The 56,679-nt window shown below is 65.9% G+C and carries 54 protein-coding genes and 1 pseudogene (1 of these 55 only partly in view); 35 read left to right on the forward strand and 20 right to left on the reverse strand.

Annotation, left to right across the window (positions count from 1 at the left end; genetic code table 11):
- Positions 1-137: 137 nt before the first annotated feature.
- On the reverse strand, positions 138-365 hold the full coding sequence (locus ACLQI9_RS28030) for a deoxyribodipyrimidine photolyase (RefSeq protein ID WP_442392463.1): 228 nt from the start codon (positions 363-365) through the stop codon (positions 138-140).
- A gap of 127 nt (positions 366-492) precedes the next feature.
- Positions 493-684: a hypothetical protein gene (locus tag ACLQI9_RS28035; RefSeq protein WP_442382433.1), complete on the reverse strand. Its 192-nt coding sequence runs from the start codon at positions 682-684 to the stop codon at positions 493-495.
- Here ACLQI9_RS28035 and ACLQI9_RS28040 point away from each other — a divergent pair.
- On the forward strand, positions 683-925 hold the full coding sequence (locus ACLQI9_RS28040) for a hypothetical protein (RefSeq protein WP_442382432.1): 243 nt from the start codon (positions 683-685) through the stop codon (positions 923-925). The genes ACLQI9_RS28035 and ACLQI9_RS28040 overlap by 2 nt on opposite strands.
- Positions 926-1,010: 85 nt before the next feature.
- Here the strand turns inward: ACLQI9_RS28040 and rfbC are convergent, their stop codons facing one another.
- From rfbC to ACLQI9_RS28070, 6 genes are read right to left on the reverse strand one after another with little or no spacing between them, the layout of a single operon-like run.
- Complete coding sequence (gene rfbC / locus ACLQI9_RS28045; RefSeq protein ID WP_442382431.1) at positions 1,011-1,622, reverse strand: dTDP-4-dehydrorhamnose 3,5-epimerase; 612 nt, start codon at positions 1,620-1,622, stop codon at positions 1,011-1,013.
- 1 nt (position 1,623) lies between these two features.
- A complete protein-coding gene (gene rfbB / locus ACLQI9_RS28050; RefSeq protein WP_442382430.1) occupies positions 1,624-2,619 on the reverse strand; it encodes a dTDP-glucose 4,6-dehydratase in 996 nt (331 codons plus the stop codon).
- Between the two features lie 26 nt (positions 2,620-2,645).
- Positions 2,646-3,512, reverse strand: coding sequence for an LLM class F420-dependent oxidoreductase (locus ACLQI9_RS28055; RefSeq protein WP_442382429.1), 867 nt, complete (start codon positions 3,510-3,512; stop codon positions 2,646-2,648).
- A 19-nt stretch (positions 3,513-3,531) separates the two neighbouring features.
- Positions 3,532-4,380, reverse strand: a complete 849-nt coding sequence (locus tag ACLQI9_RS28060) for an LLM class F420-dependent oxidoreductase (RefSeq protein WP_442382428.1) — start codon at positions 4,378-4,380, stop codon at positions 3,532-3,534.
- A 28-nt stretch (positions 4,381-4,408) separates the two neighbouring features.
- Positions 4,409-5,914: an ATP-binding protein gene (locus ACLQI9_RS28065; protein WP_442382427.1), complete on the reverse strand. Its 1,506-nt coding sequence runs from the start codon at positions 5,912-5,914 to the stop codon at positions 4,409-4,411.
- On the reverse strand, positions 5,911-7,596 hold the full coding sequence (locus ACLQI9_RS28070) for an FAD-dependent oxidoreductase (RefSeq protein WP_442382426.1): 1,686 nt from the start codon (positions 7,594-7,596) through the stop codon (positions 5,911-5,913). Before ACLQI9_RS28070 ends, ACLQI9_RS28065 begins: the two co-directional genes overlap by 4 nt.
- Before the next feature lie 248 nt (positions 7,597-7,844).
- Between ACLQI9_RS28070 and infA the strand changes: the two genes are divergently transcribed.
- From infA to truA, 8 genes are all read left to right on the forward strand, one after another.
- Positions 7,845-8,066, forward strand: coding sequence for a translation initiation factor IF-1 (gene infA / locus ACLQI9_RS28075; RefSeq protein WP_003418601.1), 222 nt, complete (start codon positions 7,845-7,847; stop codon positions 8,064-8,066).
- 49 nt (positions 8,067-8,115) lie between these two features.
- A complete protein-coding gene (rpmJ, locus tag ACLQI9_RS28080; RefSeq protein WP_003879483.1) occupies positions 8,116-8,229 on the forward strand; it encodes a 50S ribosomal protein L36 in 114 nt (37 codons plus the stop codon).
- Between the two features lie 153 nt (positions 8,230-8,382).
- The gene (gene rpsM / locus ACLQI9_RS28085) at positions 8,383-8,757 is read left to right on the forward strand and encodes a 30S ribosomal protein S13 (protein WP_442376695.1); all 375 of its coding nucleotides are present in this window, start codon (positions 8,383-8,385) and stop codon (positions 8,755-8,757) included.
- A gap of 3 nt (positions 8,758-8,760) precedes the next feature.
- Positions 8,761-9,180, forward strand: coding sequence for a 30S ribosomal protein S11 (gene rpsK / locus ACLQI9_RS28090; RefSeq protein WP_442376693.1), 420 nt, complete (start codon positions 8,761-8,763; stop codon positions 9,178-9,180).
- 25 nt (positions 9,181-9,205) lie between these two features.
- A complete protein-coding gene (gene rpsD, locus ACLQI9_RS28095) occupies positions 9,206-9,811 on the forward strand; it encodes a 30S ribosomal protein S4 (protein WP_442376691.1) in 606 nt (201 codons plus the stop codon).
- Between the two features lie 76 nt (positions 9,812-9,887).
- A complete protein-coding gene (locus ACLQI9_RS28100) occupies positions 9,888-10,931 on the forward strand; it encodes a DNA-directed RNA polymerase subunit alpha (protein WP_442376689.1) in 1,044 nt (347 codons plus the stop codon).
- Between the two features lie 84 nt (positions 10,932-11,015).
- The gene (gene rplQ / locus ACLQI9_RS28105; RefSeq protein ID WP_442376687.1) at positions 11,016-11,618 is read left to right on the forward strand and encodes a 50S ribosomal protein L17; all 603 of its coding nucleotides are present in this window, start codon (positions 11,016-11,018) and stop codon (positions 11,616-11,618) included.
- 10 nt (positions 11,619-11,628) lie between these two features.
- A complete protein-coding gene (truA, locus tag ACLQI9_RS28110; protein WP_442392464.1) occupies positions 11,629-12,501 on the forward strand; it encodes a tRNA pseudouridine(38-40) synthase TruA in 873 nt (290 codons plus the stop codon).
- A gap of 7 nt (positions 12,502-12,508) precedes the next feature.
- Here the strand turns inward: truA and ACLQI9_RS28115 are convergent.
- The 3 genes and pseudogenes from ACLQI9_RS28115 to ACLQI9_RS28125 all read right to left on the reverse strand — a co-directional run bounded on the left by ACLQI9_RS28115 (position 12,509) and on the right by ACLQI9_RS28125 (position 14,799).
- A pseudogene (locus ACLQI9_RS28115) lies at positions 12,509-13,063 on the reverse strand (cutinase family protein).
- A 230-nt stretch (positions 13,064-13,293) separates the two neighbouring features.
- The gene (locus tag ACLQI9_RS28120) at positions 13,294-13,986 is read right to left on the reverse strand and encodes a cutinase family protein (protein WP_442376683.1); all 693 of its coding nucleotides are present in this window, start codon (positions 13,984-13,986) and stop codon (positions 13,294-13,296) included.
- A gap of 48 nt (positions 13,987-14,034) precedes the next feature.
- Positions 14,035-14,799: a cutinase family protein gene (locus ACLQI9_RS28125; RefSeq protein ID WP_442376705.1), complete on the reverse strand. Its 765-nt coding sequence runs from the start codon at positions 14,797-14,799 to the stop codon at positions 14,035-14,037.
- A 218-nt stretch (positions 14,800-15,017) separates the two neighbouring features.
- On the opposite strand from ACLQI9_RS28125, the gene eccB reads away from it, so the two are divergent.
- Positions 15,018-16,460, forward strand: coding sequence for a type VII secretion protein EccB (gene eccB, locus ACLQI9_RS28130; RefSeq protein ID WP_442376681.1), 1,443 nt, complete (start codon positions 15,018-15,020; stop codon positions 16,458-16,460).
- On the opposite strand, the gene mycP is transcribed toward eccB, so the two are convergent.
- Positions 16,431-17,795 (reverse strand): type VII secretion-associated serine protease mycosin, encoded by a 1,365-nt coding sequence (gene mycP, locus ACLQI9_RS28135; protein ID WP_442376679.1) that lies wholly within the window; start codon positions 17,793-17,795, stop codon positions 16,431-16,433. The genes eccB and mycP overlap by 30 nt on opposite strands.
- Complete coding sequence (gene eccD / locus ACLQI9_RS28140) at positions 17,792-19,228, reverse strand: type VII secretion integral membrane protein EccD (protein WP_442376677.1); 1,437 nt, start codon at positions 19,226-19,228, stop codon at positions 17,792-17,794. Before eccD ends, mycP begins: the two co-directional genes overlap by 4 nt.
- A 189-nt stretch (positions 19,229-19,417) precedes the next feature.
- On the opposite strand from eccD, the gene eccCa reads away from it, so the two are divergent.
- The 4 genes from eccCa to ACLQI9_RS28160 all read left to right on the forward strand — a co-directional run bounded on the left by eccCa (position 19,418) and on the right by ACLQI9_RS28160 (position 25,242).
- On the forward strand, positions 19,418-23,293 hold the full coding sequence (gene eccCa, locus ACLQI9_RS28145; protein WP_442376703.1) for a type VII secretion protein EccCa: 3,876 nt from the start codon (positions 19,418-19,420) through the stop codon (positions 23,291-23,293).
- Positions 23,275-24,507 (forward strand): type VII secretion-associated protein, encoded by a 1,233-nt coding sequence (locus ACLQI9_RS28150; protein ID WP_442376701.1) that lies wholly within the window; start codon positions 23,275-23,277, stop codon positions 24,505-24,507. Before eccCa ends, ACLQI9_RS28150 begins: the two co-directional genes overlap by 19 nt.
- 82 nt (positions 24,508-24,589) lie before the next feature.
- Positions 24,590-24,934, forward strand: a complete 345-nt coding sequence (locus tag ACLQI9_RS28155; RefSeq protein WP_442376675.1) for a WXG100 family type VII secretion target — start codon at positions 24,590-24,592, stop codon at positions 24,932-24,934.
- 11 nt (positions 24,935-24,945) lie between these two features.
- Positions 24,946-25,242 carry a WXG100 family type VII secretion target gene (locus ACLQI9_RS28160; protein WP_442376674.1) on the forward strand — a complete coding sequence of 99 codons (297 nt, stop codon included), beginning with the start codon at positions 24,946-24,948 and terminating at the stop codon, positions 25,240-25,242.
- A gap of 354 nt (positions 25,243-25,596) precedes the next feature.
- Here the strand turns inward: ACLQI9_RS28160 and ACLQI9_RS28165 are convergent, their stop codons facing one another.
- Positions 25,597-25,902, reverse strand: a complete 306-nt coding sequence (locus ACLQI9_RS28165; RefSeq protein WP_442376672.1) for a hypothetical protein — start codon at positions 25,900-25,902, stop codon at positions 25,597-25,599.
- Positions 25,903-26,236: 334 nt separating this feature from the next.
- Here ACLQI9_RS28165 and rplM point away from each other — a divergent pair, with 334 nt between their 5' ends.
- From rplM to ACLQI9_RS28190, 5 genes are all read left to right on the forward strand, one after another.
- Positions 26,237-26,680, forward strand: a complete 444-nt coding sequence (rplM, locus tag ACLQI9_RS28170; protein ID WP_442376670.1) for a 50S ribosomal protein L13 — start codon at positions 26,237-26,239, stop codon at positions 26,678-26,680.
- Positions 26,681-26,728: 48 nt separating this feature from the next.
- Positions 26,729-27,223 (forward strand): 30S ribosomal protein S9, encoded by a 495-nt coding sequence (gene rpsI, locus ACLQI9_RS28175; RefSeq protein ID WP_442376668.1) that lies wholly within the window; start codon positions 26,729-26,731, stop codon positions 27,221-27,223.
- Between the two features lie 99 nt (positions 27,224-27,322).
- Complete coding sequence (gene glmM, locus ACLQI9_RS28180; protein ID WP_442376666.1) at positions 27,323-28,660, forward strand: phosphoglucosamine mutase; 1,338 nt, start codon at positions 27,323-27,325, stop codon at positions 28,658-28,660.
- A gap of 150 nt (positions 28,661-28,810) precedes the next feature.
- On the forward strand, positions 28,811-29,113 hold the full coding sequence (locus ACLQI9_RS28185) for a type VII secretion target (protein ID WP_442376664.1): 303 nt from the start codon (positions 28,811-28,813) through the stop codon (positions 29,111-29,113).
- A gap of 3 nt (positions 29,114-29,116) precedes the next feature.
- Complete coding sequence (locus ACLQI9_RS28190; protein ID WP_442376662.1) at positions 29,117-30,496, forward strand: hypothetical protein; 1,380 nt, start codon at positions 29,117-29,119, stop codon at positions 30,494-30,496.
- Positions 30,497-30,500: 4 nt separating this feature from the next.
- Here the strand turns inward: ACLQI9_RS28190 and ACLQI9_RS28195 are convergent, their stop codons facing one another.
- The 3 genes from ACLQI9_RS28195 to ACLQI9_RS28205 form a co-directional block, all read right to left on the reverse strand.
- Positions 30,501-31,544, reverse strand: a complete 1,044-nt coding sequence (locus tag ACLQI9_RS28195; protein ID WP_442376660.1) for an LLM class F420-dependent oxidoreductase — start codon at positions 31,542-31,544, stop codon at positions 30,501-30,503.
- A 37-nt stretch (positions 31,545-31,581) separates the two neighbouring features.
- A complete protein-coding gene (locus ACLQI9_RS28200; RefSeq protein WP_442376699.1) occupies positions 31,582-32,424 on the reverse strand; it encodes a dienelactone hydrolase family protein in 843 nt (280 codons plus the stop codon).
- A 520-nt stretch (positions 32,425-32,944) separates the two neighbouring features.
- Positions 32,945-33,394, reverse strand: a complete 450-nt coding sequence (locus tag ACLQI9_RS28205; RefSeq protein WP_442376658.1) for a cupin domain-containing protein — start codon at positions 33,392-33,394, stop codon at positions 32,945-32,947.
- 261 nt (positions 33,395-33,655) lie between these two features.
- Between ACLQI9_RS28205 and ACLQI9_RS28210 the strand changes: the two genes are divergently transcribed.
- The 5 genes from ACLQI9_RS28210 (at position 33,656) to ACLQI9_RS28230 (ending at position 42,429) form a co-directional block, all read left to right on the forward strand.
- Positions 33,656-33,970: a hypothetical protein gene (locus ACLQI9_RS28210; RefSeq protein WP_442392465.1), complete on the forward strand. Its 315-nt coding sequence runs from the start codon at positions 33,656-33,658 to the stop codon at positions 33,968-33,970.
- A gap of 159 nt (positions 33,971-34,129) precedes the next feature.
- Positions 34,130-35,998, forward strand: coding sequence for a glutamine--fructose-6-phosphate transaminase (isomerizing) (gene glmS, locus ACLQI9_RS28215; RefSeq protein WP_442392466.1), 1,869 nt, complete (start codon positions 34,130-34,132; stop codon positions 35,996-35,998).
- Positions 35,999-36,064: 66 nt separating this feature from the next.
- A complete protein-coding gene (locus ACLQI9_RS28220; protein ID WP_442382855.1) occupies positions 36,065-38,689 on the forward strand; it encodes a glutamate--cysteine ligase in 2,625 nt (874 codons plus the stop codon).
- Between the two features lie 34 nt (positions 38,690-38,723).
- Positions 38,724-40,505, forward strand: a complete 1,782-nt coding sequence (locus ACLQI9_RS28225; protein WP_442382854.1) for an N-acetylglutaminylglutamine amidotransferase — start codon at positions 38,724-38,726, stop codon at positions 40,503-40,505.
- A gap of 4 nt (positions 40,506-40,509) precedes the next feature.
- Entirely contained in the window at positions 40,510-42,429 is a 1,920-nt protein-coding gene (locus tag ACLQI9_RS28230; protein WP_442382853.1) for an alpha/beta hydrolase family protein, read from the forward strand.
- Here the strand turns inward: ACLQI9_RS28230 and ACLQI9_RS28235 are convergent.
- Positions 42,424-44,361, reverse strand: a complete 1,938-nt coding sequence (locus tag ACLQI9_RS28235; RefSeq protein WP_442392467.1) for a flavin-containing monooxygenase — start codon at positions 44,359-44,361, stop codon at positions 42,424-42,426. The two genes, ACLQI9_RS28230 and ACLQI9_RS28235, sit on opposite strands and share 6 nt — an antisense overlap.
- A gap of 130 nt (positions 44,362-44,491) precedes the next feature.
- Between ACLQI9_RS28235 and ACLQI9_RS28240 the strand changes: the two genes are divergently transcribed.
- Positions 44,492-45,184 (forward strand): rhomboid-like protein, encoded by a 693-nt coding sequence (locus tag ACLQI9_RS28240; RefSeq protein ID WP_442382851.1) that lies wholly within the window; start codon positions 44,492-44,494, stop codon positions 45,182-45,184.
- Here ACLQI9_RS28240 and ACLQI9_RS28245 read toward each other — a convergent pair.
- Positions 45,171-46,097: a class I SAM-dependent methyltransferase gene (locus ACLQI9_RS28245; RefSeq protein WP_442392468.1), complete on the reverse strand. Its 927-nt coding sequence runs from the start codon at positions 46,095-46,097 to the stop codon at positions 45,171-45,173. The genes ACLQI9_RS28240 and ACLQI9_RS28245 overlap by 14 nt on opposite strands.
- 351 nt (positions 46,098-46,448) lie before the next feature.
- Here ACLQI9_RS28245 and ACLQI9_RS28250 point away from each other — a divergent pair, with 351 nt between their 5' ends.
- From ACLQI9_RS28250 to tsaD, 8 genes are all read left to right on the forward strand, one after another.
- Positions 46,449-47,870 carry an NAD(P)H-hydrate dehydratase gene (locus ACLQI9_RS28250; protein ID WP_442383599.1) on the forward strand — a complete coding sequence of 474 codons (1,422 nt, stop codon included), beginning with the start codon at positions 46,449-46,451 and terminating at the stop codon, positions 47,868-47,870.
- A 30-nt stretch (positions 47,871-47,900) separates the two neighbouring features.
- On the forward strand, positions 47,901-49,286 hold the full coding sequence (locus ACLQI9_RS28255) for a glutamate decarboxylase (RefSeq protein ID WP_442383593.1): 1,386 nt from the start codon (positions 47,901-47,903) through the stop codon (positions 49,284-49,286).
- Between the two features lie 77 nt (positions 49,287-49,363).
- Positions 49,364-50,530 (forward strand): alanine racemase, encoded by a 1,167-nt coding sequence (alr, locus tag ACLQI9_RS28260; RefSeq protein ID WP_442392472.1) that lies wholly within the window; start codon positions 49,364-49,366, stop codon positions 50,528-50,530.
- A 19-nt stretch (positions 50,531-50,549) separates the two neighbouring features.
- Positions 50,550-51,644, forward strand: coding sequence for an alpha/beta fold hydrolase (locus tag ACLQI9_RS28265; RefSeq protein ID WP_442383595.1), 1,095 nt, complete (start codon positions 50,550-50,552; stop codon positions 51,642-51,644).
- Positions 51,637-52,104, forward strand: a complete 468-nt coding sequence (tsaE, locus tag ACLQI9_RS28270) for a tRNA (adenosine(37)-N6)-threonylcarbamoyltransferase complex ATPase subunit type 1 TsaE (protein ID WP_442383591.1) — start codon at positions 51,637-51,639, stop codon at positions 52,102-52,104. The genes ACLQI9_RS28265 and tsaE overlap by 8 nt, the downstream gene beginning before the upstream one ends.
- Positions 52,101-52,730, forward strand: coding sequence for a tRNA (adenosine(37)-N6)-threonylcarbamoyltransferase complex dimerization subunit type 1 TsaB (gene tsaB, locus ACLQI9_RS28275; protein WP_442383589.1), 630 nt, complete (start codon positions 52,101-52,103; stop codon positions 52,728-52,730). The genes tsaE and tsaB overlap by 4 nt, the downstream gene beginning before the upstream one ends.
- Entirely contained in the window at positions 52,727-53,191 is a 465-nt protein-coding gene (gene rimI, locus ACLQI9_RS28280; RefSeq protein ID WP_442392469.1) for a ribosomal protein S18-alanine N-acetyltransferase, read from the forward strand. The genes tsaB and rimI overlap by 4 nt, the downstream gene beginning before the upstream one ends.
- A 64-nt stretch (positions 53,192-53,255) precedes the next feature.
- On the forward strand, positions 53,256-54,281 hold the full coding sequence (gene tsaD, locus ACLQI9_RS28285; protein WP_442383585.1) for a tRNA (adenosine(37)-N6)-threonylcarbamoyltransferase complex transferase subunit TsaD: 1,026 nt from the start codon (positions 53,256-53,258) through the stop codon (positions 54,279-54,281).
- Between the two features lie 3 nt (positions 54,282-54,284).
- On the opposite strand, the gene ACLQI9_RS28290 is transcribed toward tsaD, so the two are convergent.
- A complete protein-coding gene (locus ACLQI9_RS28290; protein ID WP_442383583.1) occupies positions 54,285-54,926 on the reverse strand; it encodes a C39 family peptidase in 642 nt (213 codons plus the stop codon).
- 328 nt (positions 54,927-55,254) lie between these two features.
- Here ACLQI9_RS28290 and groES point away from each other — a divergent pair, with 328 nt between their 5' ends.
- Complete coding sequence (gene groES, locus ACLQI9_RS28295) at positions 55,255-55,557, forward strand: co-chaperone GroES (protein ID WP_442383581.1); 303 nt, start codon at positions 55,255-55,257, stop codon at positions 55,555-55,557.
- 90 nt (positions 55,558-55,647) lie between these two features.
- A protein-coding gene (gene groL, locus ACLQI9_RS28300; protein WP_442392470.1) for a chaperonin GroEL crosses the window boundary here: on the forward strand, positions 55,648-56,679 show its 5' portion. It continues 585 nt past the right edge of the window; 1,032 of the gene's 1,617 nt are visible here — the first part of the coding sequence; its start codon is at positions 55,648-55,650; its stop codon lies beyond the right edge, outside the window.

Raw genomic sequence — 56,679 nt, forward strand, 5'->3', positions numbered from 1 at the left:
CCGACACTCGTACGATAATTTCTCACTGGGGCCTCCCACATCTTGTGGCTCTACCGGCCAGGACCACATTCCTGACGGCAACCCACGTTCACATGTGAGCGAGGCCCCAGCCCCTCATACCGTCTAGACGCACGGACCTACTTCTTGGACGGGATCACAGTCACCACGATCAGTCTGAAGATGCTGAAGATCAGTCCGAGGATGCCCCAACCAAATGGGTTGCGGCCCTTCATCCCAGCAATTACTGCGCAAATAATCGCCGCGATAACGCTGCCGATGGCGACGAAAATGCCTTTGATGCCGCGCAGAATAAATCCTGCGGCCTCCGGCTGGCTGTACGCGGCCAGCATCAATTGGTGAAGCATGATGACCTCCTCTGTGCCGCACGGGGTCTCACTGTCGTGCTTCGGTCTCGAATACCCGCGAAAGCCGAAATCAAACCGATCGGTGCAGTTCAGTGCAGCGCATGGACCTGCGCGGCAGGAGGCTTGGTCATGGGCAGGTGACGTGTAGCTCGACCGGCAAATTCTTAGTCAGCGTGCTCTCACCCGGCGCCAGCACCGGGGGCGTCCCTTTGACCGTGTAGCTGTTGCCCTGCGCCGTCGCTTCCACATTGGGTGGCTGGGGGTTGTAGGGCATGCTGTACTCGCCGCTATCAAGCTTGTAGCTGAAAGTCAGGGCCATGAGCGGCGATGCGGCGTTCGACAACCACGACATGGCGAACGAGGCGGTGGCGTCACTAGCGCTGATTGCGAAGTTGCCCAACGGTGGTGTCGCACTCGGGTTGGCTGCTTGGGCGATGCAGTTGACTGGCCCGGAAATCGCGTGGGTGTGGCCGTTCAGCGTTAGCTCTGCTTGTGAGGTGCGGCCTGCAGGTGTCGTTTGCACGGTCGACGTCGTCGACGCCGAACTCCGGACGGGCTGAGAGGTCGGCTCGGCACTCTTACTGGAGCATGCGATCAGCGTTGCTGCCCAAACGATCACTGCGACCAGGAGAGCACCCGGCTTCGTCATCCCGATTCGTCTCCAGAGAAACCGCGAATAAAGGTACGGGTCTCGTCCCACCTCGGCAGCAGACCCGCGGCGCGGACCTCGTCCAAAGTGGGTGCGGCGGCGTCGCGGTCGGATAACACCAATCTGTGCTTGGTTGGCCAGTCGATGGCCAGGGCTGGGTCGGTGGCGGCGATGGTGTGTTCGCGTTGCGGGTTGTATTCGGCTGAGCACAGGTACATCACCGTCGAATTGTCTTGTAGTGCAACGAAGCCATGCGCCAGACCTTCGGAGAGGTACACCGATCTGCGGTCACGGTCGTCGAGCAGCACCGAGTCCCAGTGTCCGAAAGTCGGCGACCCCAACCGGATGTCGACGACGACGTCGAACACCGACCCGGAAAGGCAGGTCACATATTTGGCCTGGCTGGGTGGCAGCTGGGCGAAGTGCAGGCCGCGCAGCACACCGGCCGCCGATACCGAACAGTTGGCCTGCCGGACATCGAGCCGGTGACCGGCGAAGCTGGTGAACCCTCGATCGGTCAGCCACTCGAAGAACAGTCCACGCGCATCGGCATGCAGCTGCGGGGTGATCTCCCACGCGCCGGCGATGTCGAGTTGGCGGATCTGCATGTTATTGACCCCGCTGGGTGTAGCGGGCTTCGACGGCCGCTTTCAGCGGGCCCCACCAGGATTCGTTGTCCCGATACCAGTCGATGGTGGCGCGTAGACCCTCGGTGAAATCGATGTGCTTGGGCGCCCAGCCTAATTCGGTGCAAAGCGGGGTTGGATCGATGGCATACCGCAGGTCGTGGCCAGCCCGGTCGACGACATAGTCGAAGTCGTCGCGATCGCGGCCCATCAGCTCGAGCAGCGTCTGCAACACCGACAGGTTGTCACGCTCGCCCTCGGCGCCGATCAAATAGGTTCGGCCGACTTGACCGCCCTCAAGGATGCACCGGACCGCATCGTTGTGGTCATCGACATGGATCCAATCCCGGACATTGGCCCCTTTGCCGTACAGCTTGGGCCGCCGCCCGGTCAACACATTGGTGATCTGGCGCGGAATGAACTTCTCCACATGCTGATAGGGCCCATAGTTGTTCGAGCAGTTCGAAATCGTCGCCCGCACACCATAGGAGCGCACCCAGGCCCGCACCAGCATGTCGGAGGCCGCCTTGGTCGACGAGTACGGACTCGACGGGTTGTAGGGCGTGGACTCGGTGAACCGCTGCGCATCATTAAGCGCCAGATCCCCATAAACCTCATCGGTGGACACATGATGCAGCCGCACCCCGTGCCGACGTACCGCCTCTAACACGGTGAACGTCCCGATCACGTTGGCCCGCAGGAACGGCGCCGGGTCGGCCAACGCGTTGTCGACATGGGTTTCGGCCGCGAAATGGACCACCGCATCGCACTCGGCGACCAGTTGGGAAACCAGCTCGGCGTCGGTGATATCACCCTGCACCAGCCTGATGTCACCCTCCACGGGAGTCAGCGATTCGCGGCTGCCGGCATAGGTCATGGCGTCCAGCACCGTCACCGCATCTTCCGGGTGCTCGCGCACCGTGGCAAGCACGAAGTTGGCACCGATGAAACCGGCGCCGCCGGTAACCAGCAGCCGCATGGTGGAACCTTAGCTAAGCGGCGTGATCAGCTCGCGGGCGTCAGCCCCAATGGCCCGGCCAGTTCGCTCAGTGCGGGCAGCAGCGTCTCGTCGGTCCAGCCGCCCAGGACTTGGATCGCCACGTGATCGGCGCCGGCCTCGAGATGCTCGTTGAGACGCTGCACGATGGCTTCGGGGGTGCCGTAGGCCACCACCGCGTCGATCAGCCGGTCGCTGCCGGGCTTGCGCACGTCGTCTTCGCTGAACCCCAGCCGCAGCCAGTTGTTCACGTAGTTGCTCAGGCCCAGGTAGTGGTCGACGGTCTCGCGGCCAATCCGGCGGGCCTCGTCGGCGTCGGTGGTGAGCACGACCTTGTGCTCCGGCGCTAAGAACACCGATCTGCCCACCCGTTCGCGCGCTTTGGCCGTGTGCTCTGGCGTGGTCAGGTACGGATGCGCTCCGGCGCTGCGCTCCGCCGCCAGCTCCAGCACCCGGGGGCCAAGCGCCGCGAGAACCCGACGGCTGGTCGGCACCACCGCGGCATCGAGTTCGTCCAGGTAACCGACCAGTGCGTCGTAGGGCTTGACGTATTCCTCCGTGTGCTCGCGATGCCCCACCCCGATGCCGAGCAAGAACCTTCCGGGATAAGCGCTTTCGATGCGCTTGTAGGACTGGGCGACCGCCGGCGCCGGCGCGGACCAGATATTGACGATGCCGGTGGCCAGCTGCAGCGAATTGGTCTGCTCCAGAGCCGGTTCCACCCAGGCCAGGTCGGCTTCCGGAGATCCGCCGATCCAGGCGGCGCCATAGCCAAGCGATTCGATCCGCTCGGCCAGCTCGGGTTTGATCGAGCGGAAAGCCAGCCACACGCCGAACCGGCCCAGATCAGGTTTCAGTGATACTGCCTCGGCCATCAGGTCCCCCTCTGCTTCCTCAAGACTGATTGAGGCCAAGCGGCCCCGCCAATTCGGCCAGCGCCGAAACCAGGTTCTCATCCTTCGTCAGCACCTGAACGGCCACGTGGTCGGCGCCCGCGTCGAGGTGTTCGTTCAGGCGCGCGGCGATCGCGTCGGTTGTGCCGTAGGCGACTACGGCATCGACGAGGCGGTCACTGCCGGGCCGACTGACTTCGTCCTCGGAGAACCCCAGCCGTTTCCAGCTGTTGCGGTAATTGGCCAGGTTGAAATAAATGTCGAGTGCCTTACGGCCAACCGAGCGAGCCTTTTCCGCATCGGTGGTCAGCACCACCTTGTGCTCGGGTGCCAGGAAGGCCGACCGGCCGATGAGTTCTCGGGCGTGCGCGGTGTGCTCCGGCGTGGTCAGGTAGGGATGCGCTCCGGCGCTGCGCTGCGCCGAAAGCTTCAGCACCCGCGGACCCAGCGCGGCAACCACCCGACGGTTGGCGGGCACGCCGTAGTCGTCGAGTTGGTCGAGATAGTCGACCAGCGCGTCGTAGGGCTTGCGGTATTCGGTAATCGCTTCGGGATGCCCCACGCCGATACCCAGCACGAAGCGGCCGGGGTAGGCCTTGTCGATGCGGTGAAAAGACTCGGCGACCGGCTTAGCCGCCGCCGACCAGATGTTGACGATGCCGGTGGCCACCTGCAGCGTGGTGGTGGCTTTGAGGATGGGCTCCACCCATTCCAGCTCGGCCGGTGGTGAGCCGCCTACCCAGACGGCCCCATAGCCGAGGGCCTCGATTTCTCTGGCCTGCTGCGGGGTGACGCCGCGGCCGAACGATCCGAACCGACCAAGATTGGGTTTACTCGCTGCATCAGTCATGGTGTCTCCAACCTGTGCCGTGATGCCGCTATTCCGCCAGTTCTGCGTCCAGGTCGGGATCCGCCAAATCCTCGACGCGCGGTTTTTCCAGGGGCAGCAACACGATGAAGCGGGTATTGCCAGGGACAGACTCCACGCGCAAATCCCCGCGATGTTTCTTCACGACGATGTTCCACGCCAAATCCAGCCCGAGGCCGGTGCCCTCGCCGACCGGTTTGGTGGTGAAGAAGGGCTCGAAGATGTGCTCGCGCGCCTCGTCGGGGATACCGGGCCCGGTGTCGCAGATCTCGATGCGGGCCAGCTTCTCGCCTTCCCTACCAGTGCGGACGGTCAGTGTGCCGCCCTTCTCGCGCATCGCCGCCAGCGCGTTGTCGATGATGTTGGTCCAGACCTGGTTGAGATCGCCTGGAAAGCAAGGGATTTCGGGAAGCGATTGGTCGAATTCCTTGACCACTGTGATCGCGCCGGTGTGCTTGCCGCCGTCTTTGCCCAATCGGTCGGCGAACATCACCAGCGTGCTGCGCAGCAGTTCGTGCACATTGGCCACGTCGAACAGGGCCCGGTCCATCCGGGAATATTGCTTGGCGTCGGCGACCAACGCCGAAATCCGCTTGCTCGCTTCCGAAATCTGATTCATCAGAAGCTCGCTTTCGATGGTGTAGCTGATCCAGCGGACCGCCTCCTCCAACGAGGCCGAAGCATCCAATTCCTCGGCGGTTGCGGCAATCCGCTCCAGCCAGTCGGTGTCGACGCCGCCTTCGACGAGTGTCGGTGCGATGTCCCACCCGCCGTCGACGTCGTGGTCCTCCAGCCACTCGCCGATAGCGTCCTCGCGGTCGGCGGATTCGAGCGCGGTCAGGTGCTGCGACGCCGATTTGGCGACCTGCTCGGCGACCGCCTCCTGCAGCCGCACCAATGCGTTCAGCGTTTCAGCGCTGACGGTGCCGTCGGCGAGCATCACCAGTTTCCCGCGCATGCGGGCGATCCGGCCGCGCAGCTCGTCGGCGGCCCGTGCGATGGCCGCGGCGGGATTGTTCAGCTGATGGGTCAGCCCGGCCGACAACCGGCCTAGCGCGAGCAGCTTCTCCCGGTTGTCGATGATCCTGCGGGTCCGGTCGGTGCCCACCGCAATCCCGTCGAGCAGGTGAACGGCCATCGGAAATTGGTCCTTCATGAACGTGGCGAACACCGGGGCGTCCATCACGAAGAACCGCGACGGCTTGGTCACGTGCACCGACGCGTCGTACAGCTTTTGCTTCCCGCCGGTGAACGCCCGCCACGCACCGCAATAGACGCCGCGCTGTGATGTCCGGTTCGTCTCGATGGCCTGGCCGCCGGAGAGCTTCGACATCGCCAGCTCGCCTTCGATCAGAACGTAGAAACAGGTCGCCGGCTCACCCTCAACAATGATCGGTCCCGATTCGTAGTGCTCGATGTGGCCGTTGGCGCACAACGTATCGAGCTGCTCGTCGGAGAGCGCCTCGAACAAGAACAGGGTGCGCAGCTCGTCGGCGTCACATGGGGGTGCGGTCATGACTCCGCCAAGTAACGGTGAACCAACATCACGGCCATCGATCCTTCTCCCACCGCGGCCGCGACCCGTTTGGCGGAGTCGGCGCGCACATCGCCGGCCACGAACACGCCCGGCACGCTTGTTTCCAGGTGGTGTGGTGGACGGTCCAGCGTCCATCCGCAGACGTTGCGCAGGTCCGGCCCGGTGAGGATGAAGCCGCGGTCGTCGCGCGCGACCACGCCGTCCAGCCAGTCGGTGCGCGGTGCGGCTCCGATGAAGATGAACATTCGGCCGCAGGTGACATCCTCGGTACCGCCGGTCCGATTGTCGACCAGGGTCAGCTTCTCCAGGTGATCGTCTCCGGTGGCGCAATGAACTTCGGTACAGGTGCGCACGTTGATCTTGGGGTTCTGCTCGATCTGCTGGATCAGGTAGTACGACATCGACGCCTCCAACGACGGGCCACGCACGACGATGGTCACCGATTTCGCCTGGCGGGACAGATACATCGCGGCCTGGCCGGCCGAATTGGCCCCGCCGACCACGTAGACCTCTTCGTCCTTGCAGTCCGACGCGACGGAAACCGCGGCCCCGTAATAGATGCCGCGGCCGGTCAGCTCGTCGCAGCCGGTCGCCGCCAGCTGACGGTAGGCGACGCCGGTGGCCAGGATGACGGCGTGTGCGTCGATGGAGCCGCCGTCGGCGAAGCGGATGGTGCGCTTGGACCCGTTGACCTCCAAGGCGGTGGCCGCGCGGGCGGTGATCAGTTCGGCGCCGAACTTCTCCGCCTGCCTGCGCGCCCGATCGGCCAACTGGCCACCGGACACCCCGTCCGGGAAGCCCAGGTAGTTCTCGATCCGCGAGCTCTGGCCGGCCTGGCCGCCCGTCGCGGTCCGTTCGATCAGCACCGTGCGCAACCCTTCCGAGGCGCCGTAGACAGCGGCGGCCAGGCCCGCAGGTCCGCCGCCCACCACGATCAGGTCGTAGAACTCCTGCGACGGCGTGGTGGTGAGGCCTAACGTGTCGGCCAGTTCGGCGTCGCTGGGTTCGATCAGGGTGTCGCCGCGTTCGGTGACGACGACCGGTAGCCGCAGACCGTCCTTGCCGGCGGCCCGCAACAGCTGTTCGCCCTCGGGCTCATCGGCCATGAACCAGTTGTAGTAGAGCCCGTTGCGGGCCAGGAAGTCGCGAACCTGCCAGGATCGCGCCGACCAGCGGTGCCCGATCACCTTGGTGTGCGGGATGGCGTGAGCCGGCGCCCGCTTCCAGGCGTCCAGCAGGGCGTCGATCACGGGGTAGAGCTTTTCCTCGGGCGGATCCCATGGCTTGAGCAGGTAGTGGTCGAGGTCGACGACGTTGATGGCGTCGATCGCGGCGTGGGTGTCGGCATAAGCGGTGAGCAGCACCCGTCGCGCCGACGGGTACAGGTCCATCGCGTGCTCGAGGAATTCGATACCGGTCATCTGCGGCATCCGGTAGTCGGCGACGAGCGTTGCGACCGTCTCACCACGCAGTTTGAGCTGCTTGAGGGTTTCCAGCGCATCCGGGCCCGACTCCGCCCGTACGATCCGGTGGGCCTCGCCGTAGTGGCGACGCAGGTCCCTGGCGACGGCCCGGGATACCGCGGGATCGTCGTCGACGGTCAAGATCACCGGTTTGCGGGTCTGGGGGTCGGAACTTGCGGGGTTTGCGGGATTGGTCATTGGCGTTAAGTATGCGCTTGTCAGGGCGGGTGCGTGGGTCCAGGTCGGCCGGTCCGATTCCGCTCAGAGCGATTTTGGTCAGCCGGAATGAGCGGGTATCGTGGAGCAACGGTGCGTCATCGCGCTGGTTTCTTGCGTGCCCAGTCCTAGGAATTTCCTGTCACCGGCTCACGTTGTTAAGCCAGCCAATGCTGCGCTGATCCGGGCGTAGAAGCAACGAAACCAAAGACGAGGATTTCTGAAAAGTTATGGCCAAGAAGGACGGCGCCATAGAGGTCGAGGGCCGCGTGGTCGAGCCCCTGCCCAATGCGATGTTCCGCATTGAGCTGGAGAACGGCCACAAGGTGCTTGCCCACATCAGCGGCAAGATGCGGCAGCACTACATCCGCATCCTGCCCGAGGACCGGGTGGTGGTGGAGTTGTCTCCCTACGACCTGTCCCGCGGCCGCATTGTGTACCGCTACAAGTAAAGCCCGAACGAAACAACCAACAAGTAGATAGAACAGGATCGAAACAGCCGTGAAGGTGAACCCGAGCGTCAAGCCGATCTGCGACAAATGCAGGGTGATCCGTCGGCATGGGCGGGTCATGGTGATCTGCTCTGATCCGCGCCACAAGCAGCGCCAGGGCTAGCAGCCACACGCGCGCACACAACTGAATGCAGACCTCCCAGCACCAGTGAACGGATAGGCCGTTCATCGACGTCCGGAACGGAGGCCGGACCCCGGAGCAGTCAGCCGGGAACGGACTGGGATCAGACCTCCGCGAACAGAAGGAACGCCACTCATGGCTCGAGTTGTGGGCGTTGACCTCCCGCGCGACAAGCGCATGGAGGTCGCGTTGACCTACATCTACGGCGTTGGCCGTACCCGGTCGAACGAGATTTTGGCCGCCACCGGTATCGACAAAGACCTGCGCACCAAGGACCTCACCGACGACCAGGTGACCCACTTGCGCGACTACATCGAAGCCAATCTGAAGATCGAGGGTGACCTGCGCCGCGAGGTGCAGGCCGACATCCGCCGCAAGATTGAGATCGGCTGCTACCAGGGGTTACGGCACCGCCGCGGCATGCCGGTGCGTGGCCAGCGCACCAAGACCAACGCGCGTACCCGCAAGGGCCCCAAGCGCACCATCGCAGGCAAGAAGAAGGCGAAGTAAGTCATGCCCCCAGCCAAGAAGGCAGGCGCCGCCGCCCCCAAGAAGGGTCAGAAGACCCGGCGGCGGGAAAAGAAAAACATCCCGCACGGCGCCGCCCACATCAAGAGCACGTTCAACAACACGATCGTGACGATCACCGACCTACAGGGCAACGTCATCGCCTGGGCGTCGTCGGGCCACGTCGGCTTCAAGGGCTCGCGCAAGTCGACGCCGTTCGCCGCCCAGCTGGCCGCCGAGAACGCCGCCCGCAAGGCGCAGGAGCACGGCGTGAAGAAGGTCGACGTGTTCGTGAAGGGCCCGGGCTCGGGCCGGGAGACCGCGATCCGATCGCTGCAGGCCGCAGGCCTGGAGGTCGGCGCGATCTCTGACGTCACCCCCCAGCCGCACAACGGCTGCCGTCCGCCCAAGCGGCGGAGAGTCTAGTCGGCCCAGGAGGAAGAGACAGACAATGGCTCGTTACACCGGACCCATCACCCGGAAATCACGCCGGCTGCGCACCGACCTCATCGGCGGCGACCAGGCGTTCGAGAAGCGTCCCTACCCGCCCGGCCAGCACGGCCGCGCGCGGATCAAGGAGAGCGAGTACCTGCTGCAGATGCAGGAGAAGCAGAAGGCCCGCTTCACCTACGGCGTCATGGAAAAGCAGTTCCGCCGCTACTACGAAGAGGCCACTCGTCACACCGGCAAGACCGGTGAGAGACTGCTGCAGATCCTGGAGAGCCGGCTGGACAATGTGGTCTACCGCGCCGGGATAGCTCGCACCCGCCGGATGGCCCGCCAGCTGGTCAGCCACGGCCACTTCACGGTCAACGGCGTGCACGTCAACGTCCCCAGCTACCGGGTGTCGCAGTACGACATCATCGATGTGCGGGACTCGTCGCTCAACACGGTGCCGTTCCAGATCGCACGGGAGACCGCCGGTGACCGTCCGATCCCCAGCTGGTTGCAGGTGGTCGGCGAGCGTCAGCGCATCCTGGTCCACCAACTGCCCGAGCGTGCCCAGATCGACGTGCCGCTCACCGAGCAGCTGATCGTCGAGTACTACTCGAAGTAAGACCCCCTGCACTGAACCCAGTGCAGGTCTTAGCGGCATCAAATAGCGGGTGCCGAGAAGGAGAAGAAGAAATACCATGCTGATCTCACAGCGACCCACCCTGTCCGAAGAGCTCATCAACGACAACCGTTCGCAGTTCGTCATCGAGCCGCTGGAGCCGGGATTCGGCTACACGCTTGGTAATTCGCTGCGTCGGACGCTGCTGTCGTCGATTCCCGGCGCGGCCGTCACCAGCATCCGTATCGACGGTGTGCTGCACGAGTTCACCACCGTGCCAGGCGTGAAGGAAGACGTCACCGACATCATCTTGAACCTTAAGAGCCTGGTGGTGTCCTCGGAGGAAGACGAGCCGGTGACGATGTATCTGCGCAAGCAGGGCCCGGGCGAGGTCACCGCCGGTGACATCGTGCCGCCGACCGGTGTGACCGTGCACAACCCCGAGATGCACATTGCGACGCTGAACGACAAGGGCAAGCTCGAGATCGAGCTGGTCGTCGAGCGTGGCCGCGGCTACGTCCCGGCCGTGCAGAACAAGGCGTCGGGAGCCGAAATCGGCCGTATCCCCGTCGATTCCATCTACTCGCCGGTGCTCAAGGTGACCTACAAGGTCGACGCCACCCGTGTCGAGCAGCGCACCGACTTCGACAAGCTGATCCTCGACGTCGAGACCAAGAGCTCGATCGGCCCACGTGACGCGTTGGCGTCGGCCGGTAAGACGCTGGTCGAGTTGTTCGGTCTGGCACGCGAACTCAACGTCGAGGCCGAGGGTATCGAGATCGGGCCGTCGCCGGCCGAGGCCGATCACATCGCGTCGTTCGCGCTGCCGATCGACGACCTGGATCTGACCGTGCGCTCGTACAACTGCCTCAAGCGCGAGGGCGTGCATACCGTCGGCGAGCTGGTCTCGCGCACCGAGTCCGACCTGCTCGACATCCGCAACTTCGGCCAGAAGTCCATCGATGAGGTGAAGGTCAAGCTGCACCAGCTGGGTCTGTCGCTTAAGGACAGCCCCGCCAGCTTCGACCCGTCGGAGGTCGCCGGCTACGACGTTGCCACCGGCACCTGGTCGAGCGAGGGTGCTTACGACGACCAGGACTATGCGGAAACCGAACAGCTCTAAAGCCGTCCGGTGACGATGCGGGCCGTCAACGGCCCGCTGAGGAGCCGGACAGTTGGATTGAGAATCTAGACAGGAGCGTCAGCAATGCCCAAGCCCACCAAGGGTCCTCGCCTCGGCGGGTCGTCTTCGCACCAGAAGGCGATTCTGGCCAACCTGGCGACGGCGCTGTTCGAGCACGGTCGGATCAAGACCACCGAGACCAAGGCTCGGGCATTGCGGCCCTACGCGGAGAAGCTGATCACCCACGCCAAGAAGGGCACGCTGCACAACCGGCGTGAGGTGCTCAAGAAGATCCGCGACAAGGACGTGGTGCACAACCTGTTCGCCGAGATCGGGCCGTTCTTCGCCGACCGCAACGGCGGCTACACCCGCATCATCAAGGTCGAGGCACGCAAGGGCGATAACGCCCCGATGGCGGTGATCGAGCTGGTGCAGGAGAAGACGGTCACCTCGGAAGCCGAACGTGCGCGTCGGGTCGGCGCTTCGAAGGCTGCTCCGAAGGCAGCGCCCGAGGCCGAGCCGGAGGCGGCCGCAGTAGAGGCGGAGGCGGAGGAGGCGGCGGCCGAGGCCGAGACCACCGAAGTTGCCGCCCAGACCGGGGCCACGACGCCTGAGCCGGAAGCCGAGGCGGAGGCCCATGAGCCCGAGGCCGCTGAGACGAAAGCCGAGGACGCTGACAAGTCCTAGCAACTTGCCGTTGAACGACGTGCCCGCCATCGACGCCGATGGCGGGTGCGTTCGTCTTCGGCTCGATATCGCCTATGACGGAACGGATTTCGCCGGATGGGCAACGCAGTCAGGTCAGCGCACGGTTGCGGGCATTCTCGAGGAAGCGCTTTCGACGGTGTTTCGGACCCCGGTGCGGTTGCGGGCGGCCGGGCGCACCGACACCGGCGTGCATGCCATCGGTCAGGTCGCCCATATCGACGTTCCGCTCGATGCGCTGCCCAATGCATATCCTCGTTCGCCCCGACAAAATGAACCGGAATACCTGCCGCTGGTCCGGCGTTTGGGCCGGCTCCTGCCTGCCGACGTTCGGATCCGCCGGATCGTCCGCGCGGCTGCGGGTTTCGACGCACGATTCTCGGCGCTGCGGCGCCACTACATCTATCGGCTCTCGACCGCTGCCTACGGGGTGGAGCCGCACGAGGCCCGCTATATCACCGCCTGGCCGCGCCCGCTTGACGTCGACGCGATGATGACGGCGTCGCGAAACCTGTTGGGACTGCACGACTTCGCCGCGTTTTGTCGTCACCGCGAGGCCGCTACCACGATTCGAGACCTGCAGCGGCTGGACTGGTCCCGCGAGGGTGATCTGATCACCGCACACGTCAGCGCCGATGCGTTCTGCTGGTCGATGGTGCGGTCGCTGGTCGGCGCGCTGCTGGCCGTCGGCGAACACCGGCGCACCGCGACGTGGTGCCGCGGGCTACTCACCGCAACGCGGCGCTCCAGCGACTTCGCCGCCGCACCGGCGCGGGGCTTGACGCTGATCGGCGTGGACTACCCGCCGGACGGCGAACTGCAGGCGCGGACTCTGGTTACCCGCGACCTACGAACCCGGGACTAACCCCCGGCTACAGCTTGCCGGCCACGAAGCTGGCCGCCTGGTTCACCAGCCCGGAAGTGATGTACGACGGCTGCAGATGCGAGTTCCAGTGCAGACCGTGCACGCTTGGGGTGCAGATCGGGTCGCCGTCGGCGCACAGGTCGATGGTCTTGCCGGCGAACGCGGGGCTGAAATCGGGGACCGGACCGAGCACACGTTGGGTGCCGTTGCCGAACAAGGCGACGGCAGCGATGTGCTGGTCCATAGCCGGCGGCAGAACATCGGTGTAGCCGAATCCCGGTTGGTTCATCGCGACCACCACATCAGCCGCCGCTTGGTGTTCGGGCAGCTCGACGCCATTGACTGAACGTGGGCGCTCATGTCGTTGGACCCCTTGGTGACACTGACGTCGGCGGGATAGTTCACCCCGTATTCGCCGATCGACATGTGCGGCACCTTCGATTGCAGCGAGTTGATGAACGCCTGGCCGACCTCGCCGACCCCGGGGGCTTCTTCGCGGCCGCGGGCGAAATCCACTTCGGCGTCCGGGCATGCCGCCGACGCCCCGGGGAATGGTCCCCATTGCCGGAACGGGTGCCAGTGCCGGGGCGATCAGCAGACCCGCGGCGAGCAAAGCGCCACCGGCGAAGCTGGCCACCCGTTTTGCGGCACTTGACCTGCCACAAAGCCGCGATCGGGCGTCAATCGGAGCAAATTTTATGAGCGGATATTAGCGAGCAAAGCTAATATGTCCCTGATACAACCTGCAGGGTTGGCTTATATGTCTCGCGGTCTCCCTGCCGCTGCGAACGATTACTGCAGCTTGCCCGCGACAAAGTCGGCGGCCTGATTGACCATGCCGTCCTGGATATAGAGGCTGCCAGAGTGTTGCGGCCAGTTTTGGTTCCAGGTGTGCGGGTCGGCCGGATTGCAGATCGGGTCGGTGCCGTGGCACAAGTCGATGGTCCGGTCGGTGTAGACCGGGTTGAAATTCGCGATCGGCCCGACCCACTGGGTGCCGTTGCCGAACAGCGCGATCGCTGCGATGTGTTGATCGGCACCCGGCGGCAGCGGATTGGTGAAGCCGAACATCGGGCCGGGAGCCGCCATCACGACGTCGGTGACCGCCGCGCCCAGCGAGTAGCCGCCCAACACCACCCGGGTGTTCGGGCAGCCGTTGATGGTGGACTGGACGTGACCGCTCATGTCGTTGGCGCCGACGTCGACCTCGGTGTCGGCGGGGTAGCGCACCGCGTAGAGACTGACGTTTCGATTGACTCTCGACCGCAGGGCGCTGACGAAGGCGTTGCCGACGACGCCGGCGCCGGGCGATTCCTGTCGCCCGCGGGCGAACACCACCTCGACGTCCGAGCAGGCGGCCGATGCCGTCGAGATCAAGGTCGGGGTTGTCGCGGGCGCAAGCAGCATCGCAGAGGCGAGCAATCCTGCGGCGGCGAACCTGCCCAAGACCGACCGTGGCGGTGGGTTTATCGAGCGCAGCTTCATGGCCCGATAGTAGTGGGCCGGCCGGCGGTCAGCGCGCCGGGTAACCCGTTAGTGAAATACCGCGGGCTGATCGACGACGACGTTCGCCGGTGGTTGGCCATCGGGACTGGGCGCAGGCCCGGGCAATGGTCCAGGCCCGGGTAGCACGCCCATGGGCCCTTGCGGCGCGGTGGGGGGTAGCACCGACAACAGCCTGGTCTGAACGAAACTGGCCGCCCGGCTGGTGTAGACGGGCACGTAGCCCTCGGTGTGCCCACTCCACTGGTTGCCGGGACCCGCGTGACAGATCGGGTCCTCGGGGTTGCAGAAATCGATGGCCTTGGCGGCGAACAGCTGGCTCTGCGCCGAGATCGGGCCGCCGCTGCGGTCGGCCGGATTACCGAAGGTGGTCACCGCGACGATGTTGTTCGCGTACTGGGGCGGCAGCGAACCGCCCCAGCCGATGCCGCCGATGGGAACCCCGGTGACGATGTCGATCACCGACGCGCCCTGCGAGTATCCGCCGAGCACCTGCGGGGTGTTCGGGCATTTGTCGGCCACGTCTTTGATGTGCTTGATGGCGTCGTTGGCGCCGTCACCACCGTGCAACTGCAGCAAGCTGGCCTTGTAGTTGACCGGGTAGGCGTCGATGTTCTTGCCGGTGTTCTGGCGCAGGTCGTCGGCGAGCGCCTGCCCGACGTGTCCCAGGCCGGCCGGCTCGTCGGTGCCGCGGGCGAAGGTCAGCGCTACGTCCGGGCAGTTGTCGGCGCCGGCCGACGGGACGGCGCGCGGAACGGCGCTGGGGGCGACCAGCAGGACACCGGCGGCCAGCAGCGCGGCGGCGCCCGGGCCGACCCAACGCAAGCCGCGTGACCAGCGACGACGGGGCACCGAACGGCTCAAGCGGTGAATGCTCACCAGGCGATTTTAACGAGAATCGGGCCGAAGGTCACATCGGCGGTTGTCAGGCCCGCGCTGTGGATCGACGGCGAGACGCCGCATGACCACGGAATATCGTGAAGCGGACTGGCCCCGGGTGACTTGAGGGACTGATGGCACGGCAACCGACTACACGACTGCACCTCAGCGGGTATCGATTCCTGCGACGTCGTATCGAATGCGCGCTGCTGGGCAGGGACATCCGCGGGGTGAACGAACCGATCCGCGCCTCGATGCAGTCGCTAACGGCCGGCTCGGTGCTGGCGGTCATCGGGCTGGCTGGATGTGCGCTCGTGGCCGTGGTACGCCCACAACCGGCGGTGGCGAACGCGCCGATCGTGATGGGCAAAGAGTCGGGGGCGCTCTACGTCCGGATGGGTGAAGCCCTGCATCCGGTGCTGAATCTGGCCTCGGCCAGGCTGATCGTGAAAACGAACGCTGACCCTCAGCCAATACCTGAATCGGAATTGAGCCATAGCAAAAGGGGACTCCTGCTCGGCATCCCCGGTGCTCCGCAATTCCTGGGAATGCCCCTCGCCGAGGATGAATTGCGGTGGGCGGTTTGTGACGGCGGCGATCGCGCCGCACCGAGTACGACGGTCGTCATCGGCCGAGCCGAGGGACCACTGTCACACCCCTTGGCAAGCGAACAATCCGTGCTGGTCAGGCCGGTTTCCGGCGGGTCGACCTACCTGCTCTACGCCGGTCGCCGAGCCGTCGTGAATCTCGATGAACCTGCGGTTGTGCGTGCACTGAGGCTGGACGGTCAGATCCCATTGACGGTGTCACCGATGCTGTTGAATGCCGTCCCAGAGGCACCGCCCATCACGGCGCCGCGGATTCCTGACGCCGGCGGCCGCGGACCGGCCGCACTGCCGGGATTTCCGGTCGGCAGCGTCCTCCGCATGACCCGCGTCGACGGCGACGAGTACTACGTCGTACTCAGCCACGGGATTCAACGCATCGGCCAGGTCGCCGCAGATCTGCTGCGATTCACCGACTCGCGAGGCACCCGCACCGCCATCTCGGTCGCGCCCGACATCATCCGCGCGACTCCGACGGTGACGGACTTGCCGGTGGCCACCTTTCCCGACCGGGCGCCGACGCCGCCGGATGCCGGAGGTGCGGCGCTGTGCGCCAGCTGGAGGCACGCTGCGTCGGGCGGGGTCGAGATCTCGTTTTTGGCCGGCGCTCTGCCTATCCCGGCGCGCCAAGAGGCGGTGATGCTATCGCAGGCCGACGGAAAGGGCCCAGCGGTCGACGCCGTTTATCTTGCGCCCGGGCGCAGTGCGTATGTGCGCGCCACTGGCCTGTCGGGAGATAACCCGCGCGCCGGCACCCGATACCTGATAACCGATACCGGTGTGCGATTTGCCATACACGATGACGATGCGGCACACGACCTCGGTCTGCCCGATACGGCGATCCCGGCGCCGTGGCCGGTATTAGCCAAACTGCCCGCGGGTCCGGAATTAAGTCGGGCGAACGCCTCCGTCGCCCAGGACACTCTCGCCGTCGGGATTAAGTCAGTCCGGTCGACCCCCGGCTCGCCGTAGCCGGGCCGTCAGTGCGCCGATGGTCAGCATTACCGCCAACACGCCACCGCAGATCGCTGCGCCCATGAACGCCGTGTTTCGCGAACCGTGGTCCGTCGGCGCAGGAAGCGGAGGCGGCGCAATCGGCACCGGTGTGCGTTGTGGCAGAGGAGCCGGGATTGCCGGTGGGTCGGTGCTGACCGCGGCAAGGAGGTCGACAACGCCCGCGCCCACCAGAGGATCCCACCCGCCGGGCGGATGATGCGCGGTGGCCTCGATGCGTTGCATGACCTGGCGAGCCGTCAGCTTCGGGAACCGGGATCGGATCAACGCCGCCAACCCGCTGACCACTGGCGCGGCGTAGCTGGTGCCCGAAAGCGCACGCGAATTATTCTGCCCATCAAAGGTATTCACTAATCCATCGCCCGACGAGCTCAGCGATATCACCGCCTCGCCAGGGGCAGCGACATCCACCCAAGGTCCGGCAAGGGTGAACGACGACGGTTCGCCGCGCGCGTTCACCGAGCCCACGGTGAGCACGTAGTCGTCATACCAGGCCGGACTGACCACAACCGTGACCGTGTCCCAAGTTGCTTGGGGCGGCTGAGCGGGACATTGCCCAGTGCCGGTGTTGCCGGCGGCGACCACCACGACGACGTTCTTGACGTCAACCGCGTAGGAGAGCGCGGCGCCAAGTGCGCGGTCGTCGAGCGTCGACCCGGTGCGGATGCAGGCAACCGAGGAGATATTGATCACCGAAGCGCCAAGATCCGCCGCGGTACGAACGGCTTGTGCCATGGTGCCGACATCACCGAATCCAGAGTTGGACGGATCCGCCACCGCGCCGAACTTGGTGCTTGACTGGCGGATGCTGATCAAACTGACACCCGGGGCGACCCCGCTGAATCCATCCCTATGATGCGGATCCATTGCGGCGGCGATGATCCCGGCAACCGCGGTCCCGTGTCCATCGCAATCTTGGGTGCCGTCGCCGGTGAATACATAATCACCTCCGGCCGCGGTATGAGGCAGCCGTGAGTGCGGCGAAACCCCGGTGTCGATGACAGCGACCCGTTGACCCGAACCACGTGTCAGTTTCCAAACCTGTTGCAGGTCAAGTCCGGAGAGTTGGCCGGAGGCGTTGGTCCGGTCCGCATCGGGAGTTATCGATGGCACAGCGCACATCTCGCGCTGCACGGTGGGCTGCGGCGGCGTGGGTGGCGCCGGTTCGGGTAGCCGGCTGTTGTCGATCGGTGGTGGCGAGACCGCACGCGCGGCCGGGGCCGCACCTTGGGGCAGCAAGGCAATCAGCACCGCCGTCGCACAGCGGAGCGCTCTGGACTTCGCTGTGGTCATGGCAAGTTCATGCCACGCGCAGCGCCGTAAATCCCGCAGATCCAGCACGCCAGCGGCACGACGACGGCCAAGGCGAGATACTCCAGCAGTTCTACACTTCGTCGCCCAAAGGGAGAGAACGTCATCGTTTGGGTGATGAAACCGAGACATAGCGCGCCGGCGGCCAGCATCGTCGACGCGGCAACGATGTACGACGTGCTCAGCGGATAGGCAACAGCTGCGATGACAAGTGTGGCGCTGAGCGTGGCTGTTCCAGCCGCCACCAGCGGCACGGATCTCGCTAGGTCTTGGTGTGAGCGCGCCCGCAACAACAGCACACCTCCGGTGATAGTGGCGAACGCAATGCCGAGCAAGCGTTGGCCACCGCCGAAGTACGATCCGGCCGCTGCGCCGACGGCTCCCAGCGCCGCCGCAGCGGAGAATGCGACGACCAGGCTAGTCAGCCAGTTGTTGGCGCGGATCGCTCTGGCGCTCAGGCGATGTGGAGCGGACGCAGGCTCGCCCCTTGCGGGGTCGGGCTCGGACCTCACTTGTGAGGACAACCCCGCCAGCATCATCGACATCGGTGCAGAAGCTTCTACCAAGACCAGCGATATCGCTGCGGACGCCGCCCCGATCGTCTGTAGCGGCGCGGCGGTCACCGCGCCCACCACCGCAGCTGCCGCTTCGACCGCCGCGAAACATGTCAAAGCCGTGAACACGGTTGTGCAGCAACCTATCACGCGCATGGCCGTCGCCGATGTCGCCGCAGCGGCCATTGCAAGCAGCGCATTTGGTGCGCCCAAGTCGCCGGGAACGGCCAGCAACCCGGCGAGTGCGGCGAATCCGCTAGCCGCCAGACCCAGCGTGAGTCCGGCAGTCCTATCGCGAAACACGCGATAGGCGACTGCCGCCGCTGGCAGAGCGATAAAACCGGCCATCGCCGCAACGCCGGCACAGCTGCTGCGGCGGGCATCGTTGGTGGCAAAGGCTGCTCGAATCAAGACCGCTGAGCCCGTGCAGGTCAGCCAACTCGCTGCCAATACGCTGATGAGCCGGGCCGCTTGCCGGGTCCAAGGTCGCGCCGCGGCAGCGAGCGCCGCTGATACCGCCTCTGCTACGTCATCGAAACGCGGCGGCGTTAAGACGGTCGACGAGCTGGTCAAGATCAATGTCGTTCCATCCCGGATTCCTAGCTGGGAGAGCGTCTTCGATGGGTCGAGTGCGATATCTCCCGGAAGGGAAAGCTGATGCCGAATAGCCACCTGCTGAGCGCGGTGACCGCACTTAGCCGCCAGGATGTCCACAATGGGTGGCATCAGCGATCCAAGCGGCACTGCGGCCGATAACACCAAGTCGACGTGGGAGGAGTCGGCATGAACCGACACCCGCCGCAACCCTCCGTCGGGCAGACGGCGTTCGCCGCTTTGGCGTTCTCCCAATGCTTGCTGCACTGCGACCTCCATTCGCCAATGCGGATGCTGACCCGGACGCTAACCGGCGGCGCAAGACCGCGTATGCGTTGATCCACAGCTGACTTGCAGCTGATTGCGCTCGCACATACGGTGCCAATCGCATTTGGCGCAGTGATGATGCGGGAGGGCTAGATGGGGCAGCGGGATAGCTCTGCGACAGTGGAGTTCATGTCGCCGACGCGGCTGCACCCTCCGGTGTTCGAGACGGCCGACACCGTTGTCGCGGCTCCGCCGGAAGTGACGCGACCGGTACGGACGAACGTGATGACCCGTCTTCTGCCGGTCGTCATGGCCATCGCGACTGTGGGGATGATGGCGGTGGTCTTTGTTTCACGGTCGGGCGTGGCGCGCAATCCGGTGTTCATGACGTTTCCGTTGATGATGCTGTTGTCAGCAGTGGCGACGGTGGTGTCCGGCGCGGATCGACAGCGCGGTGAGATCAACGCTGACCGCGCCGAGTATCTGGGCTACCTCTCCGACTTACGCGGCACCGTCGTCAAGACCGCGGCGGCACAGTGCTATTCGCTGGTGTGGTGCCATCCTGATCCTGACGCGCTGTGGACGCTGGTGGGCAGCTGCCGGATGTGGGAACGGCGACCGGCGGACTCAGACTTCTGCGACGTTCGGATCGGTGTCGGAACACAGCATCTTGCCACCCGTTTGGTGCCCCCGCCGACCGGGCCCGTTCAGCGGCTGGATCCAGTAACCAGCACAGCGCTGCGCCGATTCCTCCAAACGCACTCGACAGTCGCGGGTGCGCCGATCGCGATCGCCCTACGCGGAATGAAGGCCGTGGCGGTCGGCGGGGACACGATGCACGCGCGTGCACTGTTGCGCGCGATGATTTGTCAGCTCGCCGTGATGCACAGTCCGAGCCTGGTCTTGATTGTCGCCGTAGTCAGTAACCGCAATCGAGGCGACTGGGACTGGTTGAAATGGTTACCGCACAATCAACATCCGCACGCCAACGACCGGCTCGGCTCTGCCCGGATGGTGTACTCGTCGCTGGCTGCGGCCGAGAAGGCGCTCGCCGGTTTGATGCCTGACCGCGCGCCGGCCCACGTGATAGTCGTTGTCGACCACGACCTCGATAGCGGAGGCGTGATCGAAAGCGCCACCGGCGGGGCGACTTTGCTGACGGTCGACAACTGCGATGACGGCGCAGCAACAGCTGGGGTGCTGCGGCTGCGGGTGAGCGAGAACCAGGTGGCAACCGCGCCGTCGGGCGACGACGAAGCGTACGCACACCCGGACCAGATGAGTTACACCGCTGCGCTGGCGTGTGCGCAAAGACTGGCCGGGTACCGGGCTGGGCCGGATGCGTCCGCGGCCGCACCCGGCGTCGGCTTAGGCTGGCTCGATCTTCTTGGGATTGGCAATCTCGCGTCGTACACACCGACTGATCGGTGGAACAGCAGAAGTCCCCGCGATCGGCTTCGTGTTCCAATCGGCACGACACCAACCGGCGTACCGCTGGAGCTCGATATCAAGGAAGCCGCCGAAAAAGGTATGGGGCCGCATGGCCTTTGCATCGGGGCGACCGGGTCGGGTAAGTCGGAGTTCTTGCGCACGGTCGCACTCGGGATGATGGCCCGTCATTCACCCGAAGAGCTCAACCTGGCCCTGATTGACTTCAAGGGTGGTGCGACATTCGCCGGCTTGGAGCCGGCGCCACACGTCGCGGCTGTCATCACCAACTTGTCCGACAAGGCGGCACTGGTCGCTCGAATGCGCGATGCCCTAACCGGTGAAATGAACCGCCGACAGGAAGCGCTTCGCTTGGCAGGCAACCTCGACGGGATTGTCGCTTACGGCTGGGCGCGGCGTGCAGGGAGCCGATTAGCACCACTGCCGGTGCTGTTCATCATCGTGGACGAATTCTCCGAACTGCTCAGCCATCATCCGGATTTCGCTGACGTCTTCGTAGCAATCGGCCGACTAGGGCGATCGCTGGGTATGCATCTGTTGCTGGCCAGCCAACGTCTGGACGAGGGCAGACTTCGTGGGCTGGAATCGCATCTGTCGTATCGCGTGTGCCTGAAAACATGGTCGGCCAACGAATCACGACTTGTCTTGGGAACATCCGATGCTTATGAATTGCCCAGCACGCCGGGCTCAGCCTATCTACGGGTCGGCACGGATGACTTGATTCGCTTCCAAACCGCGTATGTTTCCGGCCCTTGGAATGCGAAAACCCCAGAGGCTGCGGAGGATTCCGGTTTACCCGATGACGGCAGGGTACCGACGTTTGTCCGATTGTTCACCGCCGGACCGACAGGGCCGGTCACGCTTGCCGGTAGGACCGGCATGGATGTCGTTGATCGGCGCACTCTCCTGCAGACGGTCGTGGATCGGCTGTCCAGGCATGGGCCTCGTGCGCATGAGGTGTGGCTACCGCCGCTCGCAGCGGCGCCGGCCCTGGACACGGTGCTGCGCGAGGCCGAATCCACCGGCGAACCCATGCAGGCGTTGACCGTTTCCATCGGTATCGTCGATCGCCCGTTCGAGCAACGGCGAACGCCGCTCATTATCGACTTGTCAAGCGCCGCGGGCAATGTCGCTGTAGTTGGAGCACCTCAGTCCGGCAAGTCGACAGCTTTGCGTACGCTGATGGCTGCGCTGGCGGTCACCCACGAGCCGGGCTCGGTGCAGTTCTACTGTCTCGACTTCGGCGGTGGGGTGTTGGCATCGCTGCGTGATTGGCCGCATGTCGGTTCGGTCGCCGGGAGAACAGACCCGCAGGTGGCTCAGCGCATGATCGCCCAGCTTGAAGCAATCATCCGGTCTCGCGAGACCATCTTCCGCGACCACGGGATCGAATCGATGGCGCATTATCGCGTGCTGAAGACGAGGCAAGATCCAATATGCGACCGCTTCGGTGATGTATTCCTGATTATCGATGGGTGGGCAACCCTACGTCGTGAATTCGAAACGATCGAGGCATCGATCACAAGCCTTGCTGTTCAGGGACTCTCATTCGGTGTGCATATCGTGATGTCAGCTTCGCGGTGGGCTGATATTCGTCCGGCGCTCAAGGATCAGATTGGGACCCGAATCGAGTTGCGGCTCGGCGATCCCACGGATTCCGAACTGGACCGTCGGCGGGCTCAGCAAGTCCCCGATGATAAGCCGGGTCGAGGGCTTTCCCACGATGGGCTGCACATGGTGATCGCCCTGCCCAGGCTGGACGGCGCCGGCTCGAGCTCTGGCCTGGTCGAGGCCGGTGCGCGAATCGGGGAGATGTTGCGGCGCCGTCACAGCGGAGCGACCGCGCCACCGATACGCCTACTGCCCACACTCGTCGATCACCGCAGCATAGTTGAACGAGCGGTCGAAGGGCGAGAAGCCGACATCTTCATCGGTCTCGAGGATTGTGAACTACGGCCACTGGCAATCGATTTCGCTCAGCAGCTGCACCTTCTGATTCTCGGGGATAGCGAATGCGGAAAGACAGCCGCATTGCGCGCCATTTGCCGCGAGCTCTTGCGGACCACGACTGCGGCCCAGTCCCAATTATTCATCGTCGATTTCCGACGCTCGCTTTTCGGCGTCGTCGAGCCCGAGTCCGAACATCTTGGCGGATACCTTGTCTCGGCGGATGCGGTCGACGCGGCCTTACCGCGTCTTGTCGAACGGCTGCGCGGAAGGGTGCCGCCTTCGAACGTTACGTCCGCGCAATTGCGCACCCGGTCCTGGTGGTCGGGGCCCGAGATATACGTCGTGATAGACGATTACGACCTGGTTGCCTCCGATCGGAGCAATCCGCTGATGCCACTGTTGGAATTTCTGCCGCAAGCTAAAGACCTGGGGCTGCACTTAGTGGTGGCACGGCGCAGCGGTAGTGCCGCTCGTGCCCTGTTCGAGCCCCTTCTCACCGGGTTGCGAGATGCCGGCTGTATGGCATTGATGATGAGCGGAAGCCCGGACGAGGGCCCATTGATTGGGTCGGTGCGCCAGTCGCCCATGCCGCCTGGCCGTGGCACGCTGATCACTCGTCAAGGCAACTCGCGGTTGGTGCAGGTCGCCTGGAGCCCGCCGCCGTGATCGCGCAGGTAGTCGAGGTCGGTCCAAACGTGATTCGCCAATTATGTTGCGATGGCGGCGCAGTCGCTGACAACGAGATGGTAAGGATTGCGTTCGACAGCATCGACGATCCGGTAACCCTGGTCGACCTACGTCCGGTCCCTATCGACTCGCTGTGGCGGACGGTGCTGGGGTCGCTGGACTGCGGGAGCCCTGAACGTGCGATCGTCGTCCACCCGTCTTGGTGGGCGCCGAGGCGCGTCGATGTGGTCAGCACGGCGGCGCGGGTCCTCGCCGGCGAGGTTGTGATGCGACCGCGATCATGGTTGCTGACCCAGGCATCCCCGCTCGAATCCCAGCACCTGACCGTGGTTGTAGAGATCGCTGACTGCTTCGTGGTGATCACCGGTGCGGCGGTGATCGCCGAAACCCGCCGCGGAGAACCGCAGTGTGTCGCTGAGGCGGTCGTCCGTTCCATCCGCGAGATGAGGTCGGACCCGACCGCCGTCGTCGTGATTGACACGCCCAGCACGGTAACCGGGGCTGGCGCGCTGGGGGCGATGATCGCTGAAGGCATGCGCGCCAGCGGCGGGATAACCGCGGTGCAAGTCGATGACGCCCTGTTCAAAAGTTATGCCGCAGAGATCTTTCAGCGTGAAGACAGTCCTGCCGAGTCGTGCTACACCGAAGTTGCGGGTCGGGGTTATACCCGTCACTGGGGGCTGGTGCTGGTTGTACTGCTGATCATCGGAGTGCTCGGGGCGCTCGCGTCGGCCCGTCGCAGCGCACCCGCGGGCAGTGACGTTCCGACAACGTTTCTGGTGGAAGGTCGCGTCGCGCTTGAGGTTCCGGCGGAATGGCCGACGCAGCGGATCGTAGCCGGGCCCGGTTCGGCGCGCGTGCAGGTCACGTCGCCGTCGGATCCCGAGGTGGCGCTGCACGTGACGCAATCGCGGGTTGCCATTGCAACTCTGAGCGCCACCGCCGAGTCGCTGAAGCATGCGATTGACGCCGAGCCAACCGGCGTATTCGTTGACTTCAACCCGGCCGGCAATAGCGCCGGCCGCGCTGCGGTGACCTATCGGGAGGTCCGGTCTGGCCACGACATCCGATGGACCGTGCTGGTCGACAAGGCCGTCCGGATCAGCATCGGGTGTCAAAGCCGCCACGGACACGACGATGCGATGCGGCAGGTATGCGATCTGGCGGTGCGGTCGGCTCGGGCATTGAGCTGAGTTATACGCCTGCCGAACGGCGGGAACCGGAACAGATGCGCAGGCGTCCTACATGTCGTTGGCGCGGTTAGGTCTGCGACGGTTGGGCAAAGGGGAAAAGGTGAATACATCCGCAGGTGGCAACACGCTCAGCACCGATTTTGATCTGATGCGCTCGGTTGCAGCGGCGATCGACACCCGTAATGAGGAGATCCGAACGACGCTGCAGGCATTCATCGGTCGTATGAGCAGTGTGCCGTCGTCGGTATGGGGTGGCGCGGCGGCAGCGCGCTTCAAGGACGTGGTGCATCGGTGGAATGCGGAGTCGATGAAACTTCACCATGCGCTCCACAGCATCGCGGACACCATTCGTTACAACGAAGCCGCACTGCGGGAGGCGGCCGACAACCATGCGCACCACATCGGCAGCGCCGGCGGGAATTTGTGAGGCCGCCAGCAATGGACCCGCGGCTGTCCTACAACTTCGAAGAGATCGAATGCTCGGTCCGCCAGGAGATCCACACCACTTCCGCCCGCTTCAACGCAGCATTGCAGGAGTTGAAGTCTCACGTTGCGCCGCTGCAGGAACTGTGGACCCGCGAAGCCGCCACCGCTTATGGGGTCGAGCAGCTGAAGTGGCATCAGGCGGCCATCGCCCTCAACGAGATTCTGGTCGACCTGGGAAACGCGGTGCGTGACGGCGCCGAGGATGTCGCGGCTGCCGATCACAGAGCCGCCGGCGTATGGGCACGGTAGCGGCGACACGTGCATGAGGACTCTGCGCGGTCCCGACGGAGGGGAGAGCCCGCGGGACCGCGCAGTTCAACGAAACCTGGTGGAAGTCAGGCCGCCCAACCAGCCCGGTGATGGGTCGGTTGAACAGAGGAAACGCGGTACCTGCAGCTAGCGCCAAACCGGTCAGACTCAATCCACCAGACACCAGCACAGTGGTTGCCAACCCTGCGATTCCTAGTTTCATGAACCTCAACGTGTTCGCGCATTAGCTGGTAAAATCCGGGAATCGCAGAATTTGGTTAATAGTTCAGTCCATTCGCTGGCGCTTGGCCGAGACCGGCAATTCACCGTGGCTCGCGCGGGCCGTCGATAGAGCTACGCGGCGCTGGGACCCAGCCATGGTGCGTGCGCTGAAGTCTTTCCACGCTGACCGGCCAATGTCGGGCGTAGATGCGTCACGGTGGCCAACTCGGCGTTGCTTCTCTCCGTGCGATGCTGCACCTTGCGGTAGGCCCACCAGGCCGCAGCCACGGCCACGGTCGCGAGAGCCAACAGGATTAGCGGGTCCACGAACACGACCAGCAAGACAATGCCGACGAAGATCCAGAGCGCCTCACCGCGCCAGTTCCACAGCGTTTCGGCGATTGAGCGATCGCGCTGCCCGGTGGTGGTCTGCAGCATATTGGCCTCCCAAGATTTAGGGTCACTGTGGTTTTTAGTAGCCTTCCGCGGCAACGCCTGAGCGATGGAAAGGCTGCCCGATCTGCGGTGATGGTGAGCCATTTCACTGAAGGGGTGTCCGGTTTTCGTCGGGTGACCACCGCCAGCCGGGCATTCGGTGTGGCCAAAGCGGCGTTTTGACCTGCGTGGATGACCCCCGGTAAGCTGCACCGTTGGCGTGCGGTACGCCGGGGACTCGGGTCAACGTCGGTCGCCGAGATCAATCCCTTGCCGCGGATGCCTGACCGGCACCCGGGTCACACCGGGATCCAACCCGAGAGAAAAGGTAAGCGCTGTGCCTACATACACGCCGAAGGCGGGTGACACCACGCGGTCGTGGTACGTCATCGACGCCACGGACGTGGTGCTCGGCCGCCTTGCCGTCGCGGCAGCCAACCTGCTGCGCGGCAAGCACAAGCCGACATTCACCCCCAATGTTGACGGTGGCGACTTCGTCATCGTCGTCAATGCCGACAAGGTCGCCATCAGCGGCGACAAACTGCACAACAAGCTGGCTTACCGCCACTCGGGTTATCCCGGCGGGCTGCGGAGCCGCACGATCGGCGACCTGATGCAGAAGCACCCCGACCGTGTGGTGGAAAAGGCGATCCTCGGCATGCTGCCGAAGAACAAGCTCAGCCGCCAGATCAAGCGCAAGCTGCACGTCTACGCCGGGCCGCAGCACCCGCACTCCGCCCAGCAGCCGACTCCGTTCGAGATCAAGCAGGTGACCCAATGACCGCGCCGACGACGATGCAGAGCGAAGCGATGAGGAGGAGCGGCGCTAATGACTGAGACGGCAGAAACCGAAACCGCCGAGGCCGTGACCACCGAGACGTCCGAGGCCGCGGCAGCTGCGGCAGCGCCGGCGACGCGCGCGGACTCCTTCGTCATCGACCGTCCGATCCAAGCGGTCGGGCGCCGCAAGGAGGCCGTGGTACGGGTGCGCCTGGTGCCCGGCAGTGGCAAATTCGAGCTCGACGGCCGCAGCCTGGAGGCCTACTTCCCCAACAAGGTGCACCAGCAGCTCATCAAGGCGCCGCTGGTCATCGTCGACCGGCTGGAAGCCTTCGACATCTTCGCCCACCTCGATGGCGGCGGCCCGTCCGGCCAGGCCGGTGCGCTGCGGCTGGCGATTGCGCGGGCATTGATCCTGGTCACGCCCGAGGATCGGCCCGCCCTGAAGAAGGCCGGCTTCCTCACCCGCGACCCGCGCGCCGTCGAGCGCAAGAAGTACGGCCTGAAGAAGGCCCGCAAGGCGCCGCAGTACAGCAAGCGCTGAGCCCGGCGGCGATCACGGCCGCGTACCAGTTGGGTGGCACTACGTGCAATCCTCTTGTCACGCGTGTGCGCGGCTACCAACTGTGAGAGGTTTGTCCGCATGGGTCGACTATTCGGCACCGACGGCGTCCGCGGAGTCGCCAATCGAGAGCTCACCGCCGAGCTCGCGCTGGCCCTGGGCGCAGCGGCTGCTCGGCGGCTGACCAGCATGAACAGCGCGCGCCGACGTCTTGCGGTGATCGGCCGCGATCCACGTGCCAGCGGCGAGATGCTGGAAGCGGCGGTGATCGCCGGTCTGACCAGTGAAGGCGTGGACGCGCTGCGGGCCGGGGTGCTTCCGACGCCGGCGGTGGCCTATCTGACCAGCGCCTACGACGCCGACTTCGGGGTGATGATCTCGGCGTCGCACAACCCGATGCCCGACAACGGCATCAAGATCTTCGGGCCGGGCGGGCACAAGCTCGACGACGCGACCGAAGACCAGATCGAGGATCTGGTCGCGACCGGGCCCGGGCTGCGGCCCGCCGGGTCGGGGATCGGACGGGTGATCGACGCCGAAGACGCGTTGGACCGCTACCTGCGCCACGTCGGCAAGTCCGGCACCGTTGGGCTCGACGGGCTGACCGTCGTCGTCGACTGCGCCCACGGCGCGGCCTCGGTGGCGGCACCGCGCGCCTACCGGGCGGCCGGGGCGCGGGTCATCGCGATCCACGCCGAACCCAACGGGCTCAACATCAACGACCGCTGCGGATCGACCCACCTGGATGCGGTGCGATCGGCGGTCCTCGCTCACGGCGCCGACCTCGGTCTGGCGCACGACGGAGACGCCGACCGCTGCCTGGCGATCGATGCCACCGGCCAGGTCGTCGATGGCGACGCGATCATGGTGATCCTGGCTCGGGCGATGAAAGAGGCCGGCGAACTGGTCGACAACACCCTGGTCGCGACCGTGATGAGCAACCTCGGACTGCACCTGGCGATGCGCGCGGCGGGTGTGACCGTTCGCACCACCAGCGTCGGCGACCGCTATGTCTTGGAAGAGCTGCGATCCGGTGACTACAGCCTTGGCGGCGAACAATCCGGCCACATCGTGCTGCCCGGGTTGGCGACCACGGGCGACGGCATCCTCATCGGCCTGCGGCTGATGTCGCGGATAGCGCAGACCGGCTCGTCGTTGAGCGACCTGGCCTCCGCAATGCACACCCTGCCGCAGGTACTGATCAACGTCGGGGTCGCGGACAAGGCCGCCGCCGTCGCCGCGCCCTCGGTTCGCACTGCGGTTCAGCAGGCTGAGGACGAGCTCGGTGATACCGGGCGAATCTTGTTGCGGCCCTCGGGAACCGAACAGATGATTCGCGTCATGGTGGAAGCGGACGACGAGCGCACCGCTTATCGGCTCGCCACCCACGTCGCTGAAACGGTCCGCGCCCAGCACTGACAGCCCGATTGCTCGGCTCTCCCCCGCAAGCGGGTGCGGGTACCCCCAGCCGCGCAGCGGCGAGGGGGCGTGGCCCCAGCTCGGGCCGCTTTGCGGCCCGCATCGTCGCCTTCGCGGAACCGCTGGACGGCGCGATGCGTCGAAGCCGGTATGGGACAACGAAATGCGTTCGTCGACGCCGCGGCGGTGCGGACCGTCGCGAACCGGTTCGACGATGCCGCGCAACTCATTGACGGCGCGGTGCGCACTCACTTTGCGAGGTTGGCCTTCGACGGGGCAACCGCCGGGCGGGCTTATGTCGGTCACGGCGACGCGCTGCGGTTAGCGCTGAATCGGTTGGCCGATGAGCTTGCGCATTGGGCACGAGCGACCGTGGAGATTGCTACGGCGCTGCGCGCCTGCGCCGACCGCTACACCGGGGCCGACCTGAGCGCCGCGGGGCGGATCGGCTGAATTATGGCCCAACGGTTCGACGTCGGGGCGCGGCTGGCCGAGGGCCGGCCCGCTGTAGAGCACACGCAGACCTACGTGCAGGCATGTCATGCGCTTGGTTATCAGCATGCTGACCTGACCGCGCACGGTTCACAGGTCCAGGATTGGTATGACACCGAAACCGGGCTTGACCTCCGGGTCTTGGACGACGACAGGGCTGCGATTCGCGCGGCGGTCAACACGATCGACGAAGCGCTATGGCTGCAGCGTGGACAGCTCACCGAGATCGCGGCGGCCTGGAGGGGGTCTGGAGCCGACTCCGCGGCGCAATTTCTGCAGCGCCACTGCGACACCGCAGCGGAGGTGGTCGCGCATGTCCGCGCCGCGGCCGAAGGTTATGCAGCGCTGCGTGACAGCTTGTGGCAGGTGGTCGACGGCAAGGCGGCGACCGCCGTCGCCATCGATGATCGCAGGCTGGGGGAGCGGTCCAGTTGGCTGGCGGCGGCACAGACGGTGACGGCTGGGGTGGGCGACTCGGCGGCCGAAGAGCTGGTTCGGCAACACGTTAATCCCCACGTGGACAACGATATCCGGGTTGACTGGCTGACGGCCATGCGCGCGGCCGCGGCGTCGGCGGAGGCGTCGTACGACGCGGCCATCGACGCGCTGAGCTCGACGCGGGACGTCTATTTCGAGATTCCCGGTGAACTGGGTCCACGTTGGCAACCGGTATTCGATGAGCCGCCCGGTCGAAGCCCGGCCAAGGCGACCGTTCCGGAGACGCCAACGCCGGCCGATGTGGTGCCCACTGTGCCGGCTGCGGCGTCGGCCCCGGCGCCACTGCCGACGCCCCAGCCGCCGACCCAACGGCCGGGCGCTCTCGACGATTGGTCTTCGGTGCCTCCGGACCTGGCCGGCCCGCTGGGCGGCACCGCCGGCTTATCCAGCGGCGCAAGCAATCTGGGCAGCCTTGGCGGTCTCGGCGGCGGTCTCGGCGGCCTCGTCGGCAAGATCGTCGACGGTATCGGCGGTCTGGTGGGTTCGTTGGCTGACGGTTTCTCCGACGCATCCGGGTCCGGAGATCCGCTGTTGGACGATCCCTTGGACGACGACGATCCACTCGGTGACGACGCCGACGCGACGGACGACGATGACATCGACGACGACGATTCGGGCATCGCCGATACCGCGGACGCCGAGCCGGTCAGCACCAACGAGGACGCCGCCGACGAAGCGCCCACCGAAAGCCCGCCAGCGGCAGGAGATTCCGTCGGCGAGCCGCTTACCCAGCCGGAACCGCCGCAGCCGCCGGACGCGGCGCCGCAAGCGCCGTCCGAACCGCAACCCGACGGGTCAACGCCGTGTGAGATCGCCGCCGACGAACTGCCCCAGGCGGGGCAGTGATGGATCAGCTGGGCAGTAGTTCGCGCAACGCCTCGACATAGCGCACCGATTCATCCCGGTCGGGGCTCACCGGGGTAGCCAATAGTGTTGTCACGCCGGCTTCCGCGAAGGCCGCCACCCGTTCGGCGACGAATCCGCGCGGACCGATCAGCGAGATCGCCCGCACCAGTTCATCGGGCACAGCGGCGATCGCCTCGTTCTTGCGGCCGCTGAGGTAGAGCTCCTGAATCCGGTCCGCGACCTCACCGAACCCGTAGCGGGTCGCCAGGTTGTGGTAGAAATTGCGGCCCTTGGCACCCATGCCGCCGATGTAGAGGGCCAGCTGCGGTTTGAGCCACTCCAGCCGGTCTTCGACATCGTCTCCAATGGCCAGCGATGTGCCGACCATCACGTCCAGGGGGCCCAACGTGGGATCACGTCTGGCTCGTCCGGCGTCCAGCGCCTCACCCCAAACCGATTGCGCCTTTTCCGGATAGAAGAAAATCGGTTGCCAGCCTTCGGCGATTTCGGCCGTCAGCTCGACGTTCTTGGGGCCCAGTGCCGCGATAGATACCGGAATCCGTTCGCGCACAGGATGGTTGATCAGCTGCAGTGCTTTGCCCAATCCGGTGCCGCGCTCGGCCGGCAGCGGAACCTGGTAATGCTTGCCGTTGTAGTTGACGCGTTCTCGACGCCACACCTGCCGGCAGATCTCCACCACTTCGCGGGTGCGGCCCAGCGGGGCGTCGAATGCGAGACCGTGGAATCCTTCCACGACTTGGGGCCCGGAGGTGCCGATGCCCAGCCGGAATCGGCCGTCGGAGACATAGTCCAAGCCGGCGGCCGTCATGGCCAGCAGCGACGGAGTGCGGGTGTAGATCGGGAACACGCCCGACCCGAGCTCGATCGTGCTGGTCTTGGCCGCCAGATAGCCGAGCTGGCTGACCGCGTCGTATGAATACGCCTCGGCGACCAGCACGATATCGGCGCCGATCTTCTCCAGCTCTACAACGTGCTCCACGGCTTCCTTGAAGCCGCCGGAGTAGTTCAGCGTAAGTCCGATCCTCATTGCGACTTTATAGCACCCAACCGGTTGGTTGGTTCGCTCAGCCCTTCAGTAACGCGACGAACTTTTCCTCCGGGGTCACCGGCGTCGCCGCCTGCTCTGCGGCGACGGTCCTGGGTAATTGGACCTCGGGATCAGCGAACTCCCGATACGTCTTGTCACCGCCGAGTGCATACAGCAGATACCCGGTCAGCAACGCGCGAACCGCCTTCTGCGTCTTGCGATCGGGACCACCCAGGCCGAACGCCGTCGTCAGCCGACGGCCCTCGGCGAGCCCGCTGGGCTGGGCTTTGTTGACCACCCGCAGCGTCGCCATGTCCCAGGCTCTCCAGAGGTCAAAGGCGTTGGAGCGCAATTTCTTGGCGTCGCCGGGTGCGCTGAACACCACACCGGACACGTTCAGCGTCGCGGCCGGTTTTTCGGCCGGCGGGCTGGTGACGGTCGGAAAAATCGCCGCCACCGCCTTGGGCTTGGCCTTCATCCCGGCCGCCGCAAACACCGCGGCCGAGCCGCCGAAGCCGTGGCCGATCACGCCGAGTTTGTTGGGATGCACGCTGATCTTGCCCGGGCCAAGGCGCACTCCCGCGGCGATGTCGAGCGCGGTGCCCAGATCGAACGCCAGGTTCAGTACCGAGGGCGCCAGTCCTCGCTCGGTATCGGGGGCCGCCGCGACGATGCCCCACGAGGCCAGGTGCTCCAGCAGGCGCGAATAGCGGTCGACGCCGGTGAGCCAGTCGTGGCCGAAGGCCACACCGGGCAGGTTCAGTCCCGCTTCGGGTGTGTGGACCACGCCTGGCAAGCCGGCACAGGCTAGGTTGCCGCGCAGGACGCGATGCGGCCCGGGCCGGGTGAGGGCGGCAACAAGCTTGCGGGCGCTGGCCACCCCGTTGACGGTAGCGCACTGCGGCGCTGCCCCGGACACCCTGCAGCGACGGGCGCCCTGACAGTCATAGCGCCACGGCTTACTGACAGCTGTAAACCAGCCAATAACAAGCTGATTCACAGAAATTCGCAAGAAAACACGCGCAGCTGGATGCGTTTAGTCGGCGGGCCCTGCGTGGTACTAGAAGATCGTGAAAAACATCAAACGAATCGCAGCCGCGACTGCTCTCACCACAGGTCTAGGACTTGCGGGTCTGGGTGCGGCGAGCGTTGCCGAGGCCGTTCCCGGGCCGTTACCCGACTACCACTGGTGTCCCGGCAGTTCTGGGACCCGGGCTGGGGTCATAACTGGGACGGGGGTCGCTGTCACGACGACTTCTACTTCGACGGCGAACCGCACGACCCGGGCCACTGGCACGGACCCGGCCCGTGGCACCCGTGAGCTAAGACACTTTCCACTTCACCCGAGTGCAGCCGTCCCAGCTGGGGCGGCTGCACTGCTTTGATCGGTTATCGCAGGGCTACAGCGCGTAGAGCTCTGGCAGATTGACGACGATCGCCTCCTGCGTGCTCCGGGCGATCACGACCGTGGCCGGCTCGTTCGGGCTCGGGTTCTCTTCCCGATGCGGCAAATACGGCGGTATGAAGACGTAGTCGCCGGGATCGGTTGCGATGCGCACCTCGTGTTCGCCGTCAAAAAACACGAAGTCGGGGTGGCCGCTGAGGACAAAGATCGCCGTTTCGGATTCGCCGTGGTGATGGTTGGCCGACACCGTTTGCGGGTGAACGTGCGTCTCGCCCATCCAGAGTTTTTCCGAGCCGACCGTGCGTCCACTGATCGCGGCGAAGCGCTGCATGCCCTCGCTCTGCGCGGTGTCGGCGTCGATCTCAGACGATTTGACGTGGTGCACTCGATTGCGAGCCACTCGATCGCTTTGCTGCAAGTTGGGATGAAACCCGTCATCGGCCACTGGTGTCTCCTTCCTGCTGTCGACGGTGCCACCTCGCCATGTTTGTCACGCGTCCAGTGTCGACCAAGCGGATATCGGCCGCATATCGCCCAGTAGCGCGGCTTCCTGCGGCAACACGCCGATTGGACGCTTACGTCGCCGTCAACTCCGCTGACTGCAGGTACTGAAACCCAGCCAATACCAAGCTGATTCATAGGAATTCATAAGAAAATCGCCGAGCGAGATGTTTGGCCGCCCCGGTTTGCGTGGTACTAAGACACGGTGAAAAACATCAAACGAATTGCAGCCGCGACTGCCCTCACCACCGGTCTGGGACTTGCTGGTCTGGGCGCGGCGAGCGTCGCTCAGGCCTATCCCGGGCCTGCCGGGCCGTTGCCCGACTATCACTGGTGTCCCGGTGAATTCTGGGACCCGGGCTGGGGTTACAACTGGGACGGGGGCCGCTGCCACGACGACGGCTTTTACGACGGCGACCCCCGCGACGCGGGCCACTGGCACGGGCCCGGTGGCTGGGACCCGGGCCGCCCGGGTGGCCCCGGCTGGGACCCGGGCTGGAACCCCGGCCGCGGCTGGTAAGCCGGCCCCAACCCCTGGCAGGGAGTCGACGCTGAGATAGTGGCGACTCTCGATTCAACCGAGAACAGATAACCCTGCGCGACGCGGCTGCGAGCCGCTCACGCAGGTCAGGCGAGTGCAGCCGTCCCAACCGGGGCGGCTGCACTACCCTGATGGGCTATGTGCGGAATTGTCGGCTACGTCGGGCAGCGGCCTGCCCGTGAGGTCGTCGTCGACGCGCTGCGGCGGATGGAGTACCGCGGTTACGACTCGGCGGGCATCGCGCTGGTCGACGGGGTCGGCAAACTGACGGTACGTCGGCGTGCCGGGCGTTTGTCCAACCTGGAAACGGCGCTCGAGCACACGGATCCGGTGTCGCTGACCGGTTGCACCGGCCTCGGTCACACCCGCTGGGCCACTCACGGACGTCCCACCGACCGCAACGCGCACCCGCATCGTGACGCGGCCGGCAAGATCGCCGTCGTCCACAACGGCATCATCGAGAACTTCACCATCCTGCGCCACGAGCTGGAGGCGGCCGGCGTGGAGTTCGCCAGCGACACCGACACCGAGGTAGCCGTACACTTGGTGGCGCGGGCGTATCAGCACGGTGAGACCGCAGGCGACTTCTTCGGTTCCGTGTTGGCCGTGCTGCGCCGCCTCGAAGGCCACTTCACCCTGGTGTTCGCGAACGCCGACGAGCCGGGCACCATCGTCGCCGCGCGCCGCTCGACACCGCTGGTCGTCGGCATCGGCGACGGCGAGATGTTCGTCGGCTCCGACGTGGCCGCGTTCATCGGGCACACCCGCGACGCGGTCGAACTGGACCAGGACCAGGCCGTGGTGATCACCGCGGACGGCTACCGGATCACCGACTTCGACGGCAACGACGATGCCGGCAATGCGCGCAAGTTTCACATCGACTGGGACCTCGCCGCCGCCGAGAAGGGCGGCTACGAGTACTTCATGCTCAAGGAGATCGCCGAGCAGCCCACCGCGGTGGCCGACACGCTGCTCGGGCATTTCGTCGACGGCCGGATTGTGCTCGACGAGCAACGGCTCTCCGATCAGGAGCTGCGCGAGATCGACAAGGTTTTCGTGGTCGCCTGCGGTACCGCGTATCACTCAGGGCTGCTGGCCAAGTATGCGATCGAGCACTGGACCCGGCTGCCCGTCGAAGTGGAGCTGGCCAGCGAGTTCCGCTACCGCGACCCGGTGCTGGACCGCAGCACGCTGGTGGTGGCCATCTCGCAGTCGGGTGAGACCGCCGACACCTTGGAGGCGGTCCGCCACGCCAAGCAGCAGAAGGCCAAGGTCCTGGCGATCTGCAACACCAACGGCTCCCAGATCCCGCGCGAATGCGACGCGGTGCTCTACACCCGCGCCGGACCGGAGATCGGGGTTGCGTCGACAAAGACCTTCTTGGCGCAGATCGCGGCCAACTATCTGGTGGGCCTGGCGCTGGCGCAGGCCCGCGGCACCAAATACCCCGACGAGGTCGAACGCGAGTACCGCGAGCTGGAATCCATGCCGGACCTGGTGGCCCGGGTGATCTCCGAGATCAAGCCGGTCGCCGCGCTGGCTTATCGGTTCGCCCAGGCGTCGACCATCCTGTTCGTCGGTCGCCACGTCGGCTACCCGGTCGCGCTGGAAGGCGCGTTGAAACTCAAGGAATTGGCCTACATGCACGCCGAGGGCTTCGCCGCCGGTGAGCTCAAGCATGGCCCGATCGCGCTGATCGAAGACGACCTGCCGGTCATCGTCGTGATGCCATCACCCAAGAGCTCGGCCATGCTGCACGCCAAGCTGCTGTCCAACATCCGCGAGATCCAGACCCGCGGCGCGATCACCATCGTCATCGCCGAAGAGGGCGACGACACAGTGCGGCCCTACGCCGATCACCTGATCGAAATCCCGGCGGTGTCAACACTTTTCCAGCCGCTGCTGTCGACCATCCCGCTGCAGGTGTTCGCTGCCTCAGTGGCGCAGGCGCGGGGCTACGACGTCGACAAGCCGCGGAATCTGGCCAAGTCGGTCACCGTCGAGTAGTGGGAACGGCGATGACCTCTGTCAATGCTTAACGCGGCGGTAACTGGTGGCCCATACCGTTGGCGAATGCGACGCGTGCCGCCGCGAACGTTGGGTGTCGAAGAGGAGTTTCACCTTGTCGATCTCAAGACGAGGCGACTGACGGCACGCGCCCCCGAACTGCTGGCCGAGCTGTCCGACCACTACGTCGCCGAGCTGCAGCGCTGCGTCGTCGAGACGAACACCCGCGTGGTCGATTCGCTGGACGGGTTGCGCGGTGAACTTGTCGACCACCGCCGGGTCTTGGTCGACACCGCCGCCGAATTGGGCATAGGCGTGGTCGCGGCGGGGGCCATGCCGCTGTCGGTGCCGGCCGAAATGCGGGTCACCAAGACCGCGCGCTACCGGCAAATGCTTGCCGACTACCAACTGCTGGCGCGCGAGCAGCTGATCTGCGGCACCCAGATACATGTTGGCGTCGAAGACCGTGACGAGGCCGTCGCGGTCGCCCACCGGGTGGCCGCGTATCTGCCCACCTTGCTCGCACTGTCGGCCAGCTCGCCGTTCGCGTCCGACGGCTCAGACACCGGCTATTCGAGTATGCGCACGCTGGTCTGGCAGCGCTGGCCGACGACGGGGCTCGCCGCCCCAGTGCACTCGGCCGAAGAATACGACGAGCTGGTAACCAACCTGGTGGCCAGCGGAGTCATCGCCGACGCTGGGATGGTCTACTTCGACGTCCGGCCGTCGAACTCGGCGCCGACGTTGGAACTGCGGGTGTGCGACAGCTGCCCCTCGGTCGACACCATCGTGCTGATCGCCGGGCTGTTCCGGGCTCTGGTCGAGCGCGAGGTCGACGCCTCGCGGGCCGGCACCCCAGCGACGATCCTGTCCCCGGCGCTGGGCCGGGCCGCGCTGTGGCGGGCCGCCCGGTCGGGGTTGGAGGGCGACCTCGTCGACGTCAGCGCTCCGGCCAGCAAGCCGGCGGCCGAGGTGGTCACCGAGCTGGTTCACTCACTGCGCCCACAACTGGAAGACAGCGGCGACTGGGACATCGTCAGCGAGTTGACCCGCGAGGTACTGGTCGTGGGCACATCGTCGGCGCGGCAACGGCGGGCGCTGCGCCGCCGCGGGCGTCTCACTGACGTGGTCGATCAGCTGATCGCCGAGACCGCCGGCCGCTGGTCGAGCACCGCGACGGCCGTTGGCGACGACCCGACCCTGCTATTCGGCTACCAGCCCGGCAGCGATCCCGTGGTTCGCGTCGCCGGTGGCAGCGTCGACGTCAGCTATGACGAAGCCGTCGATGCCGACGGTCACCCGCGGCAGCGGTATCGGTCGGCGCTCGACACCATCGCCGGCCTGGGGGTGGCGCAGCTGCGATCCCGGGAAGTAGCAATTGAGCAGGAGCAGCGGGCCGAGAACATCACCTTCCGTGTTACCGGTCAAAGCCGCGCCCAGCTGTTCCCCCTCGACCTGATACCGCGAATGGTGGCCGCGGACGAGTGGGCGCCGCTGTCCGAAGGCCTGGGGCAACGGGCCCGGGCGCTCGACGCGTTCCTGCGCGACATCTATTCCGAGCAGGCGATCGTCGCCGACGGCATCATCGGTCTGCAGGCTCTCGACCGGGCACCCGGCTTCCGCTCGACGGGTCGCCTGGCCGGCAATACGGTGCGCGCACACGTCAGCGGCACCGACCTGGTGTGCGACCGCGCCGGCCGTTGGATGGTGCTCGAAGACAACCTGCGGGTGCCGTCGGGCACCGGGTACGCGATCGTCAACCACCGGCTGCTGAGCAAGCACCTCCCCGAGCTGCAACCGCCCGCCGCGATCGAGGACGCCGACCGGGCACCGCAGATGCTGCTCGAAACGCTGCGTGCGGCGGCGCCGCCGCGCGCCCCCGACGAGCCCGCGGTGGTACTGCTGTCGGCCGGTTGGGAAGACTCCGCCTGGTTCGAGCACACCTTCCTGGCCGACGAAATGGGCGTTGCACTGGTGCAGCCGTCGGACCTATCTGTTTGCGATGGAAAGCTGTTGCGCCACATCGGTTCTGACATCCAACGCATCGACGTCGTCTACGCGCGGATGGACGAGGACATGCTGCTGTCCTCCACCGGATACGACGGTGCTCCACTGCGGCCGGGGCTGCTCGGCGCGATCACCGACGGCCATCTCACCATTGCCAATGCGCTCGCCAACGGCGTGGCCGACGACAAGGCGATCTACCCGTACGTTCCGGCCATGATCCAGTACTACCTCGGCGAAAAACCTAAGCTGTCCCAAGTGCCAACCTGGATCTGCGGCGAGCGCGCGCAGCGCGACTTCGTACTGGCCAACCTCGGCGATTTGGTGGTGAAACCCATCGACGGGCTAGGCGGAAGCGGCGTGCTCATCGGGCCGGAAGCCACCGATGCCGCGCTGGAGGCGCGCCGACGTGAGCTGGTCACCCAACCGGAGCGGTTCGTCGCCCAGCTTTTGGTCGACCTGTCCACCCATCCCACCTTCGACGGTGAGGGGCTATACCCGCATCATGTCGACCTCCGCGCGTTCGTCCATCTTCGGGCCGGTACCGCCGGATCGGTGTCGACGCACATCGCACCTGCGGCGTTGACCCGGGTCGCCAGCCGCGGGTCGCGGATCGTCAACTCGTCGTACGGCGGGGGCAGCAAGGACACCTGGATCCTCGCCGCGCCAAGAACGGGTGAAGGTTAGTAAGGCAGACTCCACATAGACGGAAGCAGGAGATATGTGCGGTATCTGCGGTGAGATCCGCTTCGACGGGCAAGCGGCCGACGTCGGCGCCGTAGTCCGGATGACCGGCGCCATGACGTCGCGCGGACCGGACTCCGACGGCGTGGTGGCGCACGGGCCGGTGGCGTTCGGGCATCGCCGGCTGTCGATCATCGACCTGTCCGCTCACGGCGCCCAGCCGATGGTCGACAGCGATCTCGGGCTAACGCTGGTGTTCAACGGCTGCATCTACAACTACCAGGAGCTGCGCAAAGAGCTTCAGGCCGTCGGCTACCGCTTCTTCTCGACGGCTGACAGCGAGGTGGTGATCAAGGCATTTCACAAATGGGGGGTGCGTTGCGTCGACCGCTTCAAGGGCATGTTCGCGTTCGCCATCGCCGACCGTGACACCGGGGTGGTGACACTGGCACGGGACCGGCTGGGCATCAAGCCGCTGTATCTGGCATCCTCGCCGGGCCGACTGCGGTTCGCATCCACGGTGCGTGCCTTGCTCAAATCCGGCGGCGTGGACACCGAACTGGATCGCGAGGCGCTGCACCACTACATGACATTCCACTCCGTGGTTCCGGCGCCGCGCACCGTTTACCGCGGCGTGCGTAAGCTGCCGCCGGCAACAGTGCGGGTGGTCCAGCCCGACGGCTCGCACACCGACACCGTGTACTGGAACCCCGACTTTCGACGGGATCCGGACAAGGCGTCCTGGTCGGCCCGCGACTGGCAGGCGGCGCTGATGGACGCGTTGCGTGCCGGCGTGAAACGACGGATGGTCGCCGATGTGCCGGTCGGTGTGTTGCTGTCCGGTGGCATCGACTCCTCGGTTGTGGTGGCGCTGCTGGCCGAGCAGGGTCAGCATGGGCTGGCCACGTTCAGCATCGGCTTCGACCCTGCCGAGGGCGAATCCGGGGACGAGTACTTCTATTCCGACCTGGTCGCCAAGACCTTCGACACCGACCACCACAAGATCCACATCGACTCCTCGCTGCTGGTCCCTGCGGTGCCGAAAACCGTTGCCGCGATGAACGAACCAATGGTCAGCCACGACTGCGTGGCTTTCTACCTGCTATCCGAACAAGTCAGTAAATCGGTGAAGGTGGTGCAGTCCGGGCAGGGCGCCGACGAGATCCTGGCGGGCTACTTCTGGTACCCGCCGCTGGCCAACATCGCCCGCGAACAGACCACCGAGGCCTACGCCAAGGTGTTCTTCGACCGCGACCACGACGATGTGCTGTCGATCTTCGCTCCCGAGTACGGGATTGACGACGACGTGAGTCACGAATTCGCGACCGCCCATCAGGAAGCGCCAGGCGCCGACTCCGCGGTGGACGCAGCGCTGCGGCTGGACACTCAGGTCATGCTGGTCGACGATCCGGTCAAACGCGTCGACTCGATGACGATGGCGTGGGGTCTGGAGGCGCGGGTGCCGTTCCTCGACCACGACTTCGTCGAGCTGGCGGCCACCTGCCCGCCCGAGCTGAAGCTGGCCTCGAACGGCAAAGGCGTACTTAAGGATGCCTCGCGAGCGCTATTGCCGTCGGAAGTGATCGACCGGACCAAGGGCCACTTCCCGGTGCCGAGCATCCGCCATCTGCGCGGCGAGCTGCTCGACATGGTGCGTGACGCGGTGACCAACGATGCTGCCCGCAGCCGCGGACTGTATCGCGCCGAGAGCGTCAAGGCCCTGCTGGCCGCGCCGAACGAGACACGGACCCGGCTGGACGCGAACACGCTCTGGCAACTGGGGGTGCTGGAGATGTGGCTGCAAAGCATGGAGGGATGATCCGATGGGACAGCAGGTGCGAGCACTTTACGGCGCGTCGCTGTCCCCGGACGCCACCGCGTTCGCCCACATCATCGACGAAGGCGGCTATCCGCGTGCGGTGCAACGCTTTCTGCGTGGCCTGCGGGCCAGCTCCTCGCGCGATGTCGAGCTGCCGGTGGAGGGCCCGGTCTCTCGTGTCATCCATTCCGCCGACGGTGGTTGGCTGGCCTGCGAGGTGGCCCCCGAAGGGGGCACCCGCACGCAGATCTGGGTCGTCACAACTGATCCCGACGATCGGATGGCCCGCCGCATCGACCGCGAAGAAGCCGGGACTGCCGAGCTAATCGGGTGGGACGGCGTCCGGGTGGCGGCCATCCTGACCGGTGACGACGGGATAGGCCGATCCTGCCTGATCGATCCGGCTGACGGGCATTGCACCGTACTGGACAGCCGATCCGGCGGCCGGCTGGTCGATGCGTGGGCCGGCGCGTCGCTCATCCGGGTCGGGCCGCGCGGCTACCACGAACTGATTATGCTGCACGGCCGAACTGAAATCGCTTTACTGCCATCCGATCCGGGGTCGACGACGGCCCACGGGGTGATCCTCGACGACCACCATCCGCGCCGTCTCCGCTACGGCCCGGATGGCGACCAGACCAAGCTGTACCACCCGGCCAAGAAGTATGGCGTGAACCGGAGGGGTTCGGGCACGGGAGGTGACCGCTTCGGCCGCGGATACGTGCGGGCACTGATCCGCAGCGAAAACGGCTGCGAGCATGCCCGGCTGCTGGAGCTGACGGCCACCCAGGACGGCGTCAGCTACTTCGTGGTAGCCGAGCGGCCGGACTGCGACCTCGACGAGTTCGTCGTCAGTGACGACCTGTCGACGGTTGCATTGCTATGGAACGTGCAGGGCCGCAGTGAGTTACAGATCCTGCAGTATACCGACTACACGCTGGACGAGCCGATCCCGTTGCCGGGCATGGTCGCAAGCGAGTTGTCGATCAGCGCGGGTGGCTCGATGGTCGCGATGACCGTAGAGGGGCCGTCGATGCCGCGAACCGTCGAGCTCGTCGATCCGCGTTCGCGACAATGGGAACCGATCGATCGCGAGCCCAGCAGCGGCCCGATCCTTCCGGCCTCCTCCGTCGGCACCCGCCCGGAGACGATCACGGCGCGTGACGGGCTGCGGCTGAACGCATGGTTGTACCGGCCCACCGATACCGCGACTAAGGGCGCGGTGATCTATCTGCACGGCGGCCCCGAAGGCCAGTCCCGGCCCAGTTACGACGAGATATTTGCCCGTCTGGTCAACGACGGGATCACAGTGTTGACACCGAATGTCCGCGGCTCGGGCGGCTTCGGCCGGACCTTCGGTCACGCCGACGACAAGGAACAGCGGTTCGCGGCCATCGACGACGTCGCCGACTGTGTGCGTTTCCTGATCGACAACGAACTGGCCCACCCGCGGCGGATCGCCTGCGCGGGCTGGTCGTACGGCGGCTATCTGACGATGGCGGCCATGACGTTCCACCCGGCGATGTTCGCGGCCGGTATCACCATCTGCGGGATGAGTGACTTCACCACCTTCTATCGCCACACCGAGCAGTGGATTGCCGACGGGGCCTATACCAAGTACGGCCACCCGGTCAGCGACCGCGAGCTGCTCGAGCGGCTGTCCCCGCTGCGGCGCGTCGGTGCGTTGACCGCACCGTTGCTGGTGGTGCACGGAGTCCACGACACCAACGTGCCGGCCAGCGAATCGCAGCAGATCGTCGACGCGCTGCGCGCGGCCCGTCGCGACGTGCGTTACCTGCTTTTCAGCGATGACGGGCACGACATCGCCAAACGCGAGAATCGGGCGACGCTGGCAGCCACGATCAGCGAATGGCTCAATAGGGGATTCAACGAAACCGACCGTCAATCTGCCGAGGTGTCATAGTCGGCGCGTGGTCACGACGAACTGCGACCAGTCGGGCTCGCGGGTCGCCGCCCAGTATTCGTTGAGCCGCCACGGGCTCACCGTGTGGATCTCGCCATCGGCGTTTTTGAAGTAGGAGTGTTTGACTGCCGGGTGCGACCACACCATCTGCTTGATTTCGGCCTGGGTGCGTTGATGCCAGTCAGCGGCCGCCTCGGCGGTCGGTTCGACCGAGTGGATGTTCGCTTCGACGAGTTGTGCCAGACAGCTGTTGATATAGCGCATCTGCAACTCGGAGTTGAAGATCAGGCTGCCGCCGTGGGCCAGATGGGCGCCCGGTCCGTAGACCAGGAAGAAGTTGGGAAACCCCGGGACGGTGATGCCGAGATAAGCGTACGGTCGCCGGCCCCAGACGCGGTGCAAGTCGACACCGTCGCGGCCGGTGATGGTCATCGGCCACAGCACGTCGGTGTGCCGAAACCCGGTGGCGTAGACGATCACATCGACGTCGTGGACGGCGCCGTCGGCGGTGACGACGCCGTCGGGAGTGATCCGCTGGATGGGAGTGCGTACCAAGTCGACATCGTCGCGGCGCAGCGTCCGCAGCCAGGTGCCGTTGTCTTGCAACGTCCGTTTCCCGGTGGCAGGATAGTCCGGTAGCACCTTGGCCAGCAGATCCTGGTCTCCGTCAACCTGATTGGTGATCCAGTCGGTGAACATCAACCGGGCGATGGCGTTGATCTCGCTGACCGCGTAGTCCTGGTCGGGGTAGGCCGGGTCGACCCGCGCGGCATCGAGGCCTTTGTCGGAGCCGGGCCAGAGCACGAGGAATCGGTACCAGCGGCCGTAATACGGCAGGTGGTCCATCGCCCAACGCACGCCGTCGCCGACCGATTCGTGGTACATCGCGTTGGGAAACATCCACTGGGCGGTGCGCTGAAAAACGGTGAGGTGCTCGACGTTGTCGGCGATGGCGGGGGCGATCTGAAAACCACTGGCGCCGGCGCCGATCAGCGCGACACGCTTACCGGTCACATCGACCGAGTGATCCCACTCTGCGGAGTGAAACGACGGCCCGCGGAAGGTTGCCGCACCCTCGAATTCCGGCATATAGGGCCGGTTTAGCTGGCCGACGGCGGTGATGACCGCCCGCGCCCGCATCGTGGTGAGTCCCTCGTCGGGCTCGCGCACGGTGAGCGTCCACATGCCCTCCTCGTCGTCCCACTCGGCGGCGATCACCTCGGTCTGCCAGCGCACATGGTCGTCGAGACCGTGCTTGTCCATCACCGTGGTGAAGTAGTTCTGCAGCTCGGGCTGCTCGGCGAAAAAGTGCGTCCAGTCGTTGCTGGGCTCGAAGCTGTAGCAATAGAAATGGTTGGCCACGTCGACGCGCGCCCCAGGATAGCTGTTCTCCCACCAGGTTCCACCCGGGCCGTTGTTCTTCTCCACGATGGTGAACGGAATGTTGGCCTGCTTCAAACGAATCCCGGCCAGAATTCCTGATTCGCCGCATCCGATAATTACCACGGGTAATTCCGCCGCGCGGTCGGGGTCCAACGGCGCCGGGCGGCGCGGGTCGACGCCGTCGAGGTCCATCTCTTCGGCGAGCAGCGGCAGATAGTCGTCCGGCACGCTCTCGCACACCGCCCAGTCCATCATTTCCTTGATGAGCTCTGGCGGCAGCGGCGCCAGCTCGGGGCAGCCGCGGTCGCGGTAGTCGGTGATCACCGGTAGCGCTTCGGCCCGAGCGCGGGCTTTGTCCTCCTCGGACATGAATCCCTGGACCTCGTTGAGGAAGATCCCCGCGGGTTTGAAGTCCCGGACGAAACGGGGATCGCCGGTGATGTGCACCAGGGACAGCAGCAGGGTCGGGATGCTGACTTGCTCAAGCACTGCGGCAATGTCGGCGGTGGGGTTGGTGAAAGGCTGGCCGGCGTAGCGGCTGCGCTTCAACGGAGATCCTTTCGACCTGAATTACGATACGTATGGTTGCGTAATTAATGTAAGAGATTACGCCCGGTGTCCTAGTGGAGCAAGGGTCGATCCGACGCGATCAGCGCTCGACCGTGCCAAGGTAAACGACGTGGCGGACTCCTCGATTCAAGCGCGTCTGAAAGGCTGGCTGACCGCGGCTTGGCGATTCGTCAGAAGCGCGCCGTTGACGTATGTGTGGCTGATCGTGCTGCTGATCACCACGATCATTCAGCACAGCCTGAGCCGGCGGGAATTGCACACCCTGCTGATCCACCAGTCCACGAATATCCACGAATTGGCGACCGATCCGCTTCAAGTGCTGTTCACCAGCTTGTTCTGGATCGATGGCCGCTACTGGACGCCGTATTTGCTGCTCTTCACCTTGTTCCTGGCCCCGGCGGAGCAGTGGCTCGGCGAAATCCGTTGGCTTATAGTCGGATTAACTGCGCACGTCGGTGCAACGTATCTCAGCGAAGGCATGCTATATCTGGCGATCCAGCATCACCTGGCGCCCGAACATCTGGTCCACGCCCGCGACATCGGGGTCAGCTACTTCATGGTCGGGGTGATAGCCGTACTCGCCTATCGCATCGCGCAGCCGTGGCGATGGGGTTACCTTGCCGTCTTGGTCACCATCTTCACCGTCCCGCTCTTCATCCATCTGACCTTCACTGCGATCGGGCACTTCTCGGCGATCTTCATCGGCCTGTTGTTCTATCCGATGGCCCGGGCCCGCAATGGGCCACTAGTCAACCCGGCCAAGCTCTTTCGACCGAACGGCGCTGCGCCTAAGTCCGGGTAGCGGTCAGGTAGCCGAGCCCGGAGAACATCGCCGCTTCTTCTTCGTTGTGCGTCTGGACCGGAAGGCCTTGAGCGGCAAACAAATCGGCAACGCTGATGGCCGCGACGTTCCAGCCGTGGCTGCCCAGATAGTCGCCCACATCGTTGCGGTCACCGCCATACCAAAGGTCGGTCATCTCCACGTCGAATCCGTGGTCGCGCCAGCGTTCGGTGGCCTGCCGCATCCGATCTGCCATCAGCGGCACCGCTTGGCTGGCGTCCGGCACGCTCTCGGTGGCCAATTGACTGCCCGCCGCGCTCAGCATGGTGATGTTGTCCAGCAGCGCATCCTGGGCATCCGGCGGCAGGAACGGCATCAAGCCCTCCGCGCTCCACGCGGTGGGTTGGGTCGGGTCCAGGCCGGCGCCGCGCAACGCGGTCGGCCAGTCGTGGCGCAGATCAATAGCCACCGAGCGCCGGTCGGCGGTGGGGCTGGCGCCCAGATCGGCCAGCGTCGTGGTCTTGAACTCGATGACCGCGGGTTGATCGATCTCGTAGACCGTGGTCCCGGCCGGCCAGCCCAGACGGTAGGCACGGGCATCCAGCCCCGACGCCAGGATCACCGCCTGGCGGATTCCCCGATCGGTCGCCTCGATGAAGAAGTCGTCGAAAAAGCGAGTGCGCACGGCCATCATGTCCCGCATCCGCTGCATGCCCCACACGCCGTTGTCGTCGACCTCGGCCGGATTCAGTTCGCCGCTGGCCAAGCGGGTGAAGAAGTCCACGCCCACCGCACGGACCAGCGGCTCGGCGAACGGGTCGTTGATCAGCGGGTTGGCCGCCCGGCTCGCCAATGCGCGCCCTACGGCGACGCCGGTCGCGGTGGCGCCCACGCTGGTGGCGAGGTCCCAGGTGTCGTTGTCGGTCCGTGCCATATCCGCCCCTCCAATACGTTGCGTTATCTGGATATTTAGCGTGTCTAATCGACTGTACGCCGGTTTCGGGGCACGTAATGTTGGCAGCGCGCGGGCAGGACGGACCGACCGGCGACGATGCAGAGCGCGCGGCGCGATGCGGAGGAGCCGGTTAAACAAGCGGAGCGGCGACGATGCAGAGCGCGCGGCGCGATGCGGAGGAGCCGGTCAAACACGCCGACCGGCGACGATGCAGAGCGCGCGGCGCGATGCGGAGGAGCCGGTCAAACAAGCCGACCGGCGACGATGCAGAGCGCGCGGCGCGATGCGGAGGAGCCGGTCAAACAAGCGGAGCGGAGGGCATGCAGGCGAATGCGGCACTACTACTCGGCTGAGGCGATCCGCGAGGCCGAAGCGCCGCTGCTGGCCAGCCTGCCCGACGGCGCGCTGATGGCGCGTGCGGCATACGGATTGGCCACCGCGATCATCGCCGAGTTGATCGCCCGCACCGGCGGGGTTGCCGGCCGCCGTGTGTGCGCGGTGGTCGGCTCCGGCGACAACGGCGGTGACGCGCTGTGGGCGGCGACCTTCCTGCGTCGCCGCGGCGCGGCCGCCGACGCGATCCTGCTGAAACCGGAACGCACCCACCAGAAGGGGTTGGCGGCATTCCGGAAAGCCGGCGGCCGGATCGTCAACGGCGTTGCCGAGTCGACCGGTCTGGTGATCGACGGCGTTGTCGGTATTTCCGGTTCGGGGCCGCTGCGGCCGGACGCGGCCAAAGTCTTCGAAGCTGTCGATGCCAAGGCGATTCCGGTTGTCGCCGTCGACATTCCCAGCGGCATCGACGTGGCGACCGGCGCGATCACCGGCCCCGCCGTGCACGCCGCGCTCACCGTCACCTTCGGCGGCCTGAAACCGGTCCACGCGCTGGCCGATTGCGGCCGTGTCCGCCTCGTCGACATCGGCTTGGGTCTCCCCGAGACCGACCTGCTGGGCTTCGATGCTGTCGACGTGGCCGTGCGCTGGCCGGTACCCGGACCGCACGACGACAAGTACACCCAGGGTGTGACGGGGGTGATGGCCGGCTCATCGACGTATCCGGGTGCCGCGGTGCTGTGCACCGGCGCCGCCGTCGCGGCGACCTCCGGCATGGTCCGCTACGCCGGCAGCGCGCACAGCGAGGTGCTCGCGCATTGGCCCGAGGTGATCGCCTCGCCCACCCCGACGTCGGCCGGGCGGGTGCAGGCCTGGGTGGTCGGGCCCGGCCTAGGTACCGACGAAACCGGAGCTGCCGCACTGTGGTTCGCGCTGGGCACCGACCTGCCGGTGCTGGTCGACGCCGACGGGCTGACCATCCTGGCGGCCCACCCCGACATGGTCGGCTCGCGTCGCGCCCCGACTCTGCTGACGCCGCACGCCGGCGAGTTCGCCCGGCTGGCCGGCGCGCCGCCCGGCGACGACCGTGTGGGCGCCACCCGCAAGCTCGCCGACGCGCTCGGGGTCACCGTGCTGTTGAAGGGCAACGTCACCGTCATCGCCGAACCCGGCGGGCTCGTCTACCTCAACCCGGCCGGGCAGTCCTGGGCAGCGACCGCCGGGTCCGGCGACGTGCTGTCCGGCATGATCGGCGCCCTGCTGGCCGCGGGGCTACCGGCAGCCGAAGCCGCGGCCGCTGCGGCCTTCGTGCACGCACGGGCGGCCGCACTGTCGGCCGCCGACCCCGGGCCCGGTGACGCGCCGACGTCAGCGTCACGGATTGTGTCGCACATCCGAGCGGCGCTAGCCACCCTATAGCTCCTAGCCGTCAAACGAAAGGAATCCATCGTGACCCTCAGCCACCCATCCGTCCCCGCAGATTCGATTGCGCCCGCCTACACCGGCCGCATGTTCACCACCCCGGTGCCGGCGTTGCGGCTACCCGAGGAGTCGATGGATCCGGAGGCCGCCTACCGCTTCATCCACGACGAGCTGATGCTCGACGGCAGTTCCCGGCTCAACCTGGCCACCTTCGTCACCACCTGGATGGACCCCCAGGCCGAGAAGTTGATGGCCGGGACGTTCGACAAGAACATGATCGACAAGGACGAATATCCGATCACCGCGTCCATTGAGCAGCGCTGCGTGTGTATGGTGGCCGACCTGTTCCACGCCGATCACTTGCGCGACGACGATCCGTCCAGCGCCTGCGGGGCGTCCACCATCGGCTCCAGCGAGGCCGTCATGCTCGGTGGTCTGGCGCTCAAATGGCGCTGGCGCGAAAAGGTGGGTAAAGGCTGGGAGGGCCGGACCCCCAATCTGGTGATGGGCTCCAACGTCCAGGTGGTCTGGGAGAAGTTCTGCCGCTACTTCGATGTCGAGCCACGCTATCTGCCGATGGAGGAGGGCCGCTACGTCATCACTCCGGAGCAGGTCATCGACGCCGTCGACGAGAACACCATCGGCGTGGTGGCGATCGTGGGCACCACCTATACCGGCGAACTCGAACCGGTCGCTGAGATCTGCGCGGCGCTGGACAAACTGGCCGCCGATGGGGGTGTGGACGTTCCGGTGCACGTCGACGCGGCCAGCGGGGGCTTCGTGGTGCCGTTCCTGCACCCGGAACTGAAGTGGGACTTCCGGCTGCCCCGGGTGGTGTCGATCAACGTCAGCGGCCACAAATACGGGCTGACCTACCCCGGCATCGGGTTCGTGGTGTGGCGTAGCAAGGAATACCTGCCCGATGATCTGGTCTTCCGGGTCAACTACCTGGGCGGGGACATGCCGACGTTCACGCTGAACTTCTCGCGGGCGGGCAACCAGGTGATCGGCCAGTACTACAACTTCTTGCGGCTGGGCCGTGAGGGCTACACGCGGGTCATGCAGAGTTTGTCGCAGACCGCCCGATGGCTGGGCGAGCAGCTGCACGAAGCCGACCACTGTGAGGTGATCTCGGACGGTTCGGCCATCCCCGTCATCGCCTTCCGACTGGCCCGCGGCCTGGGCTACACCGAGTTCGACGTCTCGCACGAGCTGCGGGGCTTCGGGTGGCAGGTGCCCGCCTACACCATGCCCGACAACGCCACCAATGTCTCCGTGCTGCGCGTCGTAGTGCGAGAAGGACTCTCCGCCGACCTGGCGCGGGTGCTGCACGACGATGCCCACACCGCGTTTGCCTCCCTGGACAAGGTCAAGCCCGGCGGGCACTACAGCGCCCAGCACTTCGCGCACTGACCTGCCGGAATACGGCTGCGGGCGTCGGTTCTGGGACAATGGCCCGCAGAACCGACACAGGTGGGAGCACGACTTCGTTGGCCGTTACGCCGATATCCCTGACGCCGGGCGTCCTCGCTGAGGCCGTGGTGGACCTGGGTGCCATTGAGCACAACGTGCGGGTGCTGCGCGAGCACGCGGGCGCCGCGCAGGTGATGGCCGTCGTCAAGGCGGACGGCTATGGCCACGGCGCCACCCAGGTCGCCCGGACCGCGCTGGCCGCCGGTGCCGCCGAACTCGGTGTCGCCACCGTCGACGAGGCGCTGGCGCTGCGGGCCGACGGCATCACCGCGCCGGTGCTGGCCTGGCTGCATCCGCCCGGCATCGACTTCGGGCCCGCGCTGCTGGCCGACGTGGAGATCGCGGTGTCCTCGGTGCGTCAGCTCGAGGAGCTGTTGGACGCGGTCCGTCGCACCGGCCGCACGGCCGCCGTGACCGTCAAGGTGGATACCGGGCTGAACCGCAACGGCGTCGCCCCGGCGGACTACCCGTCGATGCTGACCGCGTTGCACCAGGCCGCCGCCGAGGACGCCGTCCGGTTACGGGGGCTGATGTCGCACATGGTGTACGCCGATCAGCCCGAGAATCCCATCAACGACGTTCAGGCTCAACGGTTTAGCGACATGGTCGCGCAGGCACGCAACCAGGGGGTGCAGTTCGAAGTGGCGCACCTGTCGAATTCGTCGGCCACCATGTCACGTCCCGACCTGGCCTTCGACATGGTGCGGCCGGGCATCGCGGTGTACGGTCTGAGTCCCGTGCCTGGCCGCGGTGACATGGGGCTGATACCGGCGATGACGGTCAAATGCGCTGTTGCACTGGTGAAGTCGATTCGAGCCGGCGAGGGCGTGTCGTATGCACACACCTGGATCGCAGAGCGCGACACCACCGTGGCGTTGATGCCGATCGGCTACGCGGACGGCGTCTTCCGGTCGCTGGGTGGGCGGCTGGACGTGCTGATCAACGGCAGGCGGCGCCCCGGCGTTGGGCGGATCTGCATGGACCAGTTCATGGTCGACCTGGGTCCAGGACACGTCGATGTCGCCGAAGGCGACGAGGCGATCCTGTTCGGACCGGGCACGCGGGGTGAGCCGACAGCGCAGGAGTGGGCCGATCTGCTGGGCACCATCCATTACGAAGTGGTGACCAGTCCACGGGGACGTATCACCAGAACCTACCGCGAGGCCGGAATCGTTGAGCGGTAACGATACTGACGGCTCCCACATGGACAGGGCGGGGCTGGCACGGTGGCTGGCAGGTGCGGCGGGCTTGAGCGCGGTGGGAACCATCGCCGGGGTCACGGTGGCCCGCTCGATGACTCGGCGTGCGGTGATCGAAGACCCTTACGCCAATGAGAATTTCGAGACGCTCGAGGGCGACCGTAGCTATGTGGTGACAACCCCCGACGGGGTGCCGCTGGCGGTGCGTGAGGTCGGTCCCGCTGACGCACCGCTGACCGTGGTGTTCGCGCACGGATTCTGTCTTCGTATGGGCGCCTTCCACTTTCAGCGCATCCGGCTGTCCGAGGAGTGGGGTCCGCAGGTCCGAATGATCTTCTACGACCAGCGCGGCCACGGCCGATCCGGCGACGCTCCGCCGGAAACCTATACGGTGACCCAGCTGGGCATGGACTTAGAGACGGTGCTGCAGGTGATCGCGCCACGTGGCCCGATCGTCGTGGTGGGCCATTCGATGGGTGGGATGACGGTGTTGTCGCACGCCCGCCAGTACCCGCACCACTACGGCAACCGCATCGTCGGAGCCGCGTTGATTTCGTCTGCGGCCGAAGGGGTAACGAAGTCACCGCTGGGCGAAATCTTGAATAATCCTGCGTTGGAAGCCGTTCGGCGAGCCGCGCGGTCGGCGCCCAAGCTGGTTCAACGCGGCCGCAACGTGGGCCGCTCGGTGATCGGGCCGATCCTGCGGGCAGCGTCCTACGCCGACTGGAATGTCAGCCCGAGCGTCGTGGCGTTCTCCGAGAAGATGATGCTGAACACCCCGATCCCGACCATGGTCGAGTTCTCGCACGCCTTGGAAGTCCACGACGAAACGGCCGCGCTGCCTACCCTGACGAAGATCCCGACACTGGTCGTCTGCGGCGATCACGACTTGGTCACCCCCGCCGAGTACTCGACGAAAATGGCCGACGCGCTGCCGGAATCCGATCTGGTTATCGTGGCCAGGTCAGGCCATTTGGTGTTGCTGTCCAAGCCTGATCCGATCAACGACGGGTTGGTGCGGCTGGTCAAGCGGTCGACACCGAGCAGATTTGCCGCGCTGAGTCAGCGATGGCGCGAGCGGATCCTGCGCCGTGACTGACGGTCGGTCCGGCGTGGCGACGTTGCCGCGTGTGGAAGACACTGTCGCGCTCGGGTCACGCCTTGGCGGTCAGCTGCGCGCCGGCGACGTGGTGGTGCTCTCCGGGCCGCTTGGTGCTGGAAAAACGTTGCTGGCCAAAGGGATTGCCACGGCAATGGATGTCGACGGGCCGGTCACGTCGCCGACGTTCGTGCTCGCGCGGGTGCATCCCGCACGGCGCGCCGGCGCTCCGGCGATGATCCATGTCGACGTCTACCGATTGCTCGATCACACCGGCGCCGATCTGCTCGACGAGCTCGAGTCTTTAGATCTCGACACCGAACTCGACGATGCCGTCGTCGTGGTGGAGTGGGGCGAGGGCCTCGCCGAACGGCTGTCCGATCGGCACCTGGACGTTCGCCTCGAACGCATCAGCAACTCCGACGTGCGGACCGCGACGTGGCAATGGGGCTGCTCGTGAGCCGTGTCGTGCTGGCCATCGACACCGCGACTCCTGCCGTGACGGCGGGTGTCGTTGCCGACGGCAAAGTAGTGGCCGAGCGGGTCAGCGTCGACGCCCGGGCGCACGCCGAACGGATCACCCCGAATGTGTTGGCCGCCTTAGCTGAAGCAGGTCTGACGATGGCCGACCTCGACGCCGTGGTGGTGGGGTGCGGCCCGGGCCCGTTCACCGGCCTGCGCGTTGGTATGGCGACCGCTGCGGCCTACGGGCACGCCCTTGGCGTCCCGGTGCACGGGGTCTGCAGCCTCGATGCCATCGGCGGGCAGACCACCGGGGAGACACTGGTGGTGACCGACGCCCGTCGGCGCGAGGTCTACTGGGCGCGCTATCGCGACGGCGTCCGGATCGACGGTCCGGCGGTCAGCGCCCCGGCCGACGTTAACCCGGGTGTCGCGCAGGCGGTTGCCGGCTCGTCCGAGCATGCGGCGCCGTTTGGGCTACCGATCTGCGAACCGTCGTACCCGACACCGGCCGGGCTGGTAGCTGCGGTGAGCGACTGGTCGGCGCGCCCCGCCGCGCTGGTGCCGATGTATCTGCGTCGACCCGACGCCAAGACGCTGGCTGAGCGTGAGGCTTCCCGATGACCGCCTGTAGCGAGCCCGTCACGATCGGCGCCTTGACGGTGGCCGACGCGGACCGCTGCGCTGAGTTGGAGGCCATGCTGTTTCCCGGCGACGATCCATGGCCGAAGGCCGCGTTCGTCCGCGAACTCGCCGCCGAGCACAATCACTATGTGGCCGCCCGCACCGCCGACACGCTGGTCGGCTATGGCGGCATCTCGCGGTTGGGCCGCACCCCGCCGTTCGAATACGAAGTGCACACCATCGGCGTCGACCCCGCTTACCAAGGCCGCGGCGTCGGCGGCCGGCTGCTGGACGAACTGCTGAACTTAACCGCGGGCGCCGTCGTCCACCTTGAGGTGCGCACCGACAATGCGCCGGCAATCGCGCTGTACCGCAGCGTGGGATTCGCCGAAGTGGGCCTGCGCCGGCGGTATTACCGGGTCAGCGGCGCCGACGCGTACACCATGCGGCGGGAGGCTTGATGACATCGGGGGCGAGGCGCGCCAGCGACGATGCAGAGCGAAGCGATGTGGAGGAGCGGCGCTTATGACCGTAGTCTTGGCCATCGAAACCTCCTGCGACGAAACCGGAGTCGGCATCGCCCGGCTCGACGCCGACGGCACCGTGACGTTGTTGGCCGACGAGGTGGCGTCCAGCGTCGACGAGCACGTCCGGTTCGGCGGCGTAGTTCCGGAGATCGCTTCGCGGGCACACCTGGAGGCGCTCGGTCCGGCCATGCGTCGCGCACTGGCCACCGGGGGCGTGCAGAAACCGGACATCGTCGCGGCCACCATCGGACCGGGGCTGGCGGGTGCGCTACTGGTGGGAGTGGCTGCGGCCAAAGCATATTCGGCGGCCTGGGAGGTGCCGTTCTACGCGGTGAACCACTTGGGCGGGCACTTGGCCGCCGACGTCTACGAGCACGGGCCGCTGCCCGAGAGCGTGGCGCTGCTGGTGTCCGGCGGGCATACCCACCTGTTGCATGTGCGTTCGCTCGGCGAGCCGATCGTCGAACTCGGCAGCACCGTCGACGACGCCGCCGGAGAGGCCTACGACAAGGTGGCCCGCCTGCTGGGTTTGGGCTACCCGGGCGGCAAGGCGCTCGACGATCTGGCGCGTACCGGTGACCGGGACGCGATTGCGTTCCCTCGCGGCATGACCGGACCGGCCGATGACCCGCACGCGTTCAGCTTCTCCGGGCTCAAGACCGCGGTGGCGCGGTATGTGGAAAGCCATCCGGAGGCGGCGAGCGCCGACATCGCCGCGGGGTTCCAGGAGGCGGTGGCCGACGTGCTGACCATGAAGGCGGTGCGCGCCGCCACTGGGCTCGGCGTGTCCACCCTGCTCATCGCGGGGGGAGTGGCCGCGAACTCGCGGCTGCGCGAGCTGGCCGCGCAGCGCTGCGCGCAGGCCGGCTTGGCGCTGCGGATCCCCGGACTGCGGCTGTGCACTGACAACGGCGCAATGATCGCCTCCTTCGCCGCGCATTTGGTGGCGGCAGGTGCGTCGCCGTCCCCGCTGGACGTGGCCAGCGACCCGGGTCTACCCGTGGTCAAAGGGCAGCTGCCCTGATCGTTAGCTGCCGGTTTCTTGGGTGACGATCAACAGGTCGTCGCTGGTTTCCCAAGCGTGGCTGAAGGTGGCCAGGGGGATCTGCTCGTTGCGGCCGTCAGGGGTGCCACTGTCGTTCAGGTGGACGATGTTGGGGCCGGTGTCGACGCCGGTGACAACGACGGCGTGGTCCGGCGTGGTCCGGTCGCCATTGCCCCGGGGGGAGTTCCAGATGGTTTCGGCGTTGAGCGCCGCGATGACCTTGTGGCCGCCGGCCAGGTCCTGCTCCAGTGTCCCCATGCTGTTACCGGTCGTGAGGTCGGACTGGATCCCGGGTTTCTGCAGCAGCAGGACCATGTCTTGGGGGGAGGTGCCGTCAAAGTGATAGACGTCGCCGCGGTGGGATTCGCTTTTGGTGAATATCCCGCGTAGCTCCATGCCGATCTGGGAGGGTTCTCGACCGGTGAGCTGGCCGACCACATCGGCGACGGACATCAGGCCGCAGTCTTGCTGATGCTGGTAGCGCCAGTAGGGGGCGGCAGCTCCGGGGTCGCCGTACATTTGGCCGTCGGCGCGGGCGACCCCAGCCAATCCGACGGCGGCCGCGACAACAAGTAGGGCGGCCACGCCGGCGGTGCGGGTCGCGCTTAGGATGCCGGTGAACATGACCCCATTATTGGGTCTTCGCCCTTGGCGAATTCTTGAGAACGGCCGCTAGGGCGTCTGCCTGCGGTTTCAGGTCGGCAGACGGCAGGCTCTCGGCCGATGTCGGGTGCTGAGTGACCGCTCGGTGGGCCTGCCGCCCGGGAAGCAGCAGGCCGACCTTGAGTGCTAGCACTCTCATGTATAGAGTGCTAGGTGGCAATCGGACGAACCCCTGCGCCGGCACCCGCGACGACGACGCGAGGGCACGGACGAATGCCGAACACCTGGTAATCCGAAGGTTCGGGGCAACGGTCCCGGACCCCCATCCAACAAGTGGAGGGCTCCAATCGTGGCGAGCGTGAACATCAAGCCACTCGAGGACAAGATCCTCGTACAGGCCAACGAGGCCGAGACCACGACCGCATCCGGTCTGGTAATTCCCGACACCGCCAAGGAGAAGCCGCAGGAAGGCACCGTCGTCGCCGTCGGCCCCGGCCGGTGGGACGACGATGGCGCAAAGCGGATTCCGCTGGACGTGTCGAAGGGTGACACCGTCATCTACAGCAAGTACGGCGGCACCGAGATCAAGTACAACGGCGAGGAGTACCTGATTCTGTCAGCCCGCGACGTGCTGGCCGTCGTCTCCAAGTAACGCAGAGCGTGTTCCGCCCCGGCGATCCCCACGTCGACACGTGGGCGATTTCCGGGGCGGACCGCTTTCCAGACGGGACAAGAAAGACTTATGAGCAAGCTGATTGAGTTCAATGAGACCGCACGGCGTGCGATGGAAGCCGGCGTGGACAAGCTCGCTGACGCGGTGCGGGTGACGTTGGGTCCGCGCGGTCGGCATGTGGTGCTGGCCAAGGCTTTTGGTGGGCCTACGGTCACTAACGACGGTGTCACCGTCGCACGTGAGATCGACCTGGAAGACCCCTTCGAGAACTTGGGCGCCCAGTTGGTCAAGTCGGTGGCCACCAAGACCAACGACGTCGCCGGCGACGGCACCACCACCGCCACCGTGCTGGCGCAGGCAATCATCAAGGGCGGGCTGCGCAACGTCGCCGCCGGCGCCAACCCGATCGAGCTTGGGTTGGGGATCAGCAAGGCCGCCGACGCGGTGTCCGAGGCGCTACTGGCATCGGCCACCCCGGTATCTGGCAAGACCGGTATCGCCCAGGTGGCCACCGTGTCGTCGCGCGACGAGCAGATCGGCGAGCTGGTCGGCGAGGCAATGACCAAAGTCGGCCACGACGGCGTCGTCAGCGTCGAGGAGTCGTCGACGCTGAGCACCGAGCTGGAGTTCACCGAGGGCGTCGGCTTCGACAAAGGCTTCCTGTCGGCATACTTCGTCACCGACTTCGACGCTCAGCAGGCCGTGCTCGACGACGCCCTGATCCTGTTGCACCGCGACAAGATCAGCTCGCTGCCCGATTTCCTGCCGTTGCTGGAAAAGGTGGCCGAGGCGGGTAAGCCGCTGCTGGTCATCGCCGAGGATGTCGAAGGCGAGCCGTTGTCGACGCTGGTGGTCAACGCGATACGCAAGACGCTGAAAGCGGTCGCGGTCAAGGCGCCGTTCTTCGGTGACCGTCGCAAGGCGTTCCTGGACGACCTCGCGGTGGTCACCGGCGGCCAAGTGGTGAACCCCGACGTCGGGCTGACGCTGCGTGAGGTCGGGCTCGAGGTGCTCGGTTCGGCCCGCCGCGTGGTGGTCAGCAAGGACGACACCGTGATCGTCGAGGGCGGTGGCAGCGCCGAGGCCATCGCCGACCGCGCC

It is taken from the genome of Mycobacterium sp. (assembly GCF_052143115.1).
GTDB lineage: Bacteria > Actinomycetota > Actinomycetes > Mycobacteriales > Mycobacteriaceae > Mycobacterium.

Excerpts from the sequence above, each read along its gene's own strand:
- eccCa (WP_442376703.1), top strand. The coding sequence starts at position 19,418 with ATGTCGCCGACGCGGCTGCACCCTCCGGTGTTCGAGACGGCCGACACC.
- ACLQI9_RS28065 (WP_442382427.1), bottom strand. The coding sequence starts at position 5,914 with ATGACCGCACCCCCATGTGACGCCGACGAGCTGCGCACCCTGTTCTTG.
- ACLQI9_RS28160 (WP_442376674.1), top strand. The coding sequence starts at position 24,946 with ATGGACCCGCGGCTGTCCTACAACTTCGAAGAGATCGAATGCTCGGTC.
- ACLQI9_RS28195 (WP_442376660.1), bottom strand. The coding sequence starts at position 31,544 with ATGAGGATCGGACTTACGCTGAACTACTCCGGCGGCTTCAAGGAAGCC.
- ACLQI9_RS28265 (WP_442383595.1), top strand. The coding sequence starts at position 50,550 with ATGGACAGGGCGGGGCTGGCACGGTGGCTGGCAGGTGCGGCGGGCTTG.
- ACLQI9_RS28120 (WP_442376683.1), bottom strand. The coding sequence starts at position 13,986 with ATGAAGCTGCGCTCGATAAACCCACCGCCACGGTCGGTCTTGGGCAGG.
- ACLQI9_RS28230 (WP_442382853.1), top strand. The coding sequence starts at position 40,510 with ATGGGACAGCAGGTGCGAGCACTTTACGGCGCGTCGCTGTCCCCGGAC.
- ACLQI9_RS28190 (WP_442376662.1), top strand. The coding sequence starts at position 29,117 with ATGGCCCAACGGTTCGACGTCGGGGCGCGGCTGGCCGAGGGCCGGCCC.
- ACLQI9_RS28250 (WP_442383599.1), top strand. The coding sequence starts at position 46,449 with ATGCGGCACTACTACTCGGCTGAGGCGATCCGCGAGGCCGAAGCGCCG.
- ACLQI9_RS28100 (WP_442376689.1), top strand. The coding sequence starts at position 9,888 with ATGCTGATCTCACAGCGACCCACCCTGTCCGAAGAGCTCATCAACGAC.
- rpsI (WP_442376668.1), top strand. The coding sequence starts at position 26,729 with ATGACTGAGACGGCAGAAACCGAAACCGCCGAGGCCGTGACCACCGAG.
- ACLQI9_RS28220 (WP_442382855.1), top strand. The coding sequence starts at position 36,065 with ATGCGACGCGTGCCGCCGCGAACGTTGGGTGTCGAAGAGGAGTTTCAC.
- ACLQI9_RS28165 (WP_442376672.1), bottom strand. The coding sequence starts at position 25,902 with ATGCTGCAGACCACCACCGGGCAGCGCGATCGCTCAATCGCCGAAACG.
- rfbC (WP_442382431.1), bottom strand. The coding sequence starts at position 1,622 with ATGCAGATCCGCCAACTCGACATCGCCGGCGCGTGGGAGATCACCCCG.
- glmS (WP_442392466.1), top strand. The coding sequence starts at position 34,130 with ATGTGCGGAATTGTCGGCTACGTCGGGCAGCGGCCTGCCCGTGAGGTC.
- ACLQI9_RS28070 (WP_442382426.1), bottom strand. The coding sequence starts at position 7,596 with ATGACCAATCCCGCAAACCCCGCAAGTTCCGACCCCCAGACCCGCAAA.
- rfbB (WP_442382430.1), bottom strand. The coding sequence starts at position 2,619 with ATGCGGCTGCTGGTTACCGGCGGCGCCGGTTTCATCGGTGCCAACTTC.
- ACLQI9_RS28290 (WP_442383583.1), bottom strand. The coding sequence starts at position 54,926 with ATGTTCACCGGCATCCTAAGCGCGACCCGCACCGCCGGCGTGGCCGCC.
- ACLQI9_RS28060 (WP_442382428.1), bottom strand. The coding sequence starts at position 4,380 with ATGACTGATGCAGCGAGTAAACCCAATCTTGGTCGGTTCGGATCGTTC.
- ACLQI9_RS28245 (WP_442392468.1), bottom strand. The coding sequence starts at position 46,097 with ATGGCACGGACCGACAACGACACCTGGGACCTCGCCACCAGCGTGGGC.
- ACLQI9_RS28185 (WP_442376664.1), top strand. The coding sequence starts at position 28,811 with ATGGGACAACGAAATGCGTTCGTCGACGCCGCGGCGGTGCGGACCGTC.
- rplQ (WP_442376687.1), top strand. The coding sequence starts at position 11,016 with ATGCCCAAGCCCACCAAGGGTCCTCGCCTCGGCGGGTCGTCTTCGCAC.
- ACLQI9_RS28030 (WP_442392463.1), bottom strand. The coding sequence starts at position 365 with ATGCTTCACCAATTGATGCTGGCCGCGTACAGCCAGCCGGAGGCCGCA.
- ACLQI9_RS28040 (WP_442382432.1), top strand. The coding sequence starts at position 683 with ATGAGCGGCGATGCGGCGTTCGACAACCACGACATGGCGAACGAGGCG.
- ACLQI9_RS28055 (WP_442382429.1), bottom strand. The coding sequence starts at position 3,512 with ATGGCCGAGGCAGTATCACTGAAACCTGATCTGGGCCGGTTCGGCGTG.
- ACLQI9_RS28225 (WP_442382854.1), top strand. The coding sequence starts at position 38,724 with ATGTGCGGTATCTGCGGTGAGATCCGCTTCGACGGGCAAGCGGCCGAC.
- eccB (WP_442376681.1), top strand. The coding sequence starts at position 15,018 with ATGGCACGGCAACCGACTACACGACTGCACCTCAGCGGGTATCGATTC.
- rpsD (WP_442376691.1), top strand. The coding sequence starts at position 9,206 with ATGGCTCGTTACACCGGACCCATCACCCGGAAATCACGCCGGCTGCGC.
- rpsM (WP_442376695.1), top strand. The coding sequence starts at position 8,383 with ATGGCTCGAGTTGTGGGCGTTGACCTCCCGCGCGACAAGCGCATGGAG.
- rpsK (WP_442376693.1), top strand. The coding sequence starts at position 8,761 with ATGCCCCCAGCCAAGAAGGCAGGCGCCGCCGCCCCCAAGAAGGGTCAG.
- ACLQI9_RS28035 (WP_442382433.1), bottom strand. The coding sequence starts at position 684 with ATGGCCCTGACTTTCAGCTACAAGCTTGATAGCGGCGAGTACAGCATG.
- glmM (WP_442376666.1), top strand. The coding sequence starts at position 27,323 with ATGGGTCGACTATTCGGCACCGACGGCGTCCGCGGAGTCGCCAATCGA.
- infA (WP_003418601.1), top strand. The coding sequence starts at position 7,845 with ATGGCCAAGAAGGACGGCGCCATAGAGGTCGAGGGCCGCGTGGTCGAG.
- tsaD (WP_442383585.1), top strand. The coding sequence starts at position 53,256 with ATGACCGTAGTCTTGGCCATCGAAACCTCCTGCGACGAAACCGGAGTC.
- mycP (WP_442376679.1), bottom strand. The coding sequence starts at position 17,795 with ATGACCACAGCGAAGTCCAGAGCGCTCCGCTGTGCGACGGCGGTGCTG.
- rimI (WP_442392469.1), top strand. The coding sequence starts at position 52,727 with ATGACCGCCTGTAGCGAGCCCGTCACGATCGGCGCCTTGACGGTGGCC.